This window comes from Pantoea sp. 22096 (genome assembly GCF_052045955.1).
Taxonomy (GTDB): domain Bacteria; phylum Pseudomonadota; class Gammaproteobacteria; order Enterobacterales; family Enterobacteriaceae; genus Pantoea; species Pantoea alfalfae.
In genome coordinates this window covers 458692-516051 of record NZ_JBQEPW010000002.1, presented here as the reverse complement: position 1 = coordinate 516051, position 57360 = coordinate 458692, and the positions used below count along the sequence as shown (strand labels likewise).

At 53.3% G+C, this 57360-nt stretch carries 56 protein-coding genes (2 of these 56 cut by a window edge); 39 read left to right on the top strand and 17 right to left on the bottom strand.

All coding sequences use genetic code 11. From position 1 onward, the window contains the following. From ACTJKZ_RS12650 to ACTJKZ_RS12605, 10 genes are all read left to right on the top strand, one after another. Positions 1-365, top strand: partial view of a TetR/AcrR family transcriptional regulator gene (locus tag ACTJKZ_RS12650; RefSeq protein WP_161736864.1) — the 3' portion only. It extends 250 nt beyond the left edge of the window; only the last 365 of its 615 coding nucleotides appear in the window; its start codon lies beyond the left edge, outside the window; it ends in the stop codon at positions 363-365. Between the two features lie 455 nt (positions 366-820). Beyond that, a complete protein-coding gene (locus tag ACTJKZ_RS12645; RefSeq protein ID WP_095707936.1) occupies positions 821-1894 on the top strand; it encodes a TauD/TfdA family dioxygenase in 1074 nt (357 codons plus the stop codon). A gap of 132 nt (positions 1895-2026) precedes the next feature. Beyond that, a complete protein-coding gene (locus ACTJKZ_RS12640) occupies positions 2027-3412 on the top strand; it encodes an MFS transporter (protein ID WP_440829671.1) in 1386 nt (461 codons plus the stop codon). Positions 3413-3439: 27 nt separating this feature from the next. Next, a complete protein-coding gene (locus ACTJKZ_RS12635) occupies positions 3440-4597 on the top strand; it encodes an ATP-grasp domain-containing protein (RefSeq protein ID WP_285088479.1) in 1158 nt (385 codons plus the stop codon). Then, positions 4598-5863: an ATP-grasp domain-containing protein gene (locus ACTJKZ_RS12630; RefSeq protein WP_161736533.1), complete on the top strand. Its 1266-nt coding sequence runs from the start codon at positions 4598-4600 to the stop codon at positions 5861-5863. Positions 5864-5975: 112 nt separating this feature from the next. Next, positions 5976-7100 carry an ATP-grasp domain-containing protein gene (locus ACTJKZ_RS12625; protein WP_253417939.1) on the top strand — a complete coding sequence of 375 codons (1125 nt, stop codon included), beginning with the start codon at positions 5976-5978 and terminating at the stop codon, positions 7098-7100. A 150-nt stretch (positions 7101-7250) separates the two neighbouring features. Further along, positions 7251-8486, top strand: a complete 1236-nt coding sequence (locus ACTJKZ_RS12620) for an aminotransferase class I/II-fold pyridoxal phosphate-dependent enzyme (RefSeq protein ID WP_440829670.1) — start codon at positions 7251-7253, stop codon at positions 8484-8486. Then, a complete protein-coding gene (locus tag ACTJKZ_RS12615; protein WP_161736536.1) occupies positions 8464-9762 on the top strand; it encodes an NtaA/DmoA family FMN-dependent monooxygenase in 1299 nt (432 codons plus the stop codon). Before ACTJKZ_RS12620 ends, ACTJKZ_RS12615 begins: the two co-directional genes overlap by 23 nt. Positions 9763-10258: 496 nt before the next feature. Continuing rightward, positions 10259-10489: a type II toxin-antitoxin system VapB family antitoxin gene (vapB, locus tag ACTJKZ_RS12610; RefSeq protein ID WP_110332107.1), complete on the top strand. Its 231-nt coding sequence runs from the start codon at positions 10259-10261 to the stop codon at positions 10487-10489. Next, on the top strand, positions 10486-10902 hold the full coding sequence (locus ACTJKZ_RS12605) for a type II toxin-antitoxin system VapC family toxin (RefSeq protein ID WP_161736537.1): 417 nt from the start codon (positions 10486-10488) through the stop codon (positions 10900-10902). The genes vapB and ACTJKZ_RS12605 overlap by 4 nt, the downstream gene beginning before the upstream one ends. Before the next feature lie 955 nt (positions 10903-11857). Here the strand turns inward: ACTJKZ_RS12605 and ACTJKZ_RS12600 are convergent. The 5 genes from ACTJKZ_RS12600 to ACTJKZ_RS12580 all read right to left on the bottom strand — a co-directional run bounded on the left by ACTJKZ_RS12600 (position 11858) and on the right by ACTJKZ_RS12580 (position 14856). Continuing rightward, positions 11858-12151, bottom strand: a complete 294-nt coding sequence (locus tag ACTJKZ_RS12600) for a DUF1493 family protein (RefSeq protein ID WP_161736538.1) — start codon at positions 12149-12151, stop codon at positions 11858-11860. Further along, positions 12145-12603, bottom strand: a complete 459-nt coding sequence (locus tag ACTJKZ_RS12595) for an STM2901 family protein (protein ID WP_161736550.1) — start codon at positions 12601-12603, stop codon at positions 12145-12147. The genes ACTJKZ_RS12600 and ACTJKZ_RS12595 overlap by 7 nt, the downstream gene beginning before the upstream one ends. A gap of 147 nt (positions 12604-12750) precedes the next feature. Then, positions 12751-13350: a DUF1173 family protein gene (locus ACTJKZ_RS12590; RefSeq protein ID WP_161736539.1), complete on the bottom strand. Its 600-nt coding sequence runs from the start codon at positions 13348-13350 to the stop codon at positions 12751-12753. Between the two features lie 374 nt (positions 13351-13724). Beyond that, positions 13725-14045 carry a hypothetical protein gene (locus ACTJKZ_RS12585; protein WP_161736540.1) on the bottom strand — a complete coding sequence of 107 codons (321 nt, stop codon included), beginning with the start codon at positions 14043-14045 and terminating at the stop codon, positions 13725-13727. A 115-nt stretch (positions 14046-14160) separates the two neighbouring features. Next, positions 14161-14856 carry a B3/B4 domain-containing protein gene (locus ACTJKZ_RS12580; RefSeq protein WP_161736541.1) on the bottom strand — a complete coding sequence of 232 codons (696 nt, stop codon included), beginning with the start codon at positions 14854-14856 and terminating at the stop codon, positions 14161-14163. Between the two features lie 43 nt (positions 14857-14899). Here ACTJKZ_RS12580 and ACTJKZ_RS12575 point away from each other — a divergent pair, with 43 nt between their 5' ends. After that, on the top strand, positions 14900-15502 hold the full coding sequence (locus ACTJKZ_RS12575) for a helix-turn-helix domain-containing protein (RefSeq protein ID WP_161736542.1): 603 nt from the start codon (positions 14900-14902) through the stop codon (positions 15500-15502). 8 nt (positions 15503-15510) lie between these two features. Here ACTJKZ_RS12575 and ACTJKZ_RS12570 read toward each other — a convergent pair whose 3' ends face one another. Continuing rightward, a complete protein-coding gene (locus ACTJKZ_RS12570; RefSeq protein ID WP_285088490.1) occupies positions 15511-16014 on the bottom strand; it encodes a MarR family winged helix-turn-helix transcriptional regulator in 504 nt (167 codons plus the stop codon). Positions 16015-16151: 137 nt separating this feature from the next. On the opposite strand from ACTJKZ_RS12570, the gene ACTJKZ_RS12565 reads away from it, so the two are divergent. The 4 genes from ACTJKZ_RS12565 to ACTJKZ_RS12550 all read left to right on the top strand — a co-directional run bounded on the left by ACTJKZ_RS12565 (position 16152) and on the right by ACTJKZ_RS12550 (position 19376). After that, positions 16152-17309, top strand: a complete 1158-nt coding sequence (locus tag ACTJKZ_RS12565; protein WP_285088859.1) for an MFS transporter — start codon at positions 16152-16154, stop codon at positions 17307-17309. Between the two features lie 67 nt (positions 17310-17376). Beyond that, the gene (locus ACTJKZ_RS12560) at positions 17377-18069 is read left to right on the top strand and encodes an aspartate/glutamate racemase family protein (RefSeq protein WP_440829669.1); all 693 of its coding nucleotides are present in this window, start codon (positions 17377-17379) and stop codon (positions 18067-18069) included. A 25-nt stretch (positions 18070-18094) separates the two neighbouring features. Next, positions 18095-18424, top strand: a complete 330-nt coding sequence (locus tag ACTJKZ_RS12555; RefSeq protein ID WP_135911024.1) for a DHCW motif cupin fold protein — start codon at positions 18095-18097, stop codon at positions 18422-18424. A gap of 211 nt (positions 18425-18635) precedes the next feature. Next, entirely contained in the window at positions 18636-19376 is a 741-nt protein-coding gene (locus ACTJKZ_RS12550) for a YoaK family protein (RefSeq protein ID WP_161736545.1), read from the top strand. A 39-nt stretch (positions 19377-19415) separates the two neighbouring features. Here the strand turns inward: ACTJKZ_RS12550 and ACTJKZ_RS12545 are convergent, their stop codons facing one another. Then, a complete protein-coding gene (locus ACTJKZ_RS12545; RefSeq protein ID WP_161736546.1) occupies positions 19416-20141 on the bottom strand; it encodes an SDR family oxidoreductase in 726 nt (241 codons plus the stop codon). A 99-nt stretch (positions 20142-20240) separates the two neighbouring features. On the opposite strand from ACTJKZ_RS12545, the gene ACTJKZ_RS12540 reads away from it, so the two are divergent. Continuing rightward, a complete protein-coding gene (locus ACTJKZ_RS12540; RefSeq protein ID WP_440829668.1) occupies positions 20241-21125 on the top strand; it encodes a LysR family transcriptional regulator in 885 nt (294 codons plus the stop codon). 140 nt (positions 21126-21265) lie between these two features. Here the strand turns inward: ACTJKZ_RS12540 and ACTJKZ_RS12535 are convergent, their stop codons facing one another. Next, positions 21266-22282: a substrate-binding domain-containing protein gene (locus tag ACTJKZ_RS12535; protein ID WP_260058653.1), complete on the bottom strand. Its 1017-nt coding sequence runs from the start codon at positions 22280-22282 to the stop codon at positions 21266-21268. Between the two features lie 301 nt (positions 22283-22583). Between ACTJKZ_RS12535 and ACTJKZ_RS12530 the strand changes: the two genes are divergently transcribed. The 4 genes from ACTJKZ_RS12530 to ACTJKZ_RS12515 all read left to right on the top strand — a co-directional run bounded on the left by ACTJKZ_RS12530 (position 22584) and on the right by ACTJKZ_RS12515 (position 25839). After that, positions 22584-22889 carry an SAF domain-containing protein gene (locus ACTJKZ_RS12530; protein WP_371876256.1) on the top strand — a complete coding sequence of 102 codons (306 nt, stop codon included), beginning with the start codon at positions 22584-22586 and terminating at the stop codon, positions 22887-22889. Between the two features lie 727 nt (positions 22890-23616). Then, complete coding sequence (locus ACTJKZ_RS12525) at positions 23617-24618, top strand: catalase family peroxidase (protein WP_440829688.1); 1002 nt, start codon at positions 23617-23619, stop codon at positions 24616-24618. Further along, positions 24618-25193, top strand: coding sequence for a cytochrome b (locus ACTJKZ_RS12520; protein WP_440829667.1), 576 nt, complete (start codon positions 24618-24620; stop codon positions 25191-25193). The genes ACTJKZ_RS12525 and ACTJKZ_RS12520 overlap by 1 nt, the downstream gene beginning before the upstream one ends. Positions 25194-25248: 55 nt before the next feature. Beyond that, positions 25249-25839 carry a TetR/AcrR family transcriptional regulator gene (locus ACTJKZ_RS12515; protein ID WP_440829666.1) on the top strand — a complete coding sequence of 197 codons (591 nt, stop codon included), beginning with the start codon at positions 25249-25251 and terminating at the stop codon, positions 25837-25839. A gap of 318 nt (positions 25840-26157) precedes the next feature. Here ACTJKZ_RS12515 and ACTJKZ_RS12510 read toward each other — a convergent pair whose 3' ends face one another. From ACTJKZ_RS12510 to ACTJKZ_RS12495, 4 genes are all read right to left on the bottom strand, one after another. Next, positions 26158-26412: a biofilm/acid-resistance regulator YmgB/AriR gene (locus tag ACTJKZ_RS12510; RefSeq protein ID WP_061060655.1), complete on the bottom strand. Its 255-nt coding sequence runs from the start codon at positions 26410-26412 to the stop codon at positions 26158-26160. Between the two features lie 162 nt (positions 26413-26574). Further along, positions 26575-26868 carry a hypothetical protein gene (locus ACTJKZ_RS12505; protein ID WP_150011759.1) on the bottom strand — a complete coding sequence of 98 codons (294 nt, stop codon included), beginning with the start codon at positions 26866-26868 and terminating at the stop codon, positions 26575-26577. Positions 26869-27045: 177 nt separating this feature from the next. Then, a complete protein-coding gene (gene ycgZ, locus ACTJKZ_RS12500; RefSeq protein WP_033735314.1) occupies positions 27046-27291 on the bottom strand; it encodes a regulatory protein YcgZ in 246 nt (81 codons plus the stop codon). A 247-nt stretch (positions 27292-27538) separates the two neighbouring features. Continuing rightward, positions 27539-27832, bottom strand: a complete 294-nt coding sequence (locus ACTJKZ_RS12495) for a hypothetical protein (protein WP_161736760.1) — start codon at positions 27830-27832, stop codon at positions 27539-27541. Positions 27833-28290: 458 nt separating this feature from the next. Between ACTJKZ_RS12495 and ACTJKZ_RS12490 the strand changes: the two genes are divergently transcribed. The 12 genes from ACTJKZ_RS12490 (at position 28291) to ACTJKZ_RS12435 (ending at position 42582) form a co-directional block, all read left to right on the top strand. Continuing rightward, positions 28291-29205, top strand: coding sequence for a metal ABC transporter substrate-binding protein (locus tag ACTJKZ_RS12490; protein WP_440829665.1), 915 nt, complete (start codon positions 28291-28293; stop codon positions 29203-29205). After that, entirely contained in the window at positions 29202-30017 is an 816-nt protein-coding gene (locus ACTJKZ_RS12485) for a manganese/iron ABC transporter ATP-binding protein (RefSeq protein WP_161736758.1), read from the top strand. The genes ACTJKZ_RS12490 and ACTJKZ_RS12485 overlap by 4 nt, the downstream gene beginning before the upstream one ends. Before the next feature lie 2 nt (positions 30018-30019). Beyond that, complete coding sequence (sitC, locus tag ACTJKZ_RS12480; RefSeq protein WP_161736757.1) at positions 30020-30880, top strand: iron/manganese ABC transporter permease subunit SitC; 861 nt, start codon at positions 30020-30022, stop codon at positions 30878-30880. Next, positions 30880-31749 (top strand): metal ABC transporter permease, encoded by an 870-nt coding sequence (locus tag ACTJKZ_RS12475; protein WP_440829664.1) that lies wholly within the window; start codon positions 30880-30882, stop codon positions 31747-31749. Before sitC ends, ACTJKZ_RS12475 begins: the two co-directional genes overlap by 1 nt. A 556-nt stretch (positions 31750-32305) precedes the next feature. Continuing rightward, positions 32306-33850 (top strand): methyl-accepting chemotaxis protein, encoded by a 1545-nt coding sequence (locus tag ACTJKZ_RS12470; protein ID WP_253417979.1) that lies wholly within the window; start codon positions 32306-32308, stop codon positions 33848-33850. 907 nt (positions 33851-34757) lie between these two features. Then, entirely contained in the window at positions 34758-35696 is a 939-nt protein-coding gene (locus ACTJKZ_RS12465; protein ID WP_161736754.1) for an omptin family outer membrane protease, read from the top strand. A gap of 262 nt (positions 35697-35958) precedes the next feature. Continuing rightward, positions 35959-36522: a hypothetical protein gene (locus tag ACTJKZ_RS12460; RefSeq protein ID WP_222925602.1), complete on the top strand. Its 564-nt coding sequence runs from the start codon at positions 35959-35961 to the stop codon at positions 36520-36522. 658 nt (positions 36523-37180) lie between these two features. Next, on the top strand, positions 37181-37645 hold the full coding sequence (locus ACTJKZ_RS12455) for a (2Fe-2S)-binding protein (RefSeq protein ID WP_161735753.1): 465 nt from the start codon (positions 37181-37183) through the stop codon (positions 37643-37645). Continuing rightward, positions 37642-38634 carry an FAD binding domain-containing protein gene (locus ACTJKZ_RS12450; RefSeq protein WP_260058643.1) on the top strand — a complete coding sequence of 331 codons (993 nt, stop codon included), beginning with the start codon at positions 37642-37644 and terminating at the stop codon, positions 38632-38634. The genes ACTJKZ_RS12455 and ACTJKZ_RS12450 overlap by 4 nt, the downstream gene beginning before the upstream one ends. Then, positions 38631-40940, top strand: a complete 2310-nt coding sequence (locus ACTJKZ_RS12445) for a xanthine dehydrogenase family protein molybdopterin-binding subunit (protein ID WP_440829663.1) — start codon at positions 38631-38633, stop codon at positions 40938-40940. The genes ACTJKZ_RS12450 and ACTJKZ_RS12445 overlap by 4 nt, the downstream gene beginning before the upstream one ends. 95 nt (positions 40941-41035) lie before the next feature. Further along, entirely contained in the window at positions 41036-41602 is a 567-nt protein-coding gene (locus tag ACTJKZ_RS12440; protein ID WP_440829662.1) for a nucleotidyltransferase family protein, read from the top strand. After that, positions 41599-42582: an XdhC family protein gene (locus tag ACTJKZ_RS12435; RefSeq protein ID WP_161735702.1), complete on the top strand. Its 984-nt coding sequence runs from the start codon at positions 41599-41601 to the stop codon at positions 42580-42582. Before ACTJKZ_RS12440 ends, ACTJKZ_RS12435 begins: the two co-directional genes overlap by 4 nt. Here ACTJKZ_RS12435 and ACTJKZ_RS12430 read toward each other — a convergent pair. Both ACTJKZ_RS12430 and ACTJKZ_RS12425 read right to left on the bottom strand, forming a co-directional pair. Further along, positions 42571-43665 carry an ABC transporter substrate-binding protein gene (locus ACTJKZ_RS12430; RefSeq protein ID WP_440829687.1) on the bottom strand — a complete coding sequence of 365 codons (1095 nt, stop codon included), beginning with the start codon at positions 43663-43665 and terminating at the stop codon, positions 42571-42573. The two genes, ACTJKZ_RS12435 and ACTJKZ_RS12430, sit on opposite strands and share 12 nt — an antisense overlap. Positions 43666-43699: 34 nt before the next feature. Continuing rightward, on the bottom strand, positions 43700-45820 hold the full coding sequence (locus ACTJKZ_RS12425) for a TonB-dependent siderophore receptor (protein WP_285088513.1): 2121 nt from the start codon (positions 45818-45820) through the stop codon (positions 43700-43702). 472 nt (positions 45821-46292) lie between these two features. Between ACTJKZ_RS12425 and ACTJKZ_RS12420 the strand changes: the two genes are divergently transcribed. After that, complete coding sequence (locus tag ACTJKZ_RS12420; RefSeq protein WP_253417989.1) at positions 46293-47183, top strand: MurR/RpiR family transcriptional regulator; 891 nt, start codon at positions 46293-46295, stop codon at positions 47181-47183. A 194-nt stretch (positions 47184-47377) separates the two neighbouring features. Further along, the gene (locus ACTJKZ_RS12415; protein ID WP_285088515.1) at positions 47378-49351 is read left to right on the top strand and encodes an autotransporter outer membrane beta-barrel domain-containing protein; all 1974 of its coding nucleotides are present in this window, start codon (positions 47378-47380) and stop codon (positions 49349-49351) included. Positions 49352-49480: 129 nt separating this feature from the next. On the opposite strand, the gene sfnG is transcribed toward ACTJKZ_RS12415, so the two are convergent. Beyond that, the gene (gene sfnG, locus ACTJKZ_RS12410) at positions 49481-50569 is read right to left on the bottom strand and encodes a dimethylsulfone monooxygenase SfnG (RefSeq protein WP_161735710.1); all 1089 of its coding nucleotides are present in this window, start codon (positions 50567-50569) and stop codon (positions 49481-49483) included. A 327-nt stretch (positions 50570-50896) separates the two neighbouring features. Here sfnG and ACTJKZ_RS12405 point away from each other — a divergent pair, with 327 nt between their 5' ends. Both ACTJKZ_RS12405 and rluF read left to right on the top strand, forming a co-directional pair. Then, complete coding sequence (locus tag ACTJKZ_RS12405) at positions 50897-51367, top strand: GNAT family N-acetyltransferase (protein WP_161735712.1); 471 nt, start codon at positions 50897-50899, stop codon at positions 51365-51367. A gap of 103 nt (positions 51368-51470) precedes the next feature. Continuing rightward, positions 51471-52349 (top strand): 23S rRNA pseudouridine(2604) synthase RluF, encoded by an 879-nt coding sequence (rluF, locus tag ACTJKZ_RS12400; protein WP_440829661.1) that lies wholly within the window; start codon positions 51471-51473, stop codon positions 52347-52349. Positions 52350-52403: 54 nt separating this feature from the next. Here rluF and ACTJKZ_RS12395 read toward each other — a convergent pair whose 3' ends face one another. Then, positions 52404-53462, bottom strand: a complete 1059-nt coding sequence (locus ACTJKZ_RS12395) for an SDR family oxidoreductase (RefSeq protein ID WP_440829660.1) — start codon at positions 53460-53462, stop codon at positions 52404-52406. Between the two features lie 97 nt (positions 53463-53559). Between ACTJKZ_RS12395 and ACTJKZ_RS12390 the strand changes: the two genes are divergently transcribed. Both ACTJKZ_RS12390 and ACTJKZ_RS12385 read left to right on the top strand, forming a co-directional pair. Beyond that, on the top strand, positions 53560-54465 hold the full coding sequence (locus tag ACTJKZ_RS12390; RefSeq protein ID WP_161735717.1) for a LysR family transcriptional regulator: 906 nt from the start codon (positions 53560-53562) through the stop codon (positions 54463-54465). 288 nt (positions 54466-54753) lie between these two features. After that, positions 54754-55425, top strand: coding sequence for a hypothetical protein (locus tag ACTJKZ_RS12385; protein WP_222925596.1), 672 nt, complete (start codon positions 54754-54756; stop codon positions 55423-55425). A 92-nt stretch (positions 55426-55517) separates the two neighbouring features. On the opposite strand, the gene ACTJKZ_RS12380 is transcribed toward ACTJKZ_RS12385, so the two are convergent. Beyond that, a complete protein-coding gene (locus tag ACTJKZ_RS12380) occupies positions 55518-56369 on the bottom strand; it encodes a Vmh family MBL fold metallo-hydrolase (RefSeq protein ID WP_161735721.1) in 852 nt (283 codons plus the stop codon). Positions 56370-56515: 146 nt separating this feature from the next. On the opposite strand from ACTJKZ_RS12380, the gene ACTJKZ_RS12375 reads away from it, so the two are divergent. Beyond that, positions 56516-57360: the 5' portion of a LysR family transcriptional regulator gene (locus tag ACTJKZ_RS12375; protein ID WP_161735723.1), read on the top strand. Its footprint extends 37 nt past the window's final position; 845 of the gene's 882 nt are visible here — the first part of the coding sequence; its start codon is at positions 56516-56518; its stop codon lies beyond the right edge, outside the window.

Sequence of the window (57360 nt, the reverse complement as noted above, 5' to 3'; positions counted from 1 at the left end):
AAACAGCCCTGACCCAGACGCTCGATTTTTTTGCACAGCTCACCGCCGGTCCTGATGGATCACGGGGATGCTTTTCCATTGCGGCGGCCAGTGAACTGCTTCCTGGTGATGAGGCTGTCCGGGAGCTGATTGAATATATGTTTTCAGGCCTGATTTCCCGGCTGACGCGCATTCTGCAAAAGGGCCAGAAGAAAGGCGTATTCCGGAATGACTATGATGCCGGCGTTATGGCTGAAGGCCTTTTTATGATGCTGGAAGGTATGAGGTTATACGGGAAAGTGAAACCAAAAATTGAAAATCTGCGAAGATCAAATGCGTTTTTTATCAATTCTGTTCTCGCATTGCCTGTCAGTAACGATAAGTAACCGGGATAACGTGATGCTGATGGCAGGAATGACCGTCCGGAGAAAAAAAAGGAACAGGCTCCTGACTGTTCTGCATGCGTCAGGTAAAAATGTTATCTGCGGCTGGAGCGAAAAAGGAAGGTTCTATAAAAGAATATTTGATGAAAGCACGCTGATTATACTTACACCATCATCTGCAATAATTACAGTAATGTAGTTATTAACTCTTACATATAAACACTGAGCTCGTTGCCTCAGGGTATTCTCATGCCATCAATAAAAATGAAACTGTTTCACATCCGTTGACAGTGAAAAAATGATCCATAGGCGGAAAATCTATTGATTCTATCTTTCATTGCTTATGCATAATTGTCACTAATAATTCATCAAACAGGTTTGACTCAGATAATTTCGGGGAGTAGTTTTTATATAGTTTTGTAAAGACCCCCTATATAACACTGGATGAGGATTTATAAATGAAGCCGAATGTAGACCAGAATATTGTTCTCAGTACGGAAGAATCAGAATATATCCGATCAGTTCTTGAAAAAATTGACTATGATCCTTCAGGCTCAGACGTTTATTTAAATAAAATCAGAAAGGTTGCCTATACGGTATTTCCTGAAAGGGTGATCACGGCAATCAATAAGGTTAAAGGCTTTTCAGCGAGCGCGCTCGGTTCATTGCAGATTGATAATCTGCCGGTAGATAAGTCAGTCACCGGCAGTCCACGTCATAATGAATCAGGCAGCGCATTCAAAAGTGGCGTATTGACTGAAAATATACTGGTGACAATGGGTGTGCTTACGGGTGAACCCTATTCCATTGCTCATGAAGGCCATGAGCTGGTAAATAATCTTACACCGCATAAAGAGGCAGCCAAAGAGTTTACCGGTCTCGGGTCTGAAGTTGAGCTCGATTTTCATATTGAAAATGCTGCTCAGGCATATATGCCGGAAGGCGATACGTCACCGCTTGCACTCATATTACTGGGCGTCAGAGGGGAACCGCTTGGCGGGCCGCAGACCCGCATTTCCGACTGCCGCCGGGCGCTGGAAAAACTTTCAGAAGAAGATATCAAGCATCTGTACGGCAAAAATTTCATTATCCGCGTGCCTTACCGCTGGCGCGGCGCGTCTGCTGAACCACGTGATAATACTGACCTGAGTCCGATTCTGTCAGGCCCTATCTCTGCCCCGCGTGTGACCGTAGCCTTCTACCCGGATATGGTACTGGCCGTGAATCCGCGTGCAAAACAGGCTCTGGAAAATCTTTATCAGGCAGTACGCGAAGTTTCATTCGGCGTTCAGATCAGCCCCGGCAGGCTGATCCTCATTAATAACAGTTTTACCCTGCATTCCCGTGACAGCTTCAAGCCCGCTTTTGATGAAAACGATCGTGCGCTCCGCTGGGTACAGCGCATTTTTGTAGCCCGCAACCTCTGGAACTTCAGGTCGTTCGTACCCGTTAAAGACCGCGTGTTTGATCCCAACGTGAAAACCGCAGCATCCGAAATACCGGGGCGCGAGAAAACGCCGTCGGCTGCCTGAAGCCACACCGCCACCGGCAGCCTGCTGGCCGGTGGCCTCGACAAGCCCGCCTTGCCTCCGTACGTCAAAGGCGAAGCAGGCGCAACAGAGTCAGCTGGCTTACTGTCAGTTGCCATGCCAGAAAGGAACATTATGAACCCAGCCAGCCGGACATCTCATCGATCAGCCATGACGGGAGGCCAGGGCAATACCGTGACGGGAACTCTGCTTGCAACCAGCTTTGGATTTATTGTGGTTCAGCTGGACGTGACTATCGTGAATGTTGCGCTTCCGGAAATTGGCAGCAGCCTTGAAACAGGGGTTTCAGGACTTCAGTGGGTGGTTGACGCTTATACACTGTCCTTTGCCGCTCTGTTACTGACGGCGGGCGCAGCCGGAGACCGCTTTGGCTGCCGCCGGGTTTTTAACAGCGGACTTTTTCTTTTCTGCCTGGCTTCCCTGACGTGTGCCCTTACGCATTCCGTGGATGTCCTGATCGCGGCCCGATGCATTCAGGGTGCCGGTGCGGCGCTGATCCTCCCGACGTCACTGGCGCTGCTGTCCCACGCCTGCGCGGGCGATCCGGTAGTGCGAAGCCATGCAATAGGATGGTGGAGTGCCATCGGGGGAGCAGTAAGCGCTATGGGGCCGGTCGCCGGTGGTCTTCTTACGACCGCCTTCGGATGGCGCGCCATTTTCCTCGTCAACCTTCCCGTGTGCCTGCTCAGCCTGTGGGCAACTTACCGGTTTGTGGCGGAAACGCCGGCGGAGAAGAGTAAAAGCTTTGATATGCCCGGTCAGGTCCTGGCCATACTGTTTCTGTTCCTGCTCACGTATTCCGTGATTGAGGCAGGAGCAGAGGGATGGCTATCACCAGAAATATGGACCGGACTGGCTCTGGCTCTTGCTGCAGCCCTGCTGTTTGTGGCCCGTGAGACGCGGGCAGCAGAGCCGATGATCCCGTTATCTCTGTTCCGGAACTCCGTGCTGACCATTGCCGTTCTTCTGGGACTGCTTTCCAATCTGACCTTCTATGCTCTGATATTCATTCTGAGCATTTTCTTCCAGAGTGTAAAAGGGTACTCCCCAACGCAGACGGGGCTGGCCCTGCTGCCATTTACAGTGATCATGATTGCCAATGTGGCAAGCAGCCGTCTTACCCGATATTTCACGCCCCGACTCACAGTTGCTGGCGGCGGAATTTTATGTGTACTGAGCTTTCTGCTGTTGCATGACCTCGACAGGGATACGCCGTATTACGTTGTCATGGTGAGCATGATTTTCCTGGCGATCGGTTCCGGAATAAGCACCCCGGCTCTCACATCAACCATTCTCGGCAACGTGCCGTCAACGCGTTCTGCAACTGCATCAGCCATTTTTAACGTATCCCGGCAGGTTGGCAGCGCGCTGGGCGTCGCGCTGCTGGGCGCACTGATAGTGGGTGCTGCTGAGAGCATGACCGCTGGCGCAAGGCTTGCCTTTGATATTTCAGTGGTGCTCCGGGTGGCCGGAGTCATTCTGGCCGCATTATTTCTTTAAATAAATATATTGTCAGGAAAGGGGAGCATGATGAGGCTTGTAATTATAGGCACCCGGAAAACAGGCACAAGCCTGGCACTGGTCAGCACCGCACTGAAAAGAGGAATGCCCGTCACAATTATCAGCAATCCTGAAGACAGATTAGAGGAAGTTTTCCCTCCGGAAGTGGAAATAAAATATTTGCCTGCTGATGTCAGCATTATTTCCGGGTGGATTAGAAAAGAATACCTCAGGCCGGAAGCTGACCTGAGGATCACCACGATTAATGATGTGTACGCGAGCGTTGCTGCACAGGTCAATTCGGCACTTGACCTTCCGGGACCCGATGCCTCAGCCGTTACTCGTGCGGTATCAAAATTACAGCAGAAAAGGATACTCACCGATAACAATATCCCGACATCCGGCTATTCGGAATTCCGCCTTTCAGATCATAAAGCCCGGGGGGAAGCGCTCCACAGGCTGCAGCTGCCGGTAGTAATAAAACCCTCAGAAGGAACTGCGAGTAATGGCGTGAAACTCTGCTGTCAGCATTCCGAGGTAATCAGCCATCTCGACTATCTGGTTAATCAGAAAGAGCAGCGGCCGGACCTGGTCCCCAGCGATACGGTACTGCTGGAAGAATACCTGCCCGGAACAGAGTACTGCGTTGAGTATTTCGACGGGCATTACGTTGGCGCCATGCGCAAGTCCAAACGGTACGGCACCGAATTTCTGGAACGCGGCTATACGTCAGAACTGGATATTGATGAAAAGACCCTTCGTAACCTTATCGGAACAGGCGCCCGGGCAGTACAGGCGGCGGGGCTCGATTGGGGGCCGGTACATGTTGACTGCATCGTTCATAATGGTTTCGCCAGCATCATTGAATTAAATCCCAGGATTGCCGGCAGCTTCATTTGCGATATTGTCCGGGATGCCTATGGCTTTGATATGGTTGAACACCTCGTTGATAAGCTTCAGGGCAAAAAGGTCACGGTGCCTGCAGGCTTCCTGCCTGCCGCTTACGCCTGCGTTAATTTTTTCCTCGAAAGCGACCCGTTACCCTGGTCATTTACTGAAAAGGGTGAACTCAGTAACCCCTTTATGCACATCAGCTACGGTCCACAGCACCTGAGTAACCGCAGGCGCAGGGCGTTCGTTTACGTCAGAAACCTTATACAGAATTTCCAGCCGGAGACTAACTAAATGAAACTAATCAGTACTGTCGTGATTGTGGATGGTGCATCAACCAGCGCGTATCTGGCGCCGGCATTCCGTTCTTATGGTATTCAGTGTGTTCACGTTCTCAGCAGTGAGACACTGCCGGAACGCCTCAGGGCGCAGATCAATCATTCTGACTTTATACGCAGCCTCGTATATCAGGGTGATATCCACGTGCTGGCAGAGAACCTGAAGGATCTGCAGATTGACGTGGTATTACCGGGTGGGGGAAGCGGTATCGAGCTTGCGGCCGAGCTTGCCGAAGCGCTTGATGTTCCTTACAAAAATCCCGTCCATCTTGCCAAGGCACGCCGCCATAAGTTTGAGCAGATAGAAGTCCTGAGCCGTAGCGGACTTCTCACGCCCAGGCAGTATCAGTCAGAACAGGCAGACGAGATCGTTGAATGGACGCAGGCTCATCTTACCCTGCCGGTTGTGGTGAAGCCTACCCGGGGAGCCGGTGTGAGTGGCGTGAAAGTGTGCCACACCCTTTCTCAGGTCAGGGAAGCAGCCGAAAATATTCTCAATTCAAAATCTTATTATGATGAAGATCAGAACGAAATCCTGGTTCAGTCCTGCACGCAGGGGCAGGAGTACATTGTTGATATTGTTTCTTTCGATGGCCATCACAAAGTTGTCAGCGTTTGGGAAGTGGATCGCGATCGCCGGGAATCACCGCGCCTTGAAAAAATGATGGTGGTTGACCATACCCAGCACAGATTCTCGGCACTGATTGATTATGCCAAAAAAGTACTGGATGCAGTCGGCCTTAAATTCGGACCGTCCCATATGGAAGTGATGCTAACCGTCGACGGGCCGGTAATCGTTGAGCTGAATTCCCGTCTGCATGGAAGCCTCGATCCCTTACTGACGACGGCGGTGACGGGGGAAAATCATGTGTCCGCTACCGTCAACGCGTTTGTCAATAATGCGCACTTTATTGACAGCATCGGTAAGGCCCCGGGATTCAGCGGCTACTGCGGACATGTCCTGCTGGTTTCTCCGGTTTCAGGCCGTCAGTTACAGAATTTCCCCTGGGACAGAATTGAAAGCCTCCCTTCATTTGTAAGCGTAAAGCGGTGGGTGAAACCGGACGGTCAGCTCCAGGTCACTACGGGCCTGCAGACGGCTATTGGCATGGTCGGGTTGTTTCATGAAAATTTTGAACAGCTGAACAGGGACTGGAAAACGATCAGGGCAATCGAAAATGAATACTTTATGGTTCCTCAGGCGTCAGCCGAGCCCGCATAAGAGATCTGAAAAGGCCGCACAGGCGGCCTTACTCACAGCTGACAGCCAGTATCATCTGCCCGTGCCGATTCCTGCATACGGGCAATGAGCTATCCGGGAAAACGAGGAACTTATGCATCTTGTTATTATCGGTGCCAGGAATACGGGGACCAGCCTGAATCTTGTGGACCAGGCGCTGGCCAGGGGGCTGCACGTAACGGTGATCACTGCTGAACATGATGACCTGACCCATGTTTTTAAAGAAGAAGTGAATGTCGTTACTCTGACTGTTACGGCAGATAATGTCGCTGGCTATATTCAGAATGTCATCCGTAAAGACAGCGAGTATATCCGGGTTACAACAGCACATGATATGTATGCTTCGGTGGCGGCACAGGTTTCGAATCGTCTGGGCATTCCGGGACCGGATGCTGAGGCTGTCTCTCGATGTGTTTCAAAAAAGTACCAGGACGTAATTCTGAACAGCCTGGGCTGCAGGCTGGGTGCATCATGCCAGTACAACCTTGACAATGAGTTATATCAATCCCGGTTTGAACATTTAACCTTTCCCGTTGTTTTAAAGCCAGTTAAAGGGTCGGCGAGTCATGGAATAAGAAAGTGTCACACCCCGGCTGAAGTTTCAGACCACATGCAATGCCTCAGGGAAATGTATAAAGCTCTGCCTGAAATTATACCCTCCGGAGATATAATGATAGAGAGCTTTATAAACGGCCCCGAATACTGCGTTGAAATATTCGATGGCCAGTTCGCAGGTATTATGGCGAAGAAAAAAAAGGCCGGTGATTTATTTATTGAGCGGGGGTACACCTCTGAAACCGACCTCAGTGTAAAGGCCATCAGGAATATTGCTGCGCTTTGTGAGCACGTCGTAGCAACAATGAATCTCTGCTGGGGACCTGTTCATATTGACTGCATTACTGAATCCGATAATGTTCATATTATTGAAGTTAACCCCCGCATTGCGGGAAGTTTCATTACGGATATTATCCGTGATGCATGGGGTTTCGATATGGTTAACGCGCTACTTAATAAACTGAATGGTTCAGATGTGTTCTTACCAGAGAGAGCAGAACCTTCAGGATTTGCTCAGGTTATTTTTTTCCTGGACTCCGATCCTGAAATACTGAAATTTAAAGAAACCGGCTTTCTGTCTGCCGAAGATGTCAGGCTGTCATTCTCCCCACAGATTTTAACCGGCAGGGATCGACGGTCTTACCTGTACCTGACCGTGCGTTAAATTATTTTTCCGGATTCTTCTGGGCGGTAACTGCAGAACGCGTGAGACCTTTTTTTAAAATGCGATCACTCCATATGGTGCGACCATTCCCGGATCTTTGCGTCTGAATATTATTGCGCCATATATTCAGCATAAGTAAGGAAAACATTGATGAATAATGTTAAGACACACTCGAACATCAGCAAGGTTCATGAAACTTCATCCCCTCACTGGAATACAGCACGTCGCTCCAGAACTAGTCAACTGAGCGTCACGGTAAACGGAGATAACAGCCTGACGGATCAGTATGGACGTGATTTCATCCACTTCTGCACTACGTCCTATCTTGGCCTGGACTACGCGCAGGAAATTCAGCAAGGTGCCATAAAGGCTATCCAGGAACAGGCAACGCTGCGGATAGCCTGCTCAAGGAACCGCTGCCGTCTCGCTCTGCTGGATAACTATCAGAATGCGCTCAGCGATCATTTCAACGCGCAGGCCCTGGTAACGCTTTCCTGCAGCAGTGCATCAGCAGCAATGTTACCTTTACTGGCATCAGGTATTTTTAACGGCGGTATAAAGCCGTTAATGGTGTTCGACCGGTTCGCGCATTATTCAATGAATCATCTCAAAGCATTGTGCGCAGAAGAAACGTCTGTAATGACTATCGGCCATAATGACGTCACCGCTTTAGAGGACATCTGTAAAACTAATCAGCACGTTATTTACGTGGCGGATTCCTTTTACAGCATGGGTGGTATATCGCCCATCAATGAAATCGTGAGCCTTCAGAATAAGTACGGGCTTGGTCTGTTCTACGATGATTCTCATGCAATGAGCATTTCTGGCACCTGCGGTACCGGTTATGCCCGCTCTTACTTTACTGAACTCCCTGAAAACACCTTTATTGTTGCTTCCCTGGCCAAGGCATTTGGCGCTTCGGGTGGCGTTATACTGTACGGAGATAAAAAGATCACCCCGGTAATTGAACAGTACGGCGGCCCGGTTAACTGGTCCCAGAGCCTGAATGCGGCCGGCATAGGTGCCGGAATGGCTTCACAGGCGATACAACACTCGCCATTGCTGCCCCGGCTGCAAAAAAAGCTGTCTGATAACATCCATCATTTTGATCAACTCCGCGGCACAAGAGGTGATTCGAGCCCCAGTCCGGTAAGGTTAATTCGGTGTTTGAGCGCAGAAGAATGCATCTGGCTCAGCACAAAGCTGGCAGAGGAGGGCTTCCTTACCTCTCCGGTATTTTTCCCCGTTGTACCTAAATCAAGCCCGGCAATACGGATCACCTTAAGGGCTGATATGAAGAAGGAGCAGATCAGCGTCTTTCTGACAAAGCTGAACTCTTTGATGACAGAAAGAGAGGTGCTTAATGAAAAGCCCGTTAATTTTTAATGCCTTTGTCCTTAACTCCCTTACCCATCTTAATCCGGGCCAGTGGAAAAATCCGGACAATCACTGTGCCGGTTTTATGACTCCGGATTACTGGGAAAAGCTGGCCAGCACGCTGGAGGACGCTCTGTTCGATGGGGTTTTTTTTGCTGATGTTTTAGGCCTCCATACTCAGAAAGATGATGAGTCAGAATATTGCATGTCCAGGGGCATTCAGTTCCCTCTTCACGATCCAGCCCCGGCGGTCGCGCTTATGGCATCCGTGACGCGTAACTTATGCTTCGGCATGACCTCGTCAGTTTTTGCTGACACACCTTATCTGTTTACCAGAAAGATGAGTACGCTGGATCATCTTACCCGGGGCAGAATGGCCTGGAACATCGTCACGTCTTATCTGCCATCGGCCATGCAGGCAATGGGGTTCATCGCTCCTCTGAATCATAAAGAAAGGTACCTTTATGCAGAGGAGTACGTCTCGCTGTGCATGGAAATGTGGGCCGCCGCCCCCCGGATGAACACCATCCCGGATGACACTTTCTTTTCATCTGCAAAAAAAGTGAGATTTGAGGGGGATTATATAAAATTCTCCGGATACGGTCTGTCAGCGTACTCTCCGCAGGGCTACCCCGTTCTCTACCAGGCCGGAGCATCTGATACAGGACTCGCTTTTGCCGCTAAAAATGCAGAGTGCGTTTTCCTGGCCGGTAAGTCGGTAGAAAATACTAACCGTCTCATGTCCGGCATAATCCATAAGTTCTCAGAACGGAAGAGGCCGCGCACGTCCTACCGTATCATCCCTCAGGTAACTTTTATCACGGCAGAAAATAACAGAGTCGCTCAGCAGAAGTATGAACATATGCTGCATTTTGCAGATATAAAGGGTGCGGAGATTTTAGCTTCTGCCTGGCTGGGTATTGATCTGACCGACCAGGATCCACTCCGCCCGCTGGCTTCCTTTCAGTCAGAGGCCATTCAGTCATTTGCTGAGCAGTTTACAGTATCAGGTCACAGTAAATGTCCCGAAACTGTCGGCGAGCTGATCCGGCGTGCGGCTGTCGGAGGACTGGGGTGCGTTATGGTGGGCGGTCCTTCAGAACTGGCTGATAAAATTGTTACTTTACAGCAAAACGGCGCGGACGGGTTTAACCTGCCCAGCATAGTGAACTCCGGAACTTATGAGGATTTTATAGGCTATTTAATCCCGGAACTGAAGAACAGAGGCGTGTATAAAACTGAATATTCAGAAGGAACGTATCGGGAAAAAATATTCGGCGCTTAAAAATTAATATATTCATCAAGTTAACGCCTGAGATTCAGAACTTGCAGTTCTGATCTGAGACGAAAAATACTTTCGGACCCCATCAGGACAACAAACTCTACAATTCGAACAGTAAAAACGCCGCTTATGCGGCTTTTCCTGTCCTGATCATTTCTCATGCATAGTGAGCCTCCATATATCCGGGGTTGCCTTGGCTGTTCATGCCGCACTGGCAAAGCATTTACTCCCTAAAGTTACCTTCAATTTTACTAAAACGACCCTCAGCAAAAAATATCTCTCGGGATCCGCTTCTGCCTTTTTTCGGATCTTCGATAAAAAGAGACAAATCAGAATATGTGATGCATATACATATGTCCTGCATCTGCATATACTTAACAGATGCATATGCTTTACATCTGCATATACATTGCATATGCTTTATCTATGCAGCGCTGTTCTGCCACAAAAAATAGCCGGTATCGGCACAGTGTTGGAAATCCGACCGGAAGGAGTAACCATGAGAACCGTATCCATTTTTAAAAACGGCAACAATCGCGCCATTCGTCTTCCTCGTGACATGGATTTTGAAGGAGTGAGCGAACTCGAAATCATCCGGGAAGGGGACAGCATCATCCTGCGTCCCGCCCGGCCGACCTGGGGCTCATACCTTGAACTCGAAAAGGCCGATCCGGACTTTATGGCAGAGCGCGAAGACGTTGTCAGCGACGAAGGACGATTTAACCTGTGAACACAACCTATATGCTGGATACCTGTATCTGCTCGTTCATCATGCGCGAGCAGCCGGAAGCCGTACTGAAGCGCCTGGAGCAGGCAGTGATGCGCGGCCACCGCATCGTGGTGTCGGCCATCACCTACTCAGAGATGCGCTTCGGCGCCACCGGCCCGAAGGCCTCGCCGCGACACGCACAGCTGGTTGACGCGTTCTGCGCCCGGCTCGATGCCGTCCTGCCCTGGGATCGCGCCGCGGTGGATGCCACCACGGAGATTAAAGTGGCGCTGCGCCAGGCCGGGACATCGATCGGCCCGAACGATACGGCGATTGCCGGGCACGCCATCTCGGCTGGCGCCGTGCTGGTGACGAACAATACGCGGGAATTTGCGCGTGTTCCGGATCTGGCTCTGGAAGACTGGGTATATTAAACCCGGGTATGAATTGCAGGATATTAAAAGAATGAATGAACTGAAAATTGACAATCCGGCTCAACGATTACTGGATATTCTTTAAGCAGGAAAAACACAAAAACGGGACCAAAACTGTCGCTTGGTATGGGTCTTTCTGCTGTAGGCTCAGAAAAATAATGAGCAGCATCTTCTTTCCCGCCTGGCTATGCTCTGCCTAATCACATCTGTCAGGTCGATAACCTTCCGTTAAACCCGAACGGAAAGACTGATGAGCATGCACTACGTAAGCATTATGAATTTGCGCTCGAAGAGAAAAACCTGCGCCTGCTGGCCAGACGCATCAAAGCTTACGCGTTTCCGTCACACTACACACTTGGAGACCTGCATCTCACATCCCTGGAAATTGTTGAACTGATAATTGAGCTCGAAATGGCCTATGCGGTCAGGTTACCTGCACCGGATAAAAAACAATTGCTGCATACCCTGGCTAAAGAGTGTGAAACATTACCCACCACTGCCGTTGCGCACTCTGCAGGAAGCCCTCTATTACCGACTTTCAGCCGCACACTACCCTCGCAGGGATACTACTGTGACAATTATTTCAGATACCAGATACGTCGGGATGCGGTGTCCGTGACGCTACAGTTTCCAGAGGGATATCTCATAGAATCGCTGAGAAAAGGCATAAGGGACTTGCTCTGCTTTGTTCCTTCACTGTATCTCAAAATCCGGGAGCAGGATGGTGAATTCTGGCAATACGATGCCCCCGCTCTGGACGAAGTAGATCACTATGAATTGGAAGATTCTTCAACAAGTATACTGTCGAAGGATTTTGATTTTGAAGCGGGCAAGCTGTTCTATTTCCAGCTAAAAAGTGGAAATAAGGGCCCTCAACTCACGTTGCACTTCGCGCACGTAATTGTGGATGGTTTTTGCTTCTTAACAATAATAACTGTCTCTGACATCTTATGTATCAGTCATAGCACCATATCCTGGCCCGGACTGACTCGATCAACATTTCGATAGTAAGAGGGATGGCCTCGCGCGGGTTTTCTGGATAGTAGAGGCTAAAATTCACCTGGTCAGAATCCATTGCAAACGCATCGAAGACGTTCTGAAGGCATTCCGCAGCATCTTCAGGGTCCAGCTTCATGTCCAGATTGAGCGACGTCTCTGGCGTGAGTGTTTTTTTCCGGAACGTCAGCAGTGAGCGACCGTTCCACGGCTCAATGAGTGCCATTACGCATGTCTGGGTGTCATCTACCATAACTTATCCTCCCCGCGGGCGACGGCATTATTCAGTCTGACTGAATTGAAACTGATATTGGCAACGTCTTTGGCCAGAATCACCCAGCCCACTACGTGTATCGCCCGTCCGACAAAGGTGCTGAGCTTATGCGTAAAAAGAATACGCGCGGTCCGGGGCGGGTATCCCCCTACGATGGTTGGCAGCTGAATGCCGAAGGGAAACTTGGCTTTAGGGAACACCCTGCGTGCTGCCCGTGAGGCATAGGAGGTTCCCTTGAGAGCATCGCGCGGTTTGGTGCGGGTAGTCAGGACATTACGTCCGGACAAAATGGCCACGATCGCGCCGAAATCATCAATCCTCAGCTGTTCGGCGACTTCTTCACAGAAAATCATGATAAATAGCTCACCGGCGGTGAGGTTGGGTCTGCCTGCGTAGAAATAGGTGTTATTGAGTTCTTCAGTCGTGTCCACTGCCAGCTCCTGCAGGTTCAGCTTCATTTATCGTCCTGACGCTTCTTGAACAATACCTTCCGCGTTCAGGCCTGACAACCAGTCAGGCACAGGATAAACAGATACGGTACTTCAGCCATATCTCCCTGCAGTTAAAAGACACCAGTGTCAGGCGCAGGGAAATGCAGGCATGTCTGACTTCGCAGCAGCATCCCAGTACCACCAACGGCCGGGCCCAAATTCCGCATCATAGTGAGAGGTTTTTACCTGCCTGCGCTGCAGGTACTCTGGCAAGTTCATGCCGAACACTTCCATCGGAAGCGCATCCACGCCAGGAACGTCCTTGAGCACAAAATCCGGAAACACATCTTCTTCACCGTCGTAGCGCAGAGGCTTGATAAAGGCGCGTTTTTCCTGCCACAGTTTTTCTTCCACAGCCCCCTCATAGCCGGAATCCAGCTGAATAAAGCGTGGGCTGACCGTCATCAGCGCCACATCAATCACGATAATGCAGCTGGTCGGCCGGCTACGCCCGTCTGTTTGCCTGAACGATGTTTCCGGCGGCTCTGTTTCAGCGATAATCACGACTTTCATCCCCCTGCGCCAGTCGCCAGGCTCGCGGCTAAAGCTACGCTCCAGGCGGTGACGAACGTCTTCAGGCAGAACCAAATCTGGAAAACCAGAAAACAGTCCCAGCGGCAGTATAGTCTTCCGTCGTGCTTCACCGGCTTCACTCCAGCCTGCACAGAAACGATGATACGTCGCCATTTGTTCTTTCCGGCCGCTCTCAGGTGTTCCCGGTTAGCGATAACCTGCGGCGTATCTTTCATGACCATGAGCAGCAGAGATTCTTCCAGCTGAACGCGACCAATGCGAATCCGGGCAGCCGTCTGCTGCAGGCGCCAGCTCACCCAGCCAGTGCCGCCGCAGTCGGCTTATTGGTGAAACTGTATGCTGTCATAATGAGACTTCTTTCAGCACCATCAATAGGTTCAGACACTATTTTTAATGCATCTCTTTCAGCCGTAAACGGTAAACCCACGCTGATTTCAGGTGCTGAGGAATAAGGCAAGGCGGGCGCAGCAATAATGATGACCAGCGCGAAATTATTCGAATAATAAGATAAACACGCTCACCAGAAATCAGCGTTTCAGCAACTGCTGGCAGAGAAGATTATCCTGCGCGGCGCGCTGTTGCTCATCGGCCTTCAGTTGCTCCCAGCGAGCAATCACACTGCGCCCCAGCCGCGGTTTATAGGCTATTTTCTGCAGCGCATAGTCAGAATTACCGCCTTCAATAACATTTCGCATCTGCTGGTCGAGGGGCTGCTTACTATCATGATCAATCGCGCACAACACCGCGACGTAATACGCCTTATCTTCCTCGCTGTCGTGTGGGATAAACCACCAGGCGGCCAGGGCGAGGATCAGCAGCAGGGGCAGGGTATATTTTACTTTAGCCATTTTAGTCACCGGTTGAGTGCCGTTAAGTCAGCCGGGTATGGCCAGACGCAGGGCGCGTATCCTGCCACAATTTCTGCTCACCGTTAACCTTGTTCATCCCCTGTTGAGGCAATGTTCAGTTTGCTGGCGCTTCAATCAGCGTCGTACTGATTTGCGCACCCGGCATCATCTGCTGTAATCCCGAAACCAGATCGTTGCTGGCCTGTTGCAGCGCGGAAAGCGGCATAGCGTGCAGACTTTCCAGAATGAACCACATCTGCTGCGCGCTGGCATCCAGTCGGGTGCGCACGCCCTGACGCCAGTTCCAGCGGCGACAGGTTACGCCCTGATCGTCGCGCCAGATTACTTCGCCTGGTTCCGGTAACTCATAAACGACTTCGCCCTCTTTAACGGTATCGAAACGTTCACTGCCGTCAGCAATCACCAGACGTGGTTTGCCAGCATAGGCCGCGATATTTTCACCCCCGACCGGCAGCGCATAACGAATGCTGATGGCGTTATAGAGATCGACAACCGGATCGATAGCGGGCAGTGTGCCATCCCGCAGCACGCGCTTACGCAATGCTTCAGCCGAACAGGGCGTACGTTTCGCTTTGGCACCAAAGGCTTTAAACACCTCAGCCCAGGCGGCGAGATGTGCGTCTGCCCACGGCGCATCATCATTTAATACCTGCTGGCATGCGCTCCTCAGTGCTTCGCTGGCAACTTCTGGTCGGGTAATCGGTGTGGCTTCCACCGCAATGCTCATGGCACGAAAGCCAGGAGCGAGTGTGAAAATAGCCGGATCGATTGACGGATGAACAGATAACATTGAATACTCTCTCAGTGACTAATTTATTTCATAGTAATGACCGATGACCAAAAAAGTCAATATAACGACCGATGCCGGAGCTGATGTCGCCACTGTCAATCAGGCTGTTTCAGACCGCATAAAAAGCTGGCGCAAAAGCCAGAAACTCTCGCTGGATGAGTTATCCCGCCGGGCAGGCGTCAGTAAAGGGATGCTGGTGGAGATCGAAAAGGGTGCCGCCAATCCCAGCATCGCCATTCTGTGTAAGGTGGCTGCCGCACTGGGCGTCTCGGTAGCGGATATCGTTAGTATCTCGCATGCACCTGACGTCTGGCTGATTGAAAACAGCGAAATGCCCGTGCTGTGGCACGGTGAGCAGGGCGGGAGTGCGCAGCTGCTGGCCGGCACCCGTGGGCCGGATATGATCGAGCTATGGCGCTGGCAGATGTTTGCAGACGAGGTGTTCAGTTCCACCGGGCACTCGTCGGGCACGCTGGAATTGCTGCACGTCGAGCAGGGCATGCTGGCTCTAACCGTGGGTGAGCAGACGCTGATGGTTCAGCAGGGCTGTGCGGCGGTGGCCCGTACCGATATGCCCCATGCCTATGCCAGTGCCGATGACCAGCCCGTTATCTTCACCATGACGGTGGCGGAACTGCAGCGCTGACGGCGTTTTTATTCGGCTGTCGCTTCGCCGGGAAAGGCAAGCAGCAGCGTTTTCAGCAACCCCTCCAGTTCGGCGAGCTCTGATGCGGCCAGCGGTGCCAGCACCGCCTCCTGAATTGCGGTATGTGCACGAAGTGCCTGCTCAATCTGTTGCTGCCCGTGTGGTGTCAGCCCGACCAGCATGCTGCGCTTATCCTCTGGCGCAGCAACACGTTCAATCAGGTGCTGCTGCTCCAGCCGGTTCAGGCGATTTGTCATTGCGCCGGAGGTCACCAGCAGTGACTGGTAGAGCTGCGTGGGTGACAGCCGATAAGGGGATCCCGCCCGTCGCAGTGTCGCCAGCACATCAAATTCCCCCTCCTGAAAACCAAACGGCGCCAGTGCCTCACTGCGCGCTTTAGCCAGATGTTTCATCAGCCGCAGCACTCTGCCGAAAATACGCATGGAAGCGGTATCCAGGTCGGGCATCGCGTCGTCCCACTGGCTGACAACGAAATCAATATGGTCATGCATAAATCACCTTTAAATACTGTGGTTATTTTGTCGGGTTGTGCGCAGCCTCTTAATAGTGCGGGGATTTTATCTTAACGTTAAGATAAATGGTGGCAGCCCGTTGCTGTCGTCGTCAATCCTCTGTTAAGGCGTCAATGATGAAAAATAAGGTGTTGTTCCCCATTCTGTTTGCCGTGATCGCTTTTCTTATCGGGCTGAACCTGCGCCCAATGCTGGCGATTATCGGCCCGCTGTTCCCGGTGTTGCAACTGCAGGCCGGGCTGTCGGCGACGACGTTCAGTCTGCTGACCACGTTGCCGGTGGCGATGATGGGTCTGGCCGCACTCTCTGGCCCGTGGCTGATTGCCCGCATCGGGCCGGGAAGGGGAATCGCCGCCGGTTTGCTCTGTCTGACTGTCGCTTGCCTGTGGCGCGGCGTTACGCTTACTCCCTCTCAACTGCTGCTCACCGCGCTGGCGGGGGGCGCAGGCATTGGCGTGATACAGGCGCTGATGCCCGCTCTTATCCGGCAACGCTTTGCTGAAGCAGCGGCGACGCTGATGGCGCTGTTCAGCACGGGCATTATGGCGGGCGCGGCACTGACTGCAGCCGGTGCTGACCCGCTGTTTTCATGGCTGGGCCTGCAACCCGCGCTGGCCCTTTCCGGCGGATTAACGCTGGCAACACTGCTGATCTGGCTGACTTTAGTCAGGCGATCGCCGCAGGTGAGCGTGGCCTCTGATGCAGCGACGATGTCCGTGCGGCTTACCCTGTTGCTGATGCTCTTTTTCGGCATTGGCACGGGTGCTTATACGTTAGTGCTGGCCTGGCTGCCGCCATTCTATATTCAACTGGGCTGGAGTGCTCGCCACAGTGGCTATCTGCTCGCGGCCCTGACGTTAACCGAAGTGGTGGCAGGATTCATCATCTCGGCGATGTTACATCGCTTTCCCGATCGCCGTCCGCTGCTGCTCGGCGTGCTGGGCCTGTTGTTGCTGGGGCTGCTGAGTCTGGTCTTTTACCCGGGTACGATGCCGATACTCTCTTCACTGTTACTGGGTACGGGCATCGGTGCGCTCTTTCCGCTGTCGCTGATCGTTACGCTGGATCATGCACGCAGTGCCAGAGAAGCGGGCATTCTGCTGTCACGTGTACAGGGTGGCGGATACCTGATTGCGGCTCTGATGCCGCTGCTGGCAGGCTGGGTGCGTGATAGCGGAACGTCAATGACTCAGGCCTGGCTGATCATGAGCGCTGGCGTGGTGGTACTGATGGTGATTGCCTGGCGCTTCAGACCGCAGAACCGCGCAGCCTGAATAAAGCCGTTGCCGATCAATGGCGATCTGGCATGCTGGAATAAAATCCCTGAACCCGGAGTGCATTGTGAAAGTGATTGGTCTGTTAGGCGGCATGTCGTGGGAGTCTACCGCGCTCTATTACCGCATTCTCAATCAGCAGGTTAAACAGCAATTGGGTGGCCTGCACTCAGCGGAGCTGGTGCTCTGGAGCGTCGACTTTCAGCGCATAGAGCAACTTCAGACTGCGGGCGAATGGCAGCAGGCGGGCGAGATTCTGGCTGAAGCGGCTCGTAATCTGGAACGCGCTGGTGCGCAGTTCATCGTGCTCTGTACCAACACCATGCATAAAGTGGCGGCGCAAATCAGTGCCGCAACAGATATACCGCTGCTGCATATTGCCGATGCCACCGGACGTCGCATTCAGCAGGCCGGTATACGTAGGGTCGGATTACTGGCGACGCGCTTCACTATGGAGCAGGATTTTTATCGCGGGCGTCTTCAACAGCAGTTCGGTCTTGAGGTGATGACGCCCAATGAAGCGGATCGTCTGTTTGTGCATAAGGTGATCTACCATGAGCTGTGCCTGGGCGAAATCAATCCCTCGTCGCGTCGTCGCTACAGGGAGATTATGCAGTCACTGGTGGCGCAGGGGGCTGAGGCCATTATTCTGGGCTGCACTGAAATTACTCTGCTGGTTGATGCCACCGATGCCAGCGTGCCGCTGTTTGATACCACCCTAATCCACGCGGAAGAGGCCGTTATCCAGGCTCTGACTTAACGCTTATCCTCAATAGGGGAATCGCATGAAAATAGACAATCTGCCGTTTGGCCTGACGCAGTGGGATCAGGTAGAAGAGACAATTCATCCCGGCGAACAGGGACAGGCGACGTGGCGAACCATGAAATTTAACGACATCCGGGTTCGCATGGTCGACTACTCGCCAGGTTATGTCGCCGACCACTGGTGCACCAAAGGTCATATTCTGCTCTGCATGGCGGGTGAGTTGCATACTGAACTGGCTGATGGCCGCCGTTTCGTGCTGACTCCGGGCGTCAGCTATCAGGTCGCGGATGAGGCTGAACCACATCGTTCTTTTACAACGACAGGTGCGCAACTCTTTATCGTCGACTGAATTAGCAATCCGCTTTTGCAAGGCTTGCCCGCTGGTGGATCATCGCGCCGTTGACACTTTTAAAAGTAAACTGAATCTGCTTTATAAAAATCAGCAAAATTAATGGCTTATTTCATCAGAGTTATCTGGTTCTGACAGGAATTATTTCCATCAGGTTGTATGCTTGAAGCCTTATAAAAACGTTTTGCATTCACCTGATGTGGGGAAGCCTGTGCTGATAAAAAAGAAGAAAGTTCGTTCACATACTGAAGACCGACTGCTGGCGCTGGTGCTGGCGACCACCGCCGGCATCCTTAATGCCATGGCGCTGGGGGCGTTTGGATTTTTCCCATCGCATATGACCGGTAACACTTCGCAGATATCTCAGGAAGTCACCACCAGCGATCTTCACACTATGCTGTTTTTGATGGCGCTGATTATTGCCTTTGTACTGGGCTGTACCGTTGCCCGGCTGGCGGTAGTGGTGGGGATCAGGCATAAGTTACGCACCATTTTCTGTCTGATTATTCTGGCGGAAGGTGCGGCGCTGACGGCGGCGTCGATCTTTGAGCTGATGTTCTACCGGCCAAGCTTTAACGGGGAAGTTTTGATAATGCTGGGCTTTTTGATGGGAGTGCATAATGCAACCTCGACACAGCTCTCCAATGGCCGCGTCAGATCGACCCACATTACCGGTACGCTGACCGATGCAGGCATAGCGCTGGGGTCGTGGATTTTTGCGCATACGTCTCATGCTGTGCATCTGGAAACCGACGACCGTCGCTTCTTCCAGAAGGTTCTTCACACCCATCTGACGACGGTGTTCTCCTTCCTTAGCGGCTGTATTGCCGGATTGCTGCTGTTTAAAAGCTATGGGTTTAACGCGATGGTGGGACTGGGCGTATTTCTGATGCTGGTAGCACTGACGGCTATCGCCGTCACCGTCCAGCGCACCCGCAGAAGCCTTTACTGATATTCCGGCCCGCTGCACATCGCGCAGCGGGCCGGTTGTTTACTGCTGTGTGCGGGTTGGCCGCACGACAATCTCGTTTACATCCACCTCTTCAGGTTGCTCAATCGCATAGCGCACGGCGCGGCCAATGGCATCCGGTTGTAGCGCGATAGCGCGATAATGCTGCATCGCCTCGGCAGCTGTCGGGTCGGTAATGGTTGAGGTCAGCTCGCTCTCGACCACACCGGGATGGACACAGGTCACCCGCAGCTGACTATTCTCCTGCCGTAAACCGTCAGAAATCGCCCGCACCGCAAACTTGGTGGCACAGTAAACTGCCGCAGTAGGTGACACGGCCAGCGCACCAATTGATGCGATATTGATGATGTGTCCGCGCTGGTGGCCCAGCATGGTCGGCAGCACCGCCGCGATGCCATAGAGTACCCCTTTGATGTTTACATCGATCATCTGATCCCACTCTTCGACCCTGAGCGATGCCATCGGTGATAGCGGCATAATACCGGCATTATTGATCATCACATCAACCCGTCCCCACTTCTCCAGCGCAAACGCCACAAACTGCGCCACCTGTTCGCGGCGCGTAACGTCCAGCGCTTTGATCGCCACCTCTGAACCACTAAACCGCAGCTCCTCAGCCAGGGCGGCCAGACGGCTTTCGCGCCGCGCGCCCAGTAACAAAATGGCATCGGTTTTTGCCAGTTCACGCGCGATGCCTGCACCGATGCCGCTTGAGGCACCGGTAATTAAAATCACTTTCTTCGTCATTTTGTCTCTCCAGTGAGGTTGTCACTGGCGATCATACGGCGGCTGCATTATAAAGATAATCCACCAAACGTTTTACAGACTGGTAACTAAATCTGACCAATGAATGCGGACAAGAATGCCCTCGAAGTTTTTGTGATTGTGGCACAGACCCGAAATTTCCGGCTGGCAGCGGAACAGCTAGGCGTGACCCGTCCGGCGATTAGCCAGAGTCTGCGGCGTCTGGAAAACCGGCTCAACATTACGCTGATGCAGCGCACCACGCGTTCAGTTCAGCTAACAGAAGCCGGACAGCGGCTCTATGCGGAGGTGGCTCCGGCGATTAACCAGCTTAACCGCGCCGTCACTGATATTGCCGAACTGGCGGCTGAGCCACGTGGCCAGTTACGGCTGGCGATCTCCTCAATTGCTGAACGGATGCTGGGAGGCGAACTGCTGGCGAGCTTTATTACTGCTTACCCGCAGATTGAGCTGGATATTACCGTGACCGATGACGAGTTTGATATTGTCGGGCAGGGCTATGATGCAGGCGTGCGGCTGGGAGAAGTGATCGCGCAGGATATGATTGCGGTGCCGGTTTCCACTGCGCAGCGTCAGGTAGCAGTAGCGTCACCCTCTTATCTGGCGCGTGCAGGCACGCCGCAACATCCCGAAGAACTGGTCAGTCATCGCTGCATCGGCTGGCGTAAAGGACCAGGCATGGCGCCTTATCGCTGGGAGTTTGCTGAGCAGGGACGGGAGTTTGATGTCGCCGTCAATCCGCAGCTCACAACCAATGATATGGGGGTGATGATCCGCACCGCCCGCGCCGGGGGCGGCATCAGCTTTGGCATGGAGGAGACCTTTCAGCCTTACATTGCATGCGGTGAACTGGTGACGATACTCGATGAGTGGTTACCTGCCTTTGCGGGGTTCTATCTCTATTTTCCCAGCCGTAAAAATCTGGCCCTTAAACTCAGGGCATTGATCGATCATGTCAGGCTATGAAGAGAGCAGAAATGCCTGTTAAGCAGCGCTAAAATTGCAGACACTGACCGGCTCCAGCCAGTCAAACGGTGAGCCATTCAGAGAGCCCGAAATTGCAATGCACGTCTTGACGTTATACGGGGTTACGGCGTGTCAGTGCTTCAGGCTGTCATGTTGTATCGGGTGATGATATTGATTTTAGAGTAGGGCACGGGCGGTTCAGACGCGGGCAGGAAACCGTGGAACTCCAGCAACGTTCTGAAGGCGTGCAATGCGTCGAGCTGTAAATTGTGCTCAATCAGCGCATCTATTTTACCGGCCTGCAGCAGGGCACAATTCTCCTGATCGAGATCGTGACCGATACAGGCGTTCACATGCCGCTTTTGTTCGGCAAACGCGCGCAGGATGCCGGGATTGCCGCCACCGACCGTATAGACCGCATCCGTGTCCGGATGGCTCTGCAAGAATTGCGTCATCGACTGATGCATCCGTGCATCGATGCCATACCCGCCTGCCACCACGCTAACCTGATGCTGAGGCGCAAACTGCTGCATCGCACGCTGAAAACCCTGGATTCTCTCCTGTTCACCCATGAAATCGCGACTGCCTGTCACCGCCACAATATGTGAACGGCTGACTCGCAGCCATTTTGACATCAGAAAAGCCGCCAACTTACCGGCATCAAAGTTATCCATGCCGATATAGCGCAGGCGCGCGCTGTCGGGTAAATCGCTCATCATGGTGACCACCGGAACGCGATGTTTCAGCAGCGATTCAATAGTGGGATTCAGCTCATCGGAGCAGGCCGCTTTCAGAATGACACCGTGACTGTGAAGCGCCTTTTTGTTCAGCAGCGCGTTAATGGCTTCTGCTGTGAGATTCGCGCCAAAGTGGAAACGCAGTTGAAGTCTGAAAGCGGCAAAGCTGGCGATTTGACTGCTGAGCGCCTCACGAATCAGTGGCTGAAAGCGGTCAGGGGTATGCATGATGACGTCGAAGTAGATCGTTCTGCCTTTGGCGAGCCCGGCTTTTTGCATCAGTTCCAGGTCCGCTATCGCCTGCTGAATCCGATGCTGAGTGCGCGCATGAACGTTGCCACGCTGATGCAGGGCACGATCAATGGTGGCAAGGCTAAGCCCCGACTGGACAGCGATTTGTTTGAGGGTGTATTTAGCCATGCAGGACTCACGACAGCAGAGGATAACCAGAGTTTTATCATAATACCGGCTAACAACTGGGGTTCAACTGAAACACGTTCTTCAAAGTATGACTGGTCGGCAGAGAGAAAATGCGGCATCGGGGACAGGAATAACAGTTTGTATAAACCTGAAACTCAGCGTTACGCTCAAACGACATATTTAATCGCCCCACTTCCGGTATCGGTAAAGTCAGATCCAGGCAGTGATGACACTCTTTTGACTATTTACTGGCAAGGGCATAGTGCTGGCTTAGATAATTCCAGAGCAAGTCTTAAGCTGGATGATTTATAACCGGTTTACCGCTTCGCTTATATTTCCGTTAAAATGGCTTTTTTGTTTTTTGACACCCGATAATGTTAGACTGTATATGCATACACCATCGGGAGGTCGTGTGAAGTACGATAATGAAAAAGAGATCCGTGCGCTGGTTGGCGCGGTCGTCAGTGATTTGATCAAGGCGGGGGAGCCTGTTCATTTTCACGACATTACGGACGCTCTGTTTCGCCTGAGCGAAGAGACGCGTGACAGTAAACTGAAAGCATTGTGCCAGGAAGCGATTGGCTTTTTTACCCGCAAGATGCATTAAGGTTGATGGCGTCGATGGCGGGCGCCATCCAGAACCTTCCCTTCCTGCCATAACTCCGCAGCACCACTTTAACTGAGAATAAGACGCAGTAAACAGCGCTGATAAAATATGCGAATTAAAGAAATTCGTTTTAAGCCCTGTTATATTTTTGGTTTGTCAGTTCAGTCAGAATAATCTTCTGTTGGCCTGAAATAAAAACATAATAATTAATTTCATCGGCTGCAATCATTATTCACAAAAAAGCGTTTGGGAAGTTTTTATTCTATAACTTTCCAGGCGAAATATTTTTAATTTCAGCGGGCTGTGGCAGCGTTTTCTTCTGTTTCAAGTGTTACTCATACTGTTCTGACTATGTATGATTTGAGAAATGATTATGACCGGGAGAATGTCCTGCGTAATCGCCGGAATGGCAAAGACGAACATAACGAGTCGCTCAGGCAGCGTTTTGTAGGTCACTTTGATATCTGTAAACGGCAAAGGCCTGTTGTGGGTGAGCACTTTTCATCAGACTTGCAACAAGAGCACCGCAGGTTAAAAAAAAGGAAGACATTCCTTTAACTCGCCTGTCTACCTACTAGTAGATTCAGTGGAAGTGTCAGTCGTAATTATAAATGCTTTTCTGTTATCGCAGGCAAAGGGTACGGAATGCGCGTGGACTTCAGCTTCTGCAATATAGAGTGTATTGATGAATAAACCTTCTCTTGCTGCACGTCAGAAAATCATGTGACTGGCGCTTATTGCGGGCGTCCCTTTGCTGCTGACCGCACTGATCCTGTGGGCAGGCGGGTGGCTGGAGACCAGCAGGCTGACATCGGACAAGCTGGTGGCGGCTCTGGAAAAATCTGGCGGTTACCACCCTGGCTATCGGCGTAATCATGCTATAGGCGTCTGTATCATAGGCGACTTTTCGGCTAACGGTAACGCCAGTAGCCTGTCACGCGCGGCGCTGTTCGCCCCCGGCGTTACGCCGGTGGTGGGCCGTTTCGCTATCGCAGGCGGTAATCCGAATGCGCCTGATTATGCGGTACCGGCTTGCAGTATGGCGCTGGCGTTTTATCAGAAAAATGGTGAGCAGTGGCGCACCGGCATGAATGCAATGCCGTTTTTCCCGGTGCAAAGCGTTCAGGGCTTTTACGATCTGCAAACCGCCACGTTGCCGGATGCTAAAACCGGTAAACCTGACCCCGCCAAAATGCAGGCTTTTGTACGGCAGCATCCTGAGATCAAACCCTTTTTTGCCTGGGCTAAACAATATATGCCCGCTTCCAGCTGGACTCGCGATCGATTTAACAGCCTGAACGCCTTTGATTTCATTGATTCACAAGGTCATCCACACCTGGTGCGCTGGAGTATGGTGCCGCACGCTGACTATCAGCCGATGGATGAAAAAGAAAAAGAGCACACTGATTTCCTGCAACGCGATCTGCAGCAGCGGCTGGCGCAGGGGCCGCAGAAATGGGACCTGATTATTACCGTCGCGGGGGTGGGTGATAAAAGCAATGACGCAACGATTGACTGGCCTGCCGATCGTCAGAAGATCAATGCCGGAACGCTGACCATCACTAAAATGACGCCACAGCAGCAGGGTGCCTGTAACGACATTAATTATGACCCGCTGATTTTGCCGGATGGCATAACCGCATCGGACGATCCGCTTCTGAATGCCCGTTCGTCTGCGTACGCCAAATCTTATAATGCACGCACCCATGAACAGGCAGGGGCCCCTTGATGAAACAGATCACCACTTTTCACCCTGCACTGCGCATCATCCACTGGCTGATGGCGGCGGCGATTATGGCCATGCTGTTTATTGGCGTCGCGATGGTATCCACGGTTTCGACATTGCACGGCCTGCTGGTGGCCATTCATAAGCCGCTGGGTCTGATGATTCTGGTGCTGGTCATTGTGCGGCTCTGGCTGCGCTTCACCACCGCTACACCAGCACTGCCGGCCACGCTGCCTGCCTGGCAGAAATTGTCAGCACATCTCTCACACTGGGCACTGTATGCCATGATGCTGGCTCAGCCGCTCATCGGCTGGGCGATGCTGTCGGCGGGCGGCTATCCCATTACGCTGGGTCATCTGGTACTGCCGCCCATTGTTCCGGTCAGCAACGACGCGTTTGCGGTTTTGCGACCGCTTCACAGCTGGGTGGCCCTGGCGTTGTTCATGACCGTCATGTTGCATCTTGCCGCAGCCTTGTTCCATGCGTTGATTCTGCGCGATGGTGTATTCAGCAGTATGACGGTTTCACGCAAACGCCTCGCGCCTGGTGCGCTTGACAACCCGGCTGACGGTCAGTAGGTTCAGGGCCGTTTACAGATTTGACGTTATTTTATTGTTGCTGCCGGGAGCATGCATGAGTACAGAACGTTCACAGAAAGCCGAAGAAATTATGCATCACACCCGCGTGCTGCTCACCTCTGGCGGTTACAACAGCTTCAGCTATGCCGATTTAGCCGAGCGGGTGCAGATTCGCAAGTCCAGTATTCACCACCATTTCCCAGGCAAAGCGAATCTGGTTCAGGCGGTTGTGAGTGATTATCGTCATCAAGCGCGCGCAGGAATGGCGGCCACCAGCCAGCACTTCGCCGGTGATGTACTGGGCGAAATTAATAGCTATGTGAACTTCTGGGCGACCTGCATAAAAGAGAACAATTCGCCTTTCTGTATTTGCGTGATGCTGGCGGTCGAATTGCCAGTATTACCCAAAGAAGTGGCTCAGGAAGTCAGTGCTCATTTTTCCGATCTCACTGACTGGCTCACTGACGTGCTGGTCAGGGGCGAGAAGAACGGCGTCTTTTCCCTGCGAGAAAGTGCCGCTACAGAGGCAAAATCACTAATGGCAACGGTGCATGGTGCGATTATTTCTGCGCGTGCTTTTAATAACGCTGATGTATTCCTGCAAATTGTTGAACCGGTCATCGGACGATTAGTGAAAGCCCCATGATGCCTTGAAGATGATAAGTTTTATGTGATTTTTTGCCTGTTACCAGTAAATAAATAAAATTGGCGCGGATTATCACCCAGCAGAGTGATACGAGTGTTTTGGGAAAACAGAGAGGGATATTTTGCGCGAGAAAGCACAACTACGTCAGGGCTGTCTATGACCTATGGCCGTTGCGGCCTGCTTTACGATTTGCAGCTACGGTTGGGCGTTTTGTACATAGTAGGTGGATTGGTTTTAGTTATTCGTCAAAAATTGCCTCAAAAGCGGAGTATTAATCTCACTGAACCTGCGTTATCGCCGACAACGCAGGACAGGTAATCAGATATCAGTATCGTCAGGTGTACGGCCAACCACAATTTCCAGCGTTCTGCGCAACACATCCAGTCTGATAACGTCGGAAGTACATTCCAGTTCGGCAATCAGATAAAGAATTATCGCTTTGTTGGTCACACGTCCCTGATCAGCCACAATGTCACGAATCACTGCGCCCAGCAGTTCGGTTTCCGGTGCCAGCAAATCGCCTTCACTACGAAAATAGTCAATAATGGATAAATCTGATGAAGAGTGTTGCATGATTTTTCTTTCTCTGAGGAAAATTCGTTATACGCAATGGGTGAAAACAAAACGAGTGTAGACGCTGTATTCGTTTTGCCCAGCCAGCCAATAAAAATTTCGCTTAAAGGCTGCCGCTTCGCTTATCGCTAGCCGTGTGTATCAGGCACACAATACCCTTTATCAGTGCTTTTTAGACCCATCAGGTGGGCCATCGCTGTTCATACGATGCGTGGTCTTATCACGTTCAGCACCGTCGCCCTGCACACGTTTACGCGCGGTAACCATACCGTTTCGAACTTCAGTGATAGCTTTGCGAATCACAGACACTTTAGTGTCGTCATCGGCATTAGCAGCCATGAGTTCAAGCTGCGCGATTAAGGCGTTACTCGACACCGGTTTGTCTGACTTAAGTAATGTCAGGACGGCTTCGCCGATCATGACATCTGTCAGTTTCTCATCTTCACTTCTGTACATACTGGCTTCTCTGATTACGAATCAATGGCCATGCTGCGGGTCCGTATACGTCAGCGGGTGCAACTTATTGCACCAGATACGGCTAAGCAGTACTGGGCTTCGGTCCTATGGGTAAATCTTCCTGAATGTTGGCTAAGAGCAGGCGACGATAGAAATATCTGAAGCCGTAAGCGGGTATTAATCTTCGCGACGAAAGAGCATCGCGATTAATTCATGCAAATGGCTCTCTTCTTCTGGCGTCGCAGCCAGTTCAAGGCGGCTCAATAATTTACTGCAAATTGCTTTACGGCTGAGGCTATGACCTGCGCGCAGAATTTCGACTACAACCGAACCCAATGTTTCCTGTTGCGAAGGTGAGCTGGCCTGATTGAAGTAACGGGCAATATCGCTGATCGTTTCCGGGCCTTGTCCGTTCTGACGCATGATGATTTCCTCAGATGGTGAAAATGTATAGCATTCCTGATGCGCAAGTTATACATCTTTTTAAAACTTGTACAGGATTTTGGATTTTTGGAATGATTTTTTTTGTGCAAAAAGTGCTATTTCTTTAAAAACAGGGTGTTACGAGGAGGTGGTGAAGAAGTGAAAATTGTACCATATTCTTGTACAGGAACAAGCCCTCTGGTGTTCCGACCTGATTGTTCAGGCCGGCAGAAGGTAAGAAAGAGTGTTAATGCTTAAAGAAGATGTCATCAGCAGAGGCGCTGATAGCCGGTTCGATACCCGCATTTCTGGATAACCAGTTTGCCGGACGGGTAGTGCGTGAACCAATCGTTTTGAATCCCGTCAGCCATTGACGCGCAGTTTGCATCTGCTCAAGGCGATACTCATTCACTTCTGAGTCAGCCATTACCTGGAGTTCTTGAATCAGCAGTTCAACGTTCACTTCCTGACCAGCATTAAACAGGTTCATTGCGGCTTCGCCAATGATGACATTCGCTTTTTCGTCGCTGGAAAAATACAAAATATCCTCCTGGGTGATTGCGGTAAGTAATATTAACTGTAGCAAAAAAATTCATCAGGCTTAATCAATTCGGCCTATCAATTAGATTATTTTAATTGTGGAATTGCTGCGTCTGTTGCGAGCATGTCATCCGGTAATGCGACTTCATTTTGTGAATGGCAAAGCGTAGTTGAACGCTTTTTCTATGCCATTACCTCTTTTCTCATTTTGTGGCACGGAATCAGGCAGAAGAGAAATCCGCCCGTCCCGAAACTATAAGCCTGCTGAATGCCACGCATTATCAAAAATATTCCTATTTATATCAGAGACTAACCGATCTGCTTTACAAAAGCTGACACCTGAACCTGAATGCTGAAGAAACTTCACATCTCACTGCTGGTCGAGAGGTATAGCCTGTGCTATAAAAAATAGCCTATGCTAATTATGTTCTGTTTTTAATCACCTCTGGAGCCCGCCTAATGGTCCCGATAAAAAAGATCACCACGCTGTTACTGAGTGCGCTGCTCTCAACCCTGATGGTGAGCAGCAGCTATGCAGCAGAAAAATTTAAGATAGTCACCACGTTTACGGTGATAGCTGACATGGCTGAGAACGTGGCTGGCGATGCTGCGGAGGTCACCTCTATTACTAAGCCCGGTGCTGAAATACACGAATATCAGCCCACTCCCGGCGACATCAGGCGGGCGCAGGGTGCGCAGTTGATTATGGCGAACGGGCTTAATCTCGAACGCTGGTTTCAGCGCTTTTATCAGCATCTGGACGGCGTCCCGGAAGTGGTCGTTTCAGCTGGTGTCACGCCGATGGGTATTGGCGAAGGGCCTTATAACGGTAAACCAAATCCGCATGCCTGGATGTCACCGGACAATGCGCTGATCTATGTTGATAACATCCGCGATGCGCTGGTGAAATATGACCCGGTCAACGCAGAGACCTACCGTCAGAACGCTGCCGCCTATAAGCAAAAAATTACCGCTGCACTGGATCCGCTGCGCCAGCAGATTGCCGCTATTCCCGAGCAGAAACGCTGGATGGTGACCAGTGAGGGTGCGTTCTCCTATCTGGCGCGTGACCTGGGCATGAAAGAGCTCTACCTGTGGCCGATCAATGCTGACCAGCAGGGTACGCCGCATCAGGTGAGAAGAGTGATTGACCAGGTGAAGAAAAATGCCATTCCGGCGGTGTTCAGTGAAAGCACCGTGTCAGATAAGCCCGCCCGCCAGGTCGCGCGGGAAACCGGTGCCCATTACGGTGGTGTGCTTTACGTCGACTCCTTAAGTAACGCGCAGGGACCGGTGCCAACTTACCTCGATCTGCTCAAAGTCACCACGAAGACACTGGTGCAGGGCATTAAAGCGGGAGAGAAAGTGCAATGACAGACACCATTGTGGTTTCAGGCGTCACGGTAACTTATCGCAACGGACATACTGCACTGCATGATGCCAGCTTCAGCGTGCCGGGCGGATCGATCGCCGCGCTGGTGGGCGTTAATGGCTCCGGCAAGTCAACCCTGTTTAAAGCGCTGATGGGATTTGTGCGGCTCGCCAGCGGCAGCATCTCGGTGCTGGGGATGCCAACCCGCCAGGCGCTGCGCCAGAGTCTTGTCGCCTACGTGCCGCAGTCGGAAGAGGTGGACTGGTCGTTTCCGGTGCTGGTGGAAGATGTGGTGATGATGGGGCGCTACGGGCATATGGGGCTGCTGCGGCGGCCAAAGTTGCATGACCAGCAGATAGTCAGTGAGGCGCTGGCGCGGGTCGATATGCTGGATTATCGCCATCGTCAGATTGGCGAACTCTCTGGCGGGCAGAAGAAAAGGGTATTTCTGGCACGCGCGATTGCGCAGCAGGGCAGCGTGATCCTGCTGGACGAGCCGTTTACTGGCGTGGATGTTCAGACCGAGGCCAGAATCATCAGCCTGCTGGGGGAATTGCGCGATGAAGGTAAAACCATGCTGGTCTCCACCCATAATCTGGGATCGGTCACGGCGTTCTGTGATTACACGGTAATGATAAAAGGCACGGTTCTGGCCAGCGGCCCAACCCGGACTACGTTTACTACCGCTAATCTTGAGCGCGCGTTCAGCGGGGTATTGCGTCATGTGATGGTGAAGGGGCTGGACGATCAGATCATCACCGATGATGAACGCCCCTTTATCGCACCTCATGCCGCACGGGAAGAGGGGAGCTGAACATGGCGCTGTTACTGGAACCTTTTGGTTATCACTACATGCTTAACGCGATGTGGGTATCCGCGATGGTAGGCGGACTCTGCGCGTTTCTCTCCTGCTATCTGATGCTCAAGGGCTGGTCGCTGATAGGTGACGCGCTTTCACACTCTATTGTTCCTGGCGTCGCGGGCGCTTATATGCTGGGACTGCCGTTTGCACTGGGAGCATTTCTCTCCGGCGGGCTGGCAGCGGGCAGTATGCTGTTACTTAATCAGCGCACACGTTTAAAAGAAGATGCGATTATTGGTCTGATATTTTCCTCTTTCTTTGGTCTGGGTCTGTTTATGGTGTCGCTCAATCCGACAGCCGTGAACATACAGACCATTGTGCTGGGCAACATACTGGCGATTGCGCCAGCCGATATTCTCCAGCTGGCGCTGATTGGCGGGCTGTCGATTATCATTCTGCTGTTTAAGTGGAAAGATCTGATGGTCACCTTCTTTGATGAGAACCACGCGCGCGCCATTGGTCTGCGCCCTGAACGACTGAAAATCCTCTTCTTTACTCTGCTCGCAGTTTCAACCGTGGCGGCGCTGCAAACTGTTGGCGCCTTTCTGGTGATCTGTCTGGTGGTGACGCCCGGCGCAACCGCCTGGCTGCTCACCGATCGCTTTCCACGTCTGCTGATGATTGCTGTCGCGATTGGCAGCATCACCAGTTTTCTTGGTGCCTGGGCGAGTTACTACCTGGATGGCGCTACGGGCGGCATCATCGTGGTCGCGCAGACATTGCTGTTCCTGCTGGCGTTTGTCTTTGCGCCGAAACATGGTCTGCTGGCTAACCGGCGTCGTGGCCGCCAGCAACCCAAAAGGGAGCCTGTCTGATGTGGATCCTTGAACCCTTCCAGTTTGCATTTATGAATAGCGCTTTGCTTATCGCGTTTGTCGTAGCGATCCCCTGTGCGCTGCTGTCGGTGTTTCTGGTGCTGAAAGGCTGGGCGCTGATGGGCGATGCCATGAGCCATGCGGTATTCCCTGGCATCGTGCTCGCGTGGATGGCAGGACTGCCGCTGGCGGTGGGCGCGTTTGTTGCAGGGCTGTTCTGTGCCGTTGCCAGTGGATTTCTGCAGGACAACAGCCGTATTAAGCAGGACACCGTGCTGGGCATTGTCTTCTCCGGCATGTTTGCGGTGGGGCTAATCCTCTACATCGCCGTGAAACCCGAAGTGCACCTCGATCATATTCTGTTTGGTGACATGCTTGGCATAACCGGCGCAGATATCATTCAGACCGCGATTATCGCGTTGATCATCGTTATGGTGATTGTCGTGAAGTGGCGTGATTTTATGTTGTTCAGCTTCGACCCTCAGCAGGCGCAGGTCTCTGGCTTACCCGCCCGTCTGCTGCATTACGGGCTGCTCTGCATGGTCTCGCTGACAATTGTAGCGACGCTAAAGGCGGTGGGGATCATCCTGTCAATCTCCCTGCTAATCGCGCCCGGCGCAATCGCGGTGCTGATCACCCGTCGTTTTTCACATGCGCTGCTGGCGGCGGTTGTTGTAGCGGTGATCGTGTCACTGAGCGGCGTTTATCTTTCGTTCTTTATCGACAGTGCGCCTGCGCCGACGATCGTGGTGTTGTTTGCAGTGGTATTTATTGTCGCGATGGTCATTGCGGGGCGGAAAACCCGGCAGCTGGAAAGGTTGAAACATCGTTATAACGACAAGAGCGTCTGCGGTGATAAACAATCCTGATGCAATAATACGGCGTGGTGAAATTCAGATTTCAGAGTGGCTGGCGTCTAATCAGGCTTATTCTCATGCCTGAACGTTGACGTTTTAAACGGCGAATGATTCATCTTGTCGGGTCTGGCAGTGATATCCGCTCTGTGCCCGGAGCGGATAATTTAATCACTCAATAATTATTAATGGTGGTATCAGCACCGATTTAGATAATTATGCGAAAAACTAAAGTAGCGCACTTCCTTAGAAAGGTATGATTCCGGCAATCCATTCAATCGCGTTGAACAAAAAATACACTTAGAAATAATTTGTAGCGTGAAATGATTTTTAACACTAATTAATCTGCTGATAGTTATTGTTTTAATTGATAATTATCAATGGGTTGTATTTTTCCATGCGTGTTTCTCTCTTTCTGATTTCTTAGTTTCCTCTCCCATCGTCTATATATATTTTCTGTCGCGCCGTTATTGAAGGCGCAACCAGAAAAAGTTTTAATGATTTTTTTATTCAACCTCATTTCTTAACACCAGAGCAACATAGCAATCTCAAAAGTATAACGGAAAATAATATGAAAATAGCCACGCGTCTTGTCGCAGGGTATAGCCTGCTAATCATCCTTTTTCTTCTCTGCACCGGGACGGCACTCCATGCACTCTGGCAGGCAAGGGACGATATGGAAAACGCTGTAAATAATAAAATTTACCGCTATGAACTGATTCAGAACATGCGAAATGCGGCCAGAGATATGGCGATCGCAGTCAGGAATATTGCATTACTGAATGAACAGAATGACAGACAGCCTGAATGGGACAGGATGGTCGCTCAGAAAGCCATCTACATTCAGAACAGGGACAAACTCACTGCCAGTATGTCGCAAAACGTCTCAGAGGAAGGTAAAAGTGCGCTGGAAAATCTGACCTCCACGGATGAATCCGCACTTAGCCTGCTTATGACGGCGGGCAGGAAAGCGATGGCGGCACCTCAGTCTGAAACCGTTGATTACCTGCTAAAAACCGTAAGGCCAGGACAGCGAACAATGCTGAATGCCCTTGATCGGCTTTCAACTATTCAGATGCAGGTAAGCAGGAAAACCGTTCTGGATGCCAGGGAAGCCGCTGCGCAAACGGCTATGCTGATGTCGGTGATGGTGTTGATTTCTTTCCTCATCGCTATCGCAGCCTGTTACTCCATCATTCGGACGCTCATGCGCCAGCTGGGCGGTGAGCCCGCGCAGGCACAGGCGCTGGCCGCGGCGATTGCGTCGGGTAATCTGACATCGCCTGTCCTGTTACGACATAACGATACCTCCAGCCTGCTGGCCTCGCTGGATGTTATGCAGGCCAACCTGCGCAGTATGGTGGCAAATATCAGAGATACATCTGCATCCGTTGCACTGGCCGCAGATGAAATCTCACAGGGTAATACAGAACTCTCCTCCCGAACCGAACAGCAGGCTGCCGCCCTGCAGGAAACGGCGGCAAGCATGGAACAGCTCACCGCTACCGTAAAAAACAATGCAAGCGGGGCGCATCAGACCGCCAACTCAGCCCGTGAAACCGCGCGCCTTACCCGCGCCGGGGAAGCAGATGTCAAACGTATGGCAGAGACTATGCAAGCCATATCAATGAGCGCGACTAAAGTCCGGGACATCACCTCTGTGATTGAAAGTATTGCGTTTCAGACCAACATCCTGGCGCTGAATGCAGCCGTTGAGGCGGCTCGTGCAGGAGAAGAAGGACGCGGCTTTGCTGTTGTAGCGGGTGAGGTCAGGACGCTGGCGCAGCGCAGTGCCTCCGCCGCACGGGATATAAAGTTGCTTATCGAAGAAGCGGTAACCCAGGTGGAAAGCGGCGTTACAGTCGCCTCGTCAACCGGCGACAGCATTATGCAAATTGTTGGCATGGTGAATGAACTGGCTGTGTCGATGGATACGATTTCCCTTGCCTCATCAGAGCAGATGCAGGGCATATCTCAGGTCAGTGTCGCCGTGACGCAGATGGACAGCGTGACGCAGAATAACGCTGCGCTGGTGGAAGAATCGTCTTCAGCCTCACAGTCGCTCTCTGAACAGGCTCACGCGCTGCGGGGCATGGTAGCCGCGTTTCAGGTGTGACGACCTCTGGCGATAGCGTTTGTCTGTTGAAGGCGCTGCAGTATCCACATCTCCGATGCTCTGCTTTTCCGGCAGATAAGGATGGGTGACAGGCACCTGTCTGTCACTCCTCGCTAAGACAACATTCGTTTTTTTCACTTTCTGACTACAGAAAAAAGAGCATGAAAGGGAACAGGGGGAGAGTAAAGATACCCCCTGTTGCCGCCTAATCCCGCCTGAATTCAGCCATGCCGCCCTGATGCGCTTTACCGCCAGGCTTGCGCCTGAAAAAGAGTGCCGCAGCCTGAGCTGGAACGCTGAAAAAATCCAACTATCGCGCTAACCTTTTTGATTACCTCGGGTGGAAGGGCAGATGACAGCATTGTGAATGCTGCGCTCAGTGGTAAGGCCTGAGCAAACCTGCCTGTACTTCGCGGCACTACTGGTTAAGCTATTGCGCATAGAAGCTTCGACCAGCCGCAGACCTTGCAGAATGCAAAACAGCACCTGTGATGTGCCCTGTGCGGCGTGGTGTTACAAACCTCACTTCAGAAAACATCTCTCCTTATTGTCGTCATCGTCTCATTGGTCTTTTTCCCATAAAGCGGATATTTGCCAGCCGCAGCAGTTGCTCGCCTGAAAACAAATTTCTGACTGGCCAAAAGAGGGGCTGGTGAATGACGCACAGTGAAATAACAAAAATAATTAATGTTTTTCAGAAAGCAGCCGATTAAGGAATTTGCCTTAACGGTTCAAAGCTGCGAGCGAAAAGGGGTAAGAAACCCGCGGCTTCGCATGAGCCGCCGCGCAGGCTTTCGCCAGTGTTCCGGGGCTTGTACCCCGCAGGTGAGTATAGAAGCGCAGCAGCCGTGCTACGAAAAGAATGGCGCTGCTGTACAGGGATTACCTTTATGGATATGGAACTGAAATGAAAAAAAGCACCGTTGCAGTGATGATGATGGCTACTCTGTCAGGCGGAGCCTGTGCAGATGCAGGTCGATTTTCACCGAATTTTTCTCCGGAAAGCTTTACTGTGTCGACGTCAGCCGGGATGCTGAGTGGCAAATCTCATGAGATGGTTTACGACACCGAAACAGGCCGCAAAGTCAGTCAGCTGGACTGGAAAATAAAGAATGTTGCTATTCTCAAAGGCGAGTTATCCTGGGATGCATACTCATTTCTGACGCTGAATGCGCGAGGCTGGACTTCACTGGCTTCTGGTTCGGGTCACATGGATGACTATGACTGGCTCGATGACAACCAGTCTGACTGGACGGACCATTCATCCCATCCCCGCACAGATGTTAATTACGCCAATGAATACGATCTCAATGTAAAAGGCTGGGCATTACAGGGCGATAACTATAAAGCCGGACTGACAGCTGGTTATCAGGAAACCCGTTTAAGCTGGACAGCTTTTGGCGGTTCATATAATTACGATAACGGCGCTTCTACGGGTGATTTCCCAAGAGGCGAGCGCGGTATTGGCTATAGCCAGCGTTTTTCCATGCCGTATATTGGTCTTGCGGGCCAGTATCGTATAAACGACTTTGAATTTAACGCCTTATTTAAATTCAGTGACTGGGTGCGGGCACACGATAATGACGAGCATTACATGCGCGATCTTACCTTCCGTGAGAAAGCGACTAATTCGCGGTACTACGGAACATCAGTAGACGCTGGCTATTATGTAACGCCAAATGCCAAAGTATTTGCCGAATTCACTTACAGCAAATATGAAGAAGGCAAAGGCAGCACTCAGATTATTGACAGAGTCTCCGGTGAATCAGCATCCATTGGTGGAGATGCGGCTGGTATATCGAATAAAAACTATACCATTACAGCCGGTCTGCAATATCGCTTCTGATTCGATCCTGTACGCCAGATGATTATGTAACGTTAAGCCCCTTTGGGGCTTTTTGATAGTGTTAGCAAAAAAATATCAATGCTACATCTGTATATAAATTCATAATTAAATCAATACTATAAATTTTTTAAATAATATTCAGCCCGGCAGTTCTGCCTTTTTTAAAAGTAATTACAAATCTTATTAAGCAGATAAATATCGTTAAATGTCATTCCCGTTTGCTGATAGCGTCCAGCATAACGCATCTTAGGAAGAGAAAAAAATGCCGGTCATCCCGAAAGTTATGAAAATTGCTACGTTTTTCACCGTTATTTTCCTCACTGGCTGTTCCACGCTGTTACCCCTTAATTACACAGATTACGAAGGTCAAGATGCAGCAACGGTGGTGGCCATCAATCCAGAGGGATTTGTGGGTACATTTTATCTTTCGGTCTATGAGAAGAAAGGCACCTGTTATGACAGGGTTGATCGCCATCAGCTGGAATCAAATCTTATCCCCTCCGCAGGGCACGTTATGACCGCAAAGGTCAAGCCTGGCAGGCTCATGGCTTTTCAGCAGCTCAACACGATAATGAGCCATTACGACGCACACGGAAAAAAAACGAAATTCCCGGAAAGCTATTTGCTCTCACAATGGGTTCCATTTATTCCACAACCAGGCAAACGCTATTTTCTTGATACTAAATATGGTCCCCGGGAGATTTCGTCGGATTATACCATTACTGTTAATTCAGACCCGGCCAGAATTGCGTCTGATTTCAAAACGCTACCTCAGAATAACTGGGACGCCAGAAATCGTTGTCAGCATCTTATAGGCGGCAGCTAATCATGATTCAACTATCGCTGTAACATCGTCACACTGAAGACATGATATGTAATCGGCCAGTATCGCTGACCAGGGAAGGGTTTGAGCATTTCTGCCACTTTCGCAGAGGATATGGATAGCCTTTAGAAAAGACGGGCGTATGAATCCGCCAGGGGCCACCTTTCTGACCAGACTCCTCATCTGAAACGTGTCTGATTAAGCACACCTGAACGCGCCAGTTCTTCTGTCAGAGCTGGCGCCATCAGGTGATCAGCCTTTTCATTCCGCCTGCTATCAGCTCTGCCACTGCGACTGGCGGATGATGTCAGGGCTACAATTTGCGGAAAAATTAGTGAGGTGGCTGCATCAATCCTGTAAGCGAGACAGGCTGGAAAACTCCAGAAATATATCTTTTAAATTCAATAATATGAATTCGCTATAATAAACATTATACAGCGATTTGCTTTCCTTTTTGCCTCGGAAAACGCTGACTTTTTCCCGACATGCCTGCCAGATTGCTAAAAAGCTGCTAAACCTTAAGACACAGATACGCGCGTAAAGATTAGGGTTATCACGATTTTCCCCGATTTAACTCCCGTCAGAACTAAACCTATAAAAAAACCATCTTTTGGCCCCCAACAATGGGAAGCAGACAATGTCGGAAAAAATATCGCTAACAATGCAGGTTAATGGTCAGTCGCAACAGATGCAGGTCGATTCACGGGTCACATTGCTCGACGCACTGCGTGAGCATCTTAATCTGACCGGCACCAAAAAAGGGTGCGATCAGGGACAGTGCGGTGCCTGCACCGTACTGATTAATGGTCAGCGGGTGCTGAGCTGCCTGACGCTGGCGGCCCAGGCGGATGGTGCTGACGTCACCAGCATTGAAGGGCTGGCCTCCACTGACGGTGACCTGCATCCGGTGCAGCGCTGCTTTATGGAGAATGATGCCTTCCAGTGTGGCTACTGCACGCCGGGTCAGATCATGTCCGCCGTCGCCTGCATCAAAGAGGGCCATGCCGGTTCGGACGATGAGATCCGTGAATATATGAGCGGCAACCTCTGCCGTTGCGGTGCTTATCCACACATTGTCGATGCGATTAAACAGGCCGCTGCTGAGATGGCGAAGGAGTCCGCATGAATGAATTCAGCTGGAAAGTTGCGCAGTCTCCCCAGGAAGCCGCAGCCCTGAAACAGCAATCCGGTAGCCAGTTGCTGGCGGGCGGCACCACACAGCTCGATCTGATGAAGTGTGGGGTCTTCACGCCACCGCAGTTAATCGGCATCAGCGGGATAACGGCGCTGAAAAACCTGCAATTTGACGACGAAAAAATCACTGCCGGTGCACTGGTGACCATGAGCCAATTGGCCGACCATCCCGCCTGCCAGCAGAATGCGCCTGCCATCTATGGCAGCCTGTGGCAGGCTGCATCCCCGCAGATTCGTAATATGGCGTCGCTGGGTGGAAATTTACGTCAGCGCACCCGATGTAACTACTACCGTGACCCGGCAACGTTCCCGGCCTGCAACAAACGCAATCCCGGTTCCGGCTGCGCCGCACGGGATGGCGTTAACAGCAATCATGCGATTCTGGGTGCCAGCGACAGCTGCATTGCGGTCTATCCCGGCGATCTGGCGGTTGCGCTGGTGGCGTTTGACGCCATCGTCGTTCTGCAGAATCAGCGGGGGGACATCCGTCGCATCCCAATTGATGACTTTTTCCTGCTGCCGGGTGATACGCCTGACCGTGAGCACGATCTGCGCGATGACGAGATCATTGTGGCCATTGACGTGCCGCAAACCGAGTCACTCCGCCACTCACACTACCTCAAAGTGCGTGACCGCAGCTCCTATGAGTTTGCAGCAGCCAGCGCGGCCGCAGGCTTTACCCTGGAAAACGGCGTGATGCGTGACGTGCATATCGCGCTCGGCGGCGTTGCGACCAAACCCTGGCGCGTCCGATCGGTAGAGCAGGCGCTGGAAGGCCAGCCGTTTAATGAAGAGACGGTGTTTCAGGCAGCAGAGCAGATTACTCAGGAGACGCAGGCGCTGACCCACAACGCCTATAAAGTAAAACTGGCGCCACGAGTGATTGCACGCGCGCTGATGGCAGCAGGAGAAACCTCATGAGTGAAGTAAACGACAAAGCGCGTCCGGATGTGATCAACGCCAGCTCAGCGACAGACACCCAGATTGAAGGCTTGGGCGCTCCCCGCGCGCGTGGCGATGGCAAAGTAAAAGTCACCGGTGAGGCGCGTTATGCGGTTGAATATCAGCCGGAAAATCCACTTTACGGCGTGGTAATCCAGTCTACCGTCGCCAGCGGTCGCATCAGCCGTATGGCGACGGAAAAGGCGCAGCAGGCCGCAGGTGTGCTGGCGGTCTATACCCATCTGAACACGCTGAAAATCAACAAGCCCACGGCGATTGCCGATGGCGGCGCGGCGCAGTCAACCTACACCCCGATTCAGGACGATGTGATTATTCACAACGGTCAGAACATTGGTCTGGTTGTCGCCGAAACGTTTGAACAGGCGACCTATGCTGCCTCGCTGGTGGAGATTGAGTATGAAACGTCTGATGCACTGATTTTTGCCACCGATGAGGGCGTTGAACCTAAACCGCTCCCGAAGCAGGATATCGATATGGGCGATGCCCAGGCGGCGATGCAGCAGGCCGAGGTGCGTCTGAGCCAGCGTTACACCACCCCGCGTGAATACAACATGCCAATGGAGCCGCACGCCTGTGTGGCGGAGTGGCAGGATGGTCGCATTACCGTCTGGGAGCCGAGCCAGTGGGTCGCCGGCGCGCAGGTGGAGATTGCCGAGTGGATGGGCATAGAGGTGGAAAACGTGCGGATCATCTCACCGTATGTCGGTGGGGGATTTGGCTCTAAGCCGGTGCCTTACACCCACGTTGCACTGGCGACAGTCGCCTCGCGGGCACTGAAGCGCCCAATCAAAGTGTCACTGACCCGTCCGCAGACTTTCACCGGTCTTGGCGGGCGTCCGGCGACCTCGCAGCAGCTGGAACTGGGCGCATCGCGCGACGGTAAAATCCAGGCGATTATCCAGCGCAGCTTCAGTGAAACGTCACTCATCGACGTTTTTGCCGAGAACTGCAGCAAAGTTACCGCCCGCATGTATGCGGCAGGCAATGTCTCCGCCCGGCATCAGGTCAGGCCAATTAATACCGTGACGCCAGGCTGGATGCGCGCGCCTGGTGAAAACCCTAGCGCCTTTGGTCTGGAAGTGGCGATGGATGAGATGGCCTATGCCCTGAACATCGATCCGCTGGAACTGCGTCTGCGTAACTGGGCAGATAAAGATTATCAGCTCGATCTGCCGTGGAGTTCGCGCCGTCTGAAAGAAGCCTATCAGAAAGGCGCTGAAGCTTTTGGCTGGGACAAGCGCATCATGGCGCCGCGTTCAATGCGTGAAGGGCGTGAACTGATTGGCTGGGGCATGGCCTCCGGCACTTATCCGGTCAACAAACTGCCCGCCGAGGCGAAAATCATCCTGACGCCGCAGGGAAAATTTGTGGTCCAGTGCGGCGGCGCAGATATCGGCACCGGAACCTATACCATCCTGGCGCAGACCGCTGCCGATATTCTGGGTGTCGCCTCCACCACCATAGAAGTGCAGCTGGGTGACACCGAGCTGCCGCGCGCAGGTGTAGCGGGCGGATCGCAGCTGGCAGGTAACGTAACCGCCGCGGTGGACGACACCGCTAAACGGATGCGCGACCAGCTGCTGAAGCTGGCCAGCGAACTACCACAGTCGCCATTAAAAGGCACACCTGCGTCTCAGCTCACGCTGAAAGGCGATGGGGTGCAGCACATGCAGCGCAGCGACCGGGTCGTGTCATACGCGGAACTGGCCAGCCTGGCACCGGCGGAGAGTCTGGCGGTGAAAGGCGGCACGTTCCCGGATGATATGTCAGAAAGTGAGCGCGACAAGATGGTGCGTAATCTTAATGACGGCACCCGTCCTGAAAAATTCTCTGCTCACAGCTGGAGTGCGCAATTTGTTGAGGTCCGGGTCGATGAGGATTTCGGTACCATCCGGGTTAAACGGATGGTGGCAGCGCTCGACAGCGGTCGTCTCTATAACCCGAAACTGGCGCGTAGCCAGTGGATTGGCGGCATGATCATGGGTGTGGGTCAGGCGCTAATGGAGGAGGGCATCATCGATCCGCGTAACGGTCGGGTAATCAACAATAACCTCGCAGACTACTTAGTGCCGGTTAATGGCGACATCCCGAGCATTACCACCATCGACGTCGGCGAACCCGACTTTGAGGCGACCACGATGGGCGGTAAACCGGTGGGTGAACTGGGTATCGTCGGCGTTGCGGCAGCGATCAGTAATGCGGTATTCCATGCCACCGGCAAGCGCGTACGCGACCTGCCGATAACGCTCGACAAGCTTATCTGAACCGGTTCCTGACCTGCTGGCAGCAGGTCAGACTCAGGTCATGCGGGCGCGGGCTAAAGCCTGCGCCCGTTTTTCACGTATAGCGGAGAACGAGAGTGAAGATAGCGCTGATTGTACTGGCCGCCGGGCTGAGTCAACGTTTTCGCCAGCAGGGGGGCGAGCATAAGCTGCTGGCTGACCTTGAAGGCAAACCGGTGCTGCAGCGCACGCTGGATCAGGCCGCTGCCAGCGGGCTTGACCTGTTCGTGGTGACCCGTCCCGACGCCCTGGCAATCCAGGCAATCTGTACGCGGGCGACTGTCGTGCTGTGCGACAGCGGTGGGCTGGGCGAGTCCATCGCGGCGGGCATTAACGCCAGCCGTGACTACGACGGCTGGCTGATTGCGCTGGGCGATATGCCGTTTGTGACGCCTGAAAGTTACCGTGCCATCAGTGCTGCGCTGGTGGATTCGCCCATCGTCAGGCCAGTCATTGAGGGAAAACCGGGCCATCCGGTGGGTTTTCAGAATCACTCTTTTCCCATGCTGAGCACGTTACAGGGCGATGCCGGACCACAGGCGATAGTGAGGTCACAGGCTGTCCGGCTGCCGCTTCACGATCGCGGCTGCCTTTGTGATATCGATTTCCCTGCCGATCTGCAGCTGATAAAGGAATTTTCATGATAACGCTGGATCAACGCGTGATTAATGCGGCACTGAGCAGTTGCCAGGCGGGCCAGCAGGTCTGGCTCTGCACGGTGCTGCGCACCTATGGCTCTTCGCCACGCGCACCCGGGACACTCATGACGGTTAACGAAACCGGCGCATACTGCGGATCGCTGTCGGGCGGCTGCATCGAAGAGGACTTTCTGGCACAGCTGGCGGCAGGGGCGTATCGCGCCAGCAGTCAGCGGGTACGCTATGGCGAGGGCGGGATGCGTCCTGACGTCAGCCTGCCGTGCGGCGGCAGTCTGGAAATCGTCATAGAATTTCTGCCGCCTGATGACGCCACGCTGGCGCTGCTGACGGCGATGCAGCGCGCGCTGAGCGGGCAACAGCCGCTGGTAAAACTGATACGCCCAGGCGCGCGCGCGCAGTGGGAGGCGATTGCCGCCGACAGGAGGCTGCCCGCACTGGATGCCAGCGAGCAACAGTTGTTACTGCCGGTGGGCGCGATACCGGAACTCCTGATCGCGGGCTACTCCAGCGTGGCACATGAGTGCATCCGGCTGGGACAGATACTGGGCTTTCACGTGCGGGTCTGTGAGCACCGGCCGGAAGTGCGGACGGAGCTGGAAAGTCACTTCAGCGACGCGGATAACGTGACGCTGGTATCACAGCATCCGGCGCGCTGGCTGGAACTGAACGGGGCGCACGCCGCGGTAGCCATTGTGGCACTGACCCACGATCCCCGCATTGATGATCTGACGATGATGGAGGCGATTGCCACACCCGCGTTCTACATCGGCATCATGGGTTCGGCGAAAAACAGCGAGAAACGACGGGCGCGACTGCAACAGATCGCCGGAATGGATCGGGCCGAACTGGACCGCATCCATGCGCCCATCGGCCTGCCCATCGGCAGCAAGACTCCGGCAGAGATTGCGCTGTCGGTCATGGCCGATATCGTCCGGGTGAAGAATAGCGCGCAGTCAGCCGTCTGATCCCGGCGTCTTCTCGGGCGCCAGCCGATAAAGATAGCTGCCTGAAAAGGGTATCGGCAGGAAATCACGGAACAGCTGCTGTAACGTCTGTTCGGGATCGACGTCGCGGAACAGTTGCGGGTAGAGCGTGGCAGCAAAGAATTCGGTCGCTACGACGTGCCACGGGCTGAGATAAAAATTGTGCCAGATGGCTCCGGCATGACCGTCGCGCAGCGCGGTGAGCTGCTTCAGCGCATTCTGCTGACTGGTCAGTGCGAGCAGGCTTTGCCGGGTCTGCGCTGTTGTGACGGCGGGGCCGAGTTTTAAGGCTCCCGCTTCATCGGCGCTGCCGGTGCCGGTGGCAAAATAGTAATCCGGCTGTGCCGCAATCACACTCTCCTCACTCAGCCGTCCGAATACGCCTTTGACCTGCTGGCTGGCGATGTTATTGCCACCAGCAAACGTCAGTAGCTCACCCAGATTGCCATTCACCGAGGTGACGCAGCACTCGCTGCGTCGTCCAAGATGTAACTGCAACAGCACGGACGGTTTCGGACCGTGATAATCCGCCAGCCGACTCGAAATGCGCTGCATGTGGCTGCGGTAGAAGTGATTAAACTGAGCCGCGCGCTGTGGCTGATTGAGCACCTCACCCAGCAAAGTGATGCTGCGCTCAGTGTTTTTCAGCAGATTAACCCGCAGATCGATTTTCACCACCGGAATATGCGCCGCAGCGAGCATCTTCTCCAGCACGGCAACGTTTTCACTGTCGCGCGCCAGCTGCGGCAGGATCACCACATCCGGCTTAAGTGCGATCACCTGTTCGGGATTCATATCGTTAACGCCATCCAGCCCCACGACCGGAATCGTCTCCATCTGCGGGAACTGGCGCGCAAAAACCTGCCAGGTCTGAGGATCGTACTTTTTCAGATCCTGCGGCCAGCCAGCAATATGCTGCAGCGGATTACCGGGCATCAGAAGTGCGACGCTGTAGAGCATCCGGCTTTCACCCAGCACAATGCGCTGCGGATGGTCGGGAATCGTGACCTGGCGACCGGTGATGTCGGTCAGCGTGCGGGAATGTGCACACGCGCTGACCAGCATCACAGTGATCGTCAGCAGCACTGAGCGTAGCGAGTTAAAATTCCACACGGGCCTGTACCATCAGATTACGGGTTTCGCCTTCACGGACGCGCAGATTGCCGCCGCTTGAACTGTAGTAGTGCTGATTAAACAGATTATTGATATTCAGACGCAGCTGGGTTTTTTCACCAAACAGCCGGTTGTTCCACGCCACGAAGCTGTCTGCCACTACATAGTCGGGCAGGGTGAAACTGTTATCGGGATCGCCCGCACGGCTGCCGACATAGCGCGCACCGCCGCCGAGCCGGAACGTGCCGGGCAGGCCACTGACCTGCAGCTCATGACTCAGGTAAAGCGCACCGGCATGACGCGGCGCATTCTGCAGCCGATTGCCATTGTTATCCGGATTCACCCGATCGCTGACGATCTCTGCCTGATCATAGCTGTAGTTCGCACTCAAATCCCAGCCGGGTGCAATTTCGCCATTCAGCTCAAACTCAGCGCCGGTCGATCGGGCTTTATCAATGGCCCGCGTGCTGCCATTAATATTCAGCGACATCGCTTTTTCATCAATCCGGTAGAGCGCCACTGTTGCCAGCAGTTTTGGCGATAGCTGCCATTTGCTGCCGACTTCCCAGCTGGTGCCCTGTTCCGGCTTGCCGACATTGCCATCATCATCCACGTCGGTTGACGGCGTGAACGACTTGCTGACGCTGGTGTAGAAAGAGAGGTCAGGCGTGAGTTTGTAGATCACCCCGGCCTGCGGCAGAAACTTATTGCCCTCATCGTTCAGGATTTCTGACTGGGGATTAACGCCGCGGGAGGCGCGCTGTTCATAATGCTGATAACGGCCGCCCAGCACCACAATCCAGTCCTGTGTGAGTGAAATAGTGTCTTTGGCGTAGAGCGATCGGCTATGAATACGGTTCAGGTTATTGGCTGCTGCGCTATTTTCGGTGCTGGTGTCCGTGACCGGTGACAGGATGTCATAGTCGGGATTGAAGTAGTTGAACTGGCGGTTAACCTTGCCCTGATACTGATGGGCGCGATAAGTCTGATTCATCTCATAGTCGGTGCCTGCCACCAGCGCGTGCTGCATGCCCAGAATCTCCGGATTGCCCAGCAGATCCCAGCTCACATATTTGGTTTTGTGGTTAAACCCACGGTTGGCATCGGCACGACGTGTTACTACGCCAGTGCTGGCATTGACCGCCGTTACGCGCACCTCATCGTTGTCATAACGCCGCTGATTCCAGCCCAGGGTGAGCCGGGTGCGCCACTCATCATTAAACTGCCAGTCATAGTGGGCATTCAGGGTTTTGTTGTGACCCCAGGCGTGATTAGCTTTGTCATCCAGACGATCTTTGTAAGCAATATCGATCGGCTTGCCGTCGATAAAGGCCGTGCCGCGGTCGTAGGGAATGTCATAACGGTAGTCGGCATAGCTGATCAGAAAGCTGGCCTGCTCGCCAAACCATTGCAGAGAGGGTGCCAGCAGCGTGTGTTCTTCGCTGCCAAAGTTGCGCCAGTAATCCTGATTCTGCTTTTCGGCGATCAGCCGGAAGGCAAAGCCATTGCCCAGCGGGCCGGTGACATCCAGCGTGCCTGCACCGCCGCCTTCACTGGCGTTGCGTCCGCTAACGCTGGAGTGCCAGCTGTATTGCGGCTTTTTGCTGACCACATTGATAATGCCACCCGGATTCTGAATGCCGTAGAGCAGCGAAGAGGAGCCTTTCAGCACCTCAACTCGTTCGGTTGTGGCATCAAAATTGAGTCCCTGACTGCTGCGAATGCCATCCCGGTAGACCGACCCATCGGCATTACTGCCAAAACCGCGTCGAACGAAGCCATCTTCGGTGCCAGCCAGCGTGTTAGCTTCTGAAACGCCGCTGACAAAGCGCATCGCATCCGCCAGTGAGCTTGCCTGGTAATCGTCCAGTTGCTGCTGCGTGACCACGCTGACCGACTGCACCTCATCAAGCCGCGCGGTTGGCATTTTACTGGCGACGCTGCTCTCGCTGGCGCTGTAATTTCCCTCTGAGTCAGCATCGGCGGTCACGGTCATATCCGGTGCTGTGTTGGCTGCTGCGCTGACCTGTGGCAGCATCATGCTGCCGCAAATTGCCACGACCAGAGCGGGGTGTCGGGCCGGATATCGTGAGTCTTTGTTTTTCATTTTTCTTTTCGTATCTGTTACTGGCAGTTTCTGAAGCAAATTCGCTCTGATGACTGGCTGTCATACAGGGCTTCCCTGGAGGTGGTCTGCAATATGCAGCGCTTTAAGCAGAAGAGAACGGCATTCGGGTTCAGACATCATTGCGCTGACCGGACGACAATGCTTCCCATCTGTAATTGAGAATCATTCAAACATCCGACAAGGTAGTAGTAAACATAATTTGAACAGAATTTACTACATTTCTGCTGTATCGATTTTACTGACTGACAGTCCAGGTGATGAGTTTATTTTATTGAAAATAATGATTATTATTTTATGGCGAGATGACAGGATACGCTTAAATCCCTATCATTTGCAGGTCAAATTCAGAATTGAATTACGCTTTCACTACAATTTCTGACCGTGGAATATTCTCCATTAACCAGATCGGTAATCAGCCTTTCGGACCTTAAACACCAGCAGCAGGAACAGCATGAAACAGAACCGGCCAGTTAAAAACAGAGTGGATGTGGTGGCAGAGCGTCTGCGCGCCCGCGAAAAGCAGCTTTCTCCTCGTCTGCTGGCTGTGGCACGTTATATCGATCAACAGCGCGAAACGGTGCTCGAAAGTACTGCGATGGAGATCGCCGTCGCGAATCACACGTCTGATGCCACCGTGATCCGCGCCATTCAGGCGCTCGGATTCAGCGGACTGCGCGATCTCAAACAGACGCTCAGAGCCTGGTTTGGTCCCTCGCTGACCTCGGAAGATAAGATGTTCACTACTGTCAGTGAGGTGACCAGTGACGTAAACAGCGCCATCGACTTTGTACTGGCGGGCCACCGGCACGCCTGTGAGGTGCTGTCGCAGCCGCAGAACCGGGTGGCGGTGGCAGACGCCGTGGCGCTGCTGAGTGAAGCGCGGGAAGTGGCTATTTTTGGCATTAACGCCTCAGGGATTCTGGCGGACTACAGCGTGCGGCTGCTGAACCGTATCGGTCTGCCCGCCTTTTCGCTTAATCGCGCCGGCATTGCGCTGGCAGAGCAGATGCTGGCGCTGCAGCGTGGCGACGTGCTGATAATGATGGCGCAGCAATCGGCGCACCGGGAAGGGACCACCGTGGTGCGCGAAGCGAAACGGCTGAATATCCCGATTATCCTGCTGACCAACGCCACCGACTCTTTTTTTGCGCGTGAGGCGGATGTGGTGATCAACGTGCCTCGCGGTGGTGAGAAGGGGCGCATTCCGCTGCACGGCACCATAATGGTCTGTCTGGAGATGCTAATCCTGTCAGTTGCTTCGACGCTGCCGCAGCGCACCGTTAAAACCATGAAACGGCTACAGGATCTCTATCGCGGGCTGAAACCCGCCAGCAAAAAGTAATCTGCAGGATTAAGCCGTGACCGGAATTTCCCGGTAAAAACGGGCTCACCTTTAAGTCAAATTTTCCCGCTTTGCGAGCGCGATCGCGTCTTTTCATCAGCCCGTTTATCAGGGCGACTACGCTTACAGCGTGCTGCGCCTCCGGGTGCGGCTTTTACTCTTTCTCACTTTACTTTTTTTGTGCGGAGCTGCTGATGAAACCCCTTCACGCGCAATACCTTTTCTGTTGTGCCACCCTGAGCCTCCTGTCGCCGCTGCCTGCGATGGCATGGAGTGACCTTACCGTATTTGGTGACAGCCTGAGTGATGGCGGCAACGTAGGACGCTTTACTTATGATGGTGCGACCCATCCGCTCTATGACGAGATCGTAGCGCAGTCGCTGGGTGACACTCTGCGCCCCTCATCCCAGGGCGGAAGCAACTATGCCGAAGGTGGCGCCGTTGCGGTACCGGCGATAAATCCCATGTTTAATACGCAGGATCAGCTGGATAATTACCTTGCGACGCGCGACGGACGAGCCGATTCTGACGGACTCTATATTCACTGGATTGGCGGCAATGACTTAGCGGCGGCAGCCCTTGCGCCGCTCGCTGCACAGCAGATCGTGGATAACAGTGCCAGTGCCGCGGCTTCACAGGTCAGTCGTTTGCTGGATGCCGGGGCCGGCACGGTCATCGTTCCGACGGTGCCAAACGTCGGAGCGACGCCCGCGCTGCTTCAGGCGATTCTGCAGGTGCTGGGCCCGGCCGCCCAGCCTGCCACGGCGGCGTTGTTTCAGTCGCTGAGTACCACCGCCACGCCTGACCGCGCCGCCAGAGAGCAGGCAATTGAAACCGCGCTTAACGAAGCCGCTGGTCAGGTCACTTCTATTCCGCTGATCCGCGATGCGCTTGCACAACAGCTGTTTGCCGCCTGGCAGTTGCTGAGTCAGGAGGCGGCAGCCCTCACCGACCGTTACAACCAGGCTGAAGAGCAGGGGCTGGTGGCGGCACGCGGCAATATCGCGCGGGTGGATATCAATGGCCTGTTTAATGAGGTGATCGATAACCCGCGCCTGTATGGACTCAGCAACACGGCAGGCATGGCCTGTCCGCCCGGCGTCTCATCAATGGACTGCACCGCCTCAACGCCAGGATTTTCACAATCGCAACAGTATCTGTTTGCCGACCGGTTGCATCCCAGCCCGGCAGTGCATGCGCTGATCGCCGATTATATTGAGTCGGTGCTGAGTGCGCCGCTGCAGGTGGCCGCGCTGAGTCAGGCACCATCGATGCTGGTGGGGGATGCGCAGAATACGCTGGATGGACATCTGCAACAGCAGCGTCAGCAGCCCGCCAGCGCCGGAGAGTTTACGGTTTTCGGTGGCTATGCCGGACAGCAGCGAGATTTCCGCGGCGACAGCCTGCTGGACGGTGATGCAACAAGCGCTACCGGCACCGTAGGAGTGGGCTATCAGCTGTCCGATAGCTGGCAGGCCGGTGCGATGCTCTCCACTACCTCGCAACGACAGGATCCCTCGTCGCGGTTTGATTATCGTTTACGCGGCAATCTGGTGGCGCTGTGGAGCCAAGTAAATTATCTGGATCGGGGATGGATTAATGCAGATGCCCATTATGCCGATCTGAACTTTGATGATATTGAGCGTAAGGTCAGGCTGGGACCGGCGACCCGTACGGAGAAGGGCAGCAGCGACGGCAAAGTGCTGGGGATGCGGGTGCAGACCGGCTGGGACTTACCGCTGGGCCGCTATGTCTCCACCGGCCCGATGGCCAGCTATGCGCTCGACTACACCCAGATTGATGGCTACAGAGAAGAAGGGAACAGCAGCACCTCGATGCGCTTTGGCGACCAGACACTGCATTCTCAAATCGGGTCAGTTGGCTGGCGTATCGACAGTAAAGATTTAGTGATTAATCCCTGGGCGCAGGTCAGTTACAACCATCAGTTCGGCGACAGCGACTCTGCTGTTACCGCCGGACTGAAATCGACCCGCACTGCCTTTACCCGCAGCAGTGGCTCACGGGATGATAACTGGATCAATATGGCTCTGGGCGCAAGCGTGCCCATTGGCACATCGGTGAACGCATTTGCTGGCGTTTCAGCGGTGACAGGTAACAGCGATCATCACCAGGTGACATGGAACGTCGGACTTAACGCCCGTTTTTAAATGATAAGCTGTATCAAAAGGCCGTGCAGAGATCGTCTGCCGCTGTCTGAAATGGTGCGGCAGACGATGTTGCGCGTTATTCATTACGCCGCGGCGACGGAGCGTTAAACTCGCCCTGGCGTGTGGTTTTCACGCTTCGATCAGTGCCGCCTGCGCCTCCAGCTCTCGAACGCGCGGTATTACTTCGCGACCAAAGAACTCCACCTCTTCGTGAAAGTGCAGAAACGCCAGCAGCAGCAGATCGACACCGGCCTGCTTAAGTTCGATAATCCGTTCAGCAATCTGCTGGGGGGTGCCAATCAGATTGGTTTTGAAGCCGTCGTTGTACTGCACCAGATCCTCAAACGACGATTTCGCCCAGTTTCCCTCTCCTTCAGGTGAGGCACTGCCTGCATTTTTGACCTCATGCTGGAAGCCTTTCACCGCATCCGGGTTGGCTTTGCTGATGATCTCCTGAAGCACCGCCTGCGCCTGCTGTTCACTTTCACGCGCAATCACAAATCCATTCAGTCCGACTCTGACCTGATGTTGATTGCGTGCTGCTTTTTCACGGATATCCGCGATCTGCAGACGGACACCGTCCGGCGTATTCCCATTAGTGAAATACCAGTCTGACACCCGGGAAGCCATGTCACGCGCCGCACGTGAGCTGCCACCCTGGAAAATTTCCGGTAACGGAGACAATGGCTTAGGTTTCATGGCGTAATCGCGAAAGCGATAAAAATCACCTGCAAAGGTAAAGTTCTCTTCGCGCCAGATGCCTTGCAGGCAGCGAATAAACTCTTCGGAACGCAGATAGCGCTCTTCGTGATCGAGCCAGGGTTCACCAATCGCTTTGAATTCGCCCCGGAACCAGCCGCTGACAATGTTAACGGCGATACGTGGCCCATAGAGATGGCTGATGGTGGCGATCTGCTTTGCGGCTAATACCGGATTCCACGGGCCAGGCAGCAGCGCGGCGATCACTTTTAACTTCGAGGTGTGACTGAGCAGATCCTGCGAGAAGGTGACGGATTCATGCTGATTGTCTGCGCCATACCCGGCAGTAAACCGGATCTGCGTCAGCGCATAATCAAAACCCGCCTGTTCGGCGATTTGCGCCAGTTTACGGTTGTAGGCAGCATCCCAGCGGGTTCGCTGTTCTATCTGACTGATCACCAGTCCGCCCGAGACATTCGGCACCCAGTAGGCGAACTGTAAAGGTTGGTTCAGTGACATGGTTTTCTCCTGGCATATAGCTGGATTAATGGAATAGTTAATTTTTCCAAACTTTAAGATATAAAAGAAAAGGCTAAGCACTAACCGTGCCATAAAATAAGCTACTGTTTTTATGGAAGTAAACGGCTAAAGGCGAGCTGGGCGTGTTGCAAATGCGGCACGGTTGAAACAACCGGGTTGCTAATGCAGCAGCAATGCCTGGACAAATCGGTGAACGGTGAATGACTGCCATCACGCTATTGACATCAACAGTGCCAGAATGTCAGTTACCGGGAACGGGCTGTGATAACGTAGCGAAGCGCGACGCGATGAGAACCGGAGGGGATCATGATAGTCAGACAGGCATCGCCTGAAGAGGCGTATCGTTTATGGAATATCCGAAATCAGGCACTCCGCCATGGCTGCCAGCATGCTTATCCACCCGACGTGCTCGCCGCCTGGACGCCGGACCGCATGCCCGCCAGCTTTCCTGCGATGATCCGCGCCAATCCCTTCTTCGTGATTGATGGCCCGGACGGCGTGCCGGTTGCTACCGGATCGCTGGACCTTGCCGCCGCCAGCGTGGAAGCCATTTTTACCCTGCCCGCATTTACCGGACAGGGAATGGCTGGGCTGATCATCGACACCATCAAAGCGGAGGCGCTGCAGCGTGGCTACCACCGGTTGACACTCGCGTCGACGCCGAACGCCGTGGGCTTTTACCAGCAGCATGGCTTCCACCCGCTGGGCGAAAGTTTCTATCCGTCAAAGCTGGCGGGCAGCGATTTGCGCTGTACTGAGATGGCGATTGATCTGTGAATGCCCGCTGCCGTCAGGCTGGCAAAGCTGAGCAAAAGTTTCCGGTGCAAAGACTTCGCAAGCCCCCGCCGGTAAGGTATAGTCCGCGTTTTTTGGAGGAATCATGCTGACTGACTCATCAACTCGTCTTAATAAATACATCAGCGAGAGCGGCATCTGCTCCCGTCGTGACGCCGATCGTTACATCGAGCAGGGCAACGTTTTTATTAACGGCAAACGCGCCACTGTAGGCGCGCAGGTATTTGCAGGCGATGTGGTGAAGGTCAATGGTCAGCTTATCGAGCCGCGCGATGAAGACGATCTGGTGCTGATTGCCCTGAATAAGCCGGTGGGGATTATCACCACCATGGAAGAGGGCGAGCGCGATAACATCAGCGATTTCGTCAATCACAGCAAGCGCGTCTTCCCGATTGGTCGCCTCGACAAAGATTCTCAGGGCCTGATTTTCCTTACCAACCACGGTGATCTGGTCAACAAGATCCTGCGGGCCGGTAACAACCACGAAAAAGAGTATGTCGTTACGGTCGACAAGCCAATCACCGATGAGTTTATTGCCGGAATGAGCGCAGGCGTGCCGATGCTGGGCACGGTGACCAAAAAGTGCAAAGTGAAAAAGGAAGCGCCATTTGTCTTCCGTATTACGCTGGTCCAGGGTCTGAATCGCCAGATCCGTCGCATGTGTAAGCATTTCGGCTTTGAAGTCACGAAGCTTGAGCGCACCCGTATCATGAACGTCAATCTCAAGGGATTACCGCTCGGGGAATGGCGCGACCTCACCGATGACGAACTCGTTGAGCTGTTTAAACTGCTGGAGAACTCCTCTTCAGAAGATAAACCCGCGAAGAAAGCTAAAGCTCCGGCTAAAACGTCGGCCGCAAAAAAACCGCAGAAGAGCGGTGCGAAACCTGCTGAAAAAGCGGATGCGGCTGGCGCCTCGCGCAAGTGCTTTGTCCAGCCGGGACGGAAGAAGAAAGGGCGCTAAACCCAGTCCGATGCAGAGAGCGATATTCTCGCCCTCTGTGCTTTCACGGGCGCATCACGGAATAACGCGCGCCGCCCGAAAGCGGGCAAACAGATCGCAGAACATCTCATCCGTCGCGCGATAACCGTGAAAGCCCGCCCGCCGCAGCTTGCTGCCGTCGCCAAACATGTCGTAGTTCCAGCCAAAAATAAAATCAGCGAAAGCGCCGTCACTCAGTGCCAGAATATCTGCTTCAACTAATGTGTTATCCCCGGCGATTTCCCGCCACAGCGCACGATAATCCTGAAATAGTTGCCGGAACGACAGCGAAACCGGCGGCGCGATCTCCAGTTCAAACCAGGCTGCAATGACCGGCCATAGCTCACTCCAGCGCCAGAGATCGCCATTATTGATATTAAAGGCCTGATTGCGTGCGTCAGAAGTGCGTGCGGCCCAGATCGTCGCGTCGGCCAGCAGAGTGGCATCGGTAAAATCGACCATACTGTGCCAGGTTTCTGGCGAACCGGGAAAGCGTAAGGGCAGCCGCGCCGCGCGACAGATTGAAGCGTAGAGCGCCAGGCTCAGCGCCAGGTTCATGCTGTTGCCCGGCCTGTCACTGCCGACCACACCGGGCCGCAGCGCACTCCAGTGCCAGGCTTTACCATGCTGTTGTGCGCTCAGCCAGTTCAGCTGCGCGGCATTAAACTCAGCACCCGGTACACCAGGATCGCTTTCCCGCGCCGGCGTTTTAAAGCGTCCGAGATGGGCGCCATACACCTTGTATCCCTGCATCAGACTGACATGCTCAAGTGGGGCGACATCCTCCATGGTCTGAACCAGATTTTGCAGCATGGCAAGATTTGGTCCGACCATCGTTCCCCAGTCAGAAGCGTTCAGCCAGGCGCTGTAAAAGATATGCGTGACGTCGGTGAGTGATGCCAGCCGTTGCTGGCACTGCTGACTATCGCGCAGATCGACCGCTATAATCTCTGTTCCGCTGACTGCAAAGTCTGACCGATGCGTCAGTGCCTTGACCTGCCAGTGGTCTGCTACCAGGGCCTGACTCAGTTGCTGACCCACAATCCCGCTGGCACCCGCCACCAGCGCAACCTTTTTACCCTGTGTCGTTTTCATGATCGCTATCCGATTAAGAAAGAAGCCGCATTTTCACCTGTGTAAAATTCTGATTAAATCCCCGTAACCGGATATCACTTATCAGGAAAATCTATAAATGCAGAACAAACTGACTGCGATGCAGACCTTCATCCGGGTGGCGGAAGCGGGCTCCTTTTCGGCGGCAGCACGGCAAAACGGCATGAAGCAGTCGGCTGTTAGCCAGCAGATCGCCGCACTGGAGGAGGCATTGGGCGTGGTGCTCCTGCATCGCACCACGCGAACCATGGCGTTAACTGAGCCGGGTCACCATTATCTGCAACAGGTCAGGCAGCTGCTTGGTGCGATGGACGAACTGGAGCAGCAACTACGGCCTGAATCGCAGCCGCTTCATGGCAGAGTGCATATTCAGTTGCCGAGCGGCATCGGGCAGCGGCTGATGCCGCATCTGATCGCTTTCCAGCAGGTGCATCCTGCGCTGCGTCTGAATATTGCGCTGGAGGATCGCCTGTCGGACCTCATCGTGGAAGGCGTTGACGTGGCGGTTCGTGTCAGCGAGTCGCCACCTGCCACGCTGGCTGCCCGTTCGCTCGCCACGATTGAAACCGTGCTGGTGGCTTCCCCTGAGTGGATAGCACGCAACGGCCCGCCGCAGACGCCCGATGACCTTATGCGCTATCCGCATATACGTTTTAGTGGTATAGCGACTGATGCGCCGCTGCAGCTGGTTTCTGCGACCGCGAAAGTCTCTGTTCCGGTAGAAAGCGTGTTTCGGTCTAATAACAGCGATGCCTTGATGCAGGCCCTTGAAGCAGGCCTCGGTATCGGCGGCTTACAGACGCTGCCTGGCGCAGACGCGCTGGCCTCCGGCCGACTGGTGCGGGTGTTACCGGACTGGCGAATGCCCGACCGTTATCTCTATGCCCTATTCCCGGATGCCCGTTTTATTCCTTATAAGGTCCGTAAGCTGGTCGGACGGTTAAGTGAGGTGTTGATGCAGGGATCAGGGCAGAGCCAGATCTGATGCCCAGGCGATTTTATTAATTCGCAGGGTGCAGCAAAACCCGGAAACGCTTAAAACCCTCGCAAAGCTCTGATATGACCGTCCGGATGGTGTGCAGCGCATTCTTTCACACATGCGCCTGGTATCCGATGCCCGGCGGGTTAACTCAGCCTTCTCTTACGCCTAATCAGACAGTGCTTTTGCCACCATAAGCCAGAATTTTTAAAAGGTTCACATTCAGACCAACGACACTTTTCACCCTCATCAGGGCGTGGCAGGATAAGCGCAATCTATCAAGGAGTGTGCCTGATGTTACTGAAAGGTATGAACGATCCGCTGCTGAAAGCGTATCAGCATCCCAAATCACGGATGATGATCAGCCGTTTCAGGGGGCTGGCGGGCGACAGAAGACTCAGTGACTGGCAGGCATTCTGTATTCTGGTAACCGGCTTTACAAATTACTGGTATGTGCAGGCTGGTCACTACAGCATTAATATCACGCTCACCAAAACTCGTCAGTTCGACTTCCTGCAGGACTTCCTTCATTTCACAGTCACCCTGGATGGATTGATCGGCGATGAACATTTTCGCAGCCCGGACTTTGTACTGCCACATTACGATGTGCCTTATGAATTCTGTCGCTGGCGCAACAAGCGCAGCTATGACGCCTTAACCACCTATGTGAGTAAACAGGGGGTGAAATCTCATAAAGGGATGTTTGTCGCCTCGGAAGGCGCGTCTCCGGAAGAGCAGGTGATGAAATGGGAAGGGGTGGTCAACGTCTATGACAAAACCTTTTTCAGTATGACTAACTTCAATACAACTCAGGAATTCCTGATTAAAGACCTTCGTAAATCCATTCAGGATGGATTACTGAAGCACCTGAGTTTTTACCGCGATCTGTTTCACTATATTTTTCCCACACCGGCAGAGGCACGATTGCAGGCGCGTGACGACAGGCGCTATCTGATGAAAAGATAGCGCCCGGTCATTTTACTTTCAGTCACTGGCATCCGCACAGAATGGTCGCTGTAAGGCGGATCAATCTGTTATGAGCGAACCGCTCTGAAAGTTTACCACTTCATCTCGCCGGTATTCACTTTCGCGCTGAGTTCAAGTGACGCCGGCTCAGCCAGTTTTGGCCAGGCGGTGTTCATGGCGGCAATCACCGCTGCTGAGGTTTTATGTTCTGACAGCGCCGCTTCAAAACTCTTCAGATAATTCAGGGTGAAATCCACAGCCTGCGAGCCGGCTGGACGCTCACCCAGATAGTGGCCCGGAATAACATTTTTCGCGTTGAGCGTCTGCATCTCAGTGAGGATATGGCGCCACTCACTGCGGCTCTTAACGGTCTGAGTGTCAGCCGTCCAGACGTGGATGCCAGAGGAAAGGGCTGTACCGCCCAGAATGGTGCTCACAGAGGGGATCCAGATGTATGCAGCATATTGATCAGGATGACGCAGTTCCAGCGCCTCGCCATCCACGCTGAAGCGGGTCTGATGCGTAACGTCTGGCACAAAGACTTTATCCGGTGCACCCTGTTTCATCTGAGGGCCCCAGTATTTCAGCTTGGCGTCATGAGTCTGCTGGATATGCTTTACCACCGCAGGTGCGGCAACGATTTTGACGTCCGGCCAGGCTTTAACAATCGGCTCCAGACCGAAGTAGAAATCGGGATCGCCCGAGGTGATCACAATCTCCTTCAGCTTTTTACCACGCTTTTTAATCATCTCCACCAGCTTCTCACCATCCTGGATGCTGAACTGGGCATCAAACAGAATTGCTTCGGTTGGCCCGGAGACCAGGGTTGAGGAGACGGCAAAAATACCTTTCTCCTGTGGATTATAGGTTTCCAGTTGCAGCGTGGCCGCGCTGGCGGAGGCGGAAGCCAGAACGAGTATCACAGGCAACAGAGCAGTTTTCATTAATATTCCTCAGAGATATATGCCCGACTCAGGCAGGTGTATCGGGCGATGTGCAGAATCAGTAGCGCTATTCTACGCATCTTGCTATCTGTTAGAATTCCCGGAATCAGAGATGCTGAGTTTCATAATCCGAACAGGTGAGTGGGATGGACAGAGTGACGGCAGCTGCCGTTTTTAACCGGATATGTGAGCTGGGTAGCCTGAGTGCTGCTTCGCGTGCGCTGGGGATCTCGCGGCCGATGGTCAGCCGTTATCTGGAAGAGATGGAAAAGTGGGCGGGAACGCGTCTGCTGCATCGCTCGTCGCGCCGGCTGACCCTGACGCCTGCCGGTGAGGCGATTCTGCAAAAGACCCGCCAGCTGGCTCTGCTGTCAGAAGCGATCCAGCAGGAAACCACCCAGAGTGTTCCAGCCGGAACGCTACGCATCGCCTGTGCCCATTTTACGGCGCTTCATCTTGTCGGCCCGGTCGTCCCCGATTTTCTTGATCGTTATCCGGCGCTGCGCATCGAACTGGATATTAACAATCAGCCGGTAAGCCTGATCAGCGAGCGCATCGACCTCGCCATCCGTATCACCGATGCGCCAGAGCCGGGAGCAATCGCACGCCGTCTCGGTGAATGTCACTCTGTACTCTGCGCCTCCCCCGTCTATCTGCAGAAGCGAGGCATTCCGCAAACGCCTGGCGATCTGGCGCAGCACAACTGCCTCTACTACAGTCGTTTTGCCGGTCAGAGCTGGCATTTCACGGCGGCTGGTGGCGAGAAAATCTCTGTCGCCGTTAAAGGGAATTTCAGTGCGGGCATTTCGTCACTGTTATGTGACGCAGCGATTGCAGATTGTGGGATAGCGATGGTGCCTGAACTGGAAGCACGCCCTGCGCTTGAAGCGGGAAAGCTGGTTGAGTTATTGCCCGATTATGCGCCGCAGCGCATCGGTATCTGGGGGCTTTACCTGTCGCGTGAGCACCAGTCTGCCGCGCTGCGTCTGAT

Coding starts and splice junctions, on each gene's coding strand:
- ACTJKZ_RS12390 (WP_161735717.1), top strand. CDS start 53,560: ATGCAGAACAAACTGACTGCGATGCAGACCTTCATCCGGGTGGCGGAA.
- ACTJKZ_RS12615 (WP_161736536.1), top strand. CDS start 8,464: ATGAAAAGCCCGTTAATTTTTAATGCCTTTGTCCTTAACTCCCTTACC.
- ycgZ (WP_033735314.1), bottom strand. CDS start 27,291: ATGCGTCAGAACGGACAAGGCCCGGAAACGATCAGCGATATTGCCCGT.
- ACTJKZ_RS12620 (WP_440829670.1), top strand. CDS start 7,251: ATGAATAATGTTAAGACACACTCGAACATCAGCAAGGTTCATGAAACT.
- ACTJKZ_RS12455 (WP_161735753.1), top strand. CDS start 37,181: ATGCAGGTTAATGGTCAGTCGCAACAGATGCAGGTCGATTCACGGGTC.
- sfnG (WP_161735710.1), bottom strand. CDS start 50,569: ATGTCACTGAACCAACCTTTACAGTTCGCCTACTGGGTGCCGAATGTC.
- ACTJKZ_RS12520 (WP_440829667.1), top strand. CDS start 24,618: ATGAAACAGATCACCACTTTTCACCCTGCACTGCGCATCATCCACTGG.
- ACTJKZ_RS12475 (WP_440829664.1), top strand. CDS start 30,880: ATGTGGATCCTTGAACCCTTCCAGTTTGCATTTATGAATAGCGCTTTG.
- ACTJKZ_RS12635 (WP_285088479.1), top strand. CDS start 3,440: ATGATGAGGCTTGTAATTATAGGCACCCGGAAAACAGGCACAAGCCTG.
- ACTJKZ_RS12435 (WP_161735702.1), top strand. CDS start 41,599: ATGATAACGCTGGATCAACGCGTGATTAATGCGGCACTGAGCAGTTGC.
- ACTJKZ_RS12580 (WP_161736541.1), bottom strand. CDS start 14,856: ATGTTATCTGTTCATCCGTCAATCGATCCGGCTATTTTCACACTCGCT.
- ACTJKZ_RS12460 (WP_222925602.1), top strand. CDS start 35,959: ATGCCGGTCATCCCGAAAGTTATGAAAATTGCTACGTTTTTCACCGTT.
- sitC (WP_161736757.1), top strand. CDS start 30,020: ATGGCGCTGTTACTGGAACCTTTTGGTTATCACTACATGCTTAACGCG.
- ACTJKZ_RS12445 (WP_440829663.1), top strand. CDS start 38,631: ATGAGTGAAGTAAACGACAAAGCGCGTCCGGATGTGATCAACGCCAGC.
- ACTJKZ_RS12450 (WP_260058643.1), top strand. CDS start 37,642: ATGAATGAATTCAGCTGGAAAGTTGCGCAGTCTCCCCAGGAAGCCGCA.
- ACTJKZ_RS12600 (WP_161736538.1), bottom strand. CDS start 12,151: ATGGTAGATGACACCCAGACATGCGTAATGGCACTCATTGAGCCGTGG.
- ACTJKZ_RS12625 (WP_253417939.1), top strand. CDS start 5,976: ATGCATCTTGTTATTATCGGTGCCAGGAATACGGGGACCAGCCTGAAT.
- ACTJKZ_RS12420 (WP_253417989.1), top strand. CDS start 46,293: ATGAAACAGAACCGGCCAGTTAAAAACAGAGTGGATGTGGTGGCAGAG.
- vapB (WP_110332107.1), top strand. CDS start 10,259: ATGAGAACCGTATCCATTTTTAAAAACGGCAACAATCGCGCCATTCGT.
- ACTJKZ_RS12465 (WP_161736754.1), top strand. CDS start 34,758: ATGAAAAAAAGCACCGTTGCAGTGATGATGATGGCTACTCTGTCAGGC.
- ACTJKZ_RS12430 (WP_440829687.1), bottom strand. CDS start 43,665: ATGCTGGTCAGCGCGTGTGCACATTCCCGCACGCTGACCGACATCACC.
- ACTJKZ_RS12590 (WP_161736539.1), bottom strand. CDS start 13,350: ATGGCGACGTATCATCGTTTCTGTGCAGGCTGGAGTGAAGCCGGTGAA.
- ACTJKZ_RS12415 (WP_285088515.1), top strand. CDS start 47,378: ATGAAACCCCTTCACGCGCAATACCTTTTCTGTTGTGCCACCCTGAGC.
- ACTJKZ_RS12490 (WP_440829665.1), top strand. CDS start 28,291: ATGGTCCCGATAAAAAAGATCACCACGCTGTTACTGAGTGCGCTGCTC.
- ACTJKZ_RS12405 (WP_161735712.1), top strand. CDS start 50,897: ATGATAGTCAGACAGGCATCGCCTGAAGAGGCGTATCGTTTATGGAAT.
- ACTJKZ_RS12540 (WP_440829668.1), top strand. CDS start 20,241: ATGAATGCGGACAAGAATGCCCTCGAAGTTTTTGTGATTGTGGCACAG.
- ACTJKZ_RS12630 (WP_161736533.1), top strand. CDS start 4,598: ATGAAACTAATCAGTACTGTCGTGATTGTGGATGGTGCATCAACCAGC.
- ACTJKZ_RS12470 (WP_253417979.1), top strand. CDS start 32,306: ATGAAAATAGCCACGCGTCTTGTCGCAGGGTATAGCCTGCTAATCATC.
- ACTJKZ_RS12530 (WP_371876256.1), top strand. CDS start 22,584: ATGATTTATAACCGGTTTACCGCTTCGCTTATATTTCCGTTAAAATGG.
- ACTJKZ_RS12585 (WP_161736540.1), bottom strand. CDS start 14,045: ATGGCTAAAGTAAAATATACCCTGCCCCTGCTGCTGATCCTCGCCCTG.
- ACTJKZ_RS12485 (WP_161736758.1), top strand. CDS start 29,202: ATGACAGACACCATTGTGGTTTCAGGCGTCACGGTAACTTATCGCAAC.
- ACTJKZ_RS12645 (WP_095707936.1), top strand. CDS start 821: ATGAAGCCGAATGTAGACCAGAATATTGTTCTCAGTACGGAAGAATCA.
- ACTJKZ_RS12380 (WP_161735721.1), bottom strand. CDS start 56,369: ATGAAAACTGCTCTGTTGCCTGTGATACTCGTTCTGGCTTCCGCCTCC.
- ACTJKZ_RS12425 (WP_285088513.1), bottom strand. CDS start 45,820: ATGAAAAACAAAGACTCACGATATCCGGCCCGACACCCCGCTCTGGTC.
- ACTJKZ_RS12385 (WP_222925596.1), top strand. CDS start 54,754: ATGTTACTGAAAGGTATGAACGATCCGCTGCTGAAAGCGTATCAGCAT.
- ACTJKZ_RS12505 (WP_150011759.1), bottom strand. CDS start 26,868: ATGTACAGAAGTGAAGATGAGAAACTGACAGATGTCATGATCGGCGAA.
- rluF (WP_440829661.1), top strand. CDS start 51,471: ATGCTGACTGACTCATCAACTCGTCTTAATAAATACATCAGCGAGAGC.
- ACTJKZ_RS12535 (WP_260058653.1), bottom strand. CDS start 22,282: ATGGCTAAATACACCCTCAAACAAATCGCTGTCCAGTCGGGGCTTAGC.
- ACTJKZ_RS12515 (WP_440829666.1), top strand. CDS start 25,249: ATGAGTACAGAACGTTCACAGAAAGCCGAAGAAATTATGCATCACACC.
- ACTJKZ_RS12640 (WP_440829671.1), top strand. CDS start 2,027: ATGAACCCAGCCAGCCGGACATCTCATCGATCAGCCATGACGGGAGGC.
- ACTJKZ_RS12510 (WP_061060655.1), bottom strand. CDS start 26,412: ATGCAACACTCTTCATCAGATTTATCCATTATTGACTATTTTCGTAGT.
- ACTJKZ_RS12555 (WP_135911024.1), top strand. CDS start 18,095: ATGAAAATAGACAATCTGCCGTTTGGCCTGACGCAGTGGGATCAGGTA.
- ACTJKZ_RS12545 (WP_161736546.1), bottom strand. CDS start 20,141: ATGACGAAGAAAGTGATTTTAATTACCGGTGCCTCAAGCGGCATCGGT.
- ACTJKZ_RS12570 (WP_285088490.1), bottom strand. CDS start 16,014: ATGCATGACCATATTGATTTCGTTGTCAGCCAGTGGGACGACGCGATG.
- ACTJKZ_RS12575 (WP_161736542.1), top strand. CDS start 14,900: ATGACCAAAAAAGTCAATATAACGACCGATGCCGGAGCTGATGTCGCC.
- ACTJKZ_RS12395 (WP_440829660.1), bottom strand. CDS start 53,462: ATGAAAACGACACAGGGTAAAAAGGTTGCGCTGGTGGCGGGTGCCAGC.
- ACTJKZ_RS12565 (WP_285088859.1), top strand. CDS start 16,152: ATGAAAAATAAGGTGTTGTTCCCCATTCTGTTTGCCGTGATCGCTTTT.